Here is a 55,463-nt window from a genome sequence, read left to right as displayed (position 1 = left end):
TGCTGGGCGTTGCTGGTCATGGGGACTTCCTTTTGGGGGTGAGTCTTGGGGTGTCTGTTCTGGCCTCATCGCGAGCAAGCTCGCTCCCACAGGTTTTGTGAACGCCGCAAATCCAGTGTGGGAGCGAGCTTGCTCGCGATGGCGTCATTACGCCTTACGCAAAATCAAGCGTCGCGAAACAACCAAGGCTGGCTCGCACGATGCTTGGCCTCAAACGTCGCAATCGCCTCATGGTCCTGCAAGGTCAGGCCGATGTCGTCCAGGCCATTGAGCAGGCAGTGCTTACGGAAGGCATCGATTTCAAAGCTCAACACCTTGCCGTCAGGACGGGTCACGGTCTGGGCTTGCAGATCGACCTGCAACTGGTAGCCCGGATTGGCCTCGACCTGTTGGAACAGTTCATCGACTTCCGCATCGCTCAAGATGATCGGCAGCAAGCCATTCTTGAAGCTGTTGTTGAAGAAGATGTCGGCATAGCTCGGCGCGATGATGCTGCGGAAACCGTACTCTTCGAGTGCCCACGGCGCGTGTTCACGGCTGGAGCCGCAACCAAAGTTTTCGCGAGCCAGCAACACGCTGGCGCCCTGGTAACGTTCGGCGTTGAGGACGAAGTCCTTGTTCAGCGGGCGCTTGGAGTTGTCCTGATAGGGCTGGCCCACATCCAGGTAACGCCATTCATCGAACAGGTTCGGGCCAAAACCCGTGCGCTTGATCGACTTCAGAAATTGTTTCGGAATGATCTGGTCGGTATCGACGTTGGCACGATCCAAAGGCGCGACAAGACCAGTATGTTGGGTAAATGCTCTCATGCTTACTGCGCTCCCTGAATCAATTCACGGACGTCGATGAAACGACCGTTCACAGCGGCGGCCGCGGCCATGGCCGGGCTGACGAGGTGGGTACGACCACCGGCGCCCTGACGGCCTTCGAAGTTGCGGTTGGAGGTCGAAGCGCAATGCTCGCCGGACTCCAAACGGTCCGGGTTCATCGCCAGGCACATTGAGCAACCCGGCTCACGCCATTCGAAACCGGCTTCGAGGAAAATCTTGTCCAGGCCTTCCGATTCAGCCTGGGCTTTGACCAGACCCGAGCCCGGCACAACGATGGCCTGCTTGATGGTCGAGGCCACTTTGCGGCCCTTGGCGATCACCGCCGCAGCGCGCAGGTCTTCGATCCGCGAGTTGGTGCAGGAACCGATGAACACGCGGTCGAGCTGAATGTCGGTGATCGCCTGGTTGGCGGTCAAACCCATGTATTTCAAGGCGCGGACGATGGAGTCGCGCTTGACCAGGTCCATTTCCTTGGCAGGATCCGGAACGTTCTGATCCACCGCCAAGACCATTTCCGGCGAGGTGCCCCAGCTGACTTGCGGCTTGATTTGCGCGGCGTCGAGCTCGACCACGGTATCAAACGTGGCATCAGCGTCAGTCACCAGGTCTTTCCAGGCTTCGACGGCCAGGTCCCATTCCGCGCCTTTCGGTGCGAAAGGACGACCCTTGACGTATGCCACGGTTTTTTCGTCCGCGGCCACCAGGCCTACGCGAGCGCCGGCTTCGATGGACATGTTGCAGATGGTCATGCGGCCTTCGACGGACAGGTCGCGAATCGCGCTGCCGGCGAATTCGATGGCGTGGCCGTTACCGCCGGCGGTGCCGATCTTGCCGATCACGGCGAGCACGATGTCCTTGGCGGTCACGCCGAACGGCAACTGGCCTTCGACGCGCACCAGCATGTTTTTCATTTTCTTGGCGACCAGGCACTGGGTGGCGAGCACATGCTCGACCTCGGAAGTGCCGATACCGTGAGCCAATGCGCCGAATGCGCCGTGGGTCGAGGTGTGGGAGTCGCCGCAGACCACGGTCATGCCCGGCAAGGTTGCGCCCTGCTCCGGGCCGATGACGTGGACGATGCCCTGGCGAACGTCGTTCATCTTGAACTCGACGATGCCGTATTCATCGCAGTTGTCATCGAGGGTCTGCACTTGCAGACGCGAGACCTGGTCAACGATGGCGTCGATGCCGCCCTTGCGCTCCGGCGTGGTCGGTACGTTGTGGTCCGGGGTCGCGATATTGGCATCAATGCGCCATGGCTTGCGCCCGGCCAGACGCAGGCCTTCGAAGGCTTGCGGCGAGGTCACTTCGTGGATGATGTGACGATCGATGTAGATCAACGCAGAGCCATCGTCGCGCTGCTTGACCAAATGCGAATCCCAGAGCTTGTCGTAGAGCGTTTTGCCGGCCATCAGACGGTTCCTCATCAGCTTGTTTCTATGCCCCGGGTTTTGAAAGTCTCAATAACCCTTTGGCTTGTGAGGCTGATCCTATGGGGTTACATTAAATAACTCAAATTCATATTTTTTATGCTTTGGATAACCAACTGGAATACAACCATGGACCTGGCCAACCTCAATGCTTTTATTGCCATCGCCGAGACCGGAAGCTTCTCCGGCGCCGGCGAAAGGCTGCACCTGACCCAGCCTGCGATCAGCAAACGAATCGCCGGGCTGGAGCAGCAATTGAAGGTGCGGTTGTTCGATCGCCTGGGTCGTGAGGTGGGCCTGACCGAGGCCGGGCGCGCCCTGCTGCCGCGGGCCTACCAGATTCTCAATGTCCTCGATGATACGCGCCGCGCCCTGACCAACCTCACCGGCGAAGTGACCGGCCGTCTGACCCTGGCCACCAGTCACCATATCGGCCTGCACCGTTTGCCGCCCTTGTTAAGGGAGTTCACCCGACGCTACCCACAAGTGGCGCTGGATATTCAGTTCCTCGATTCGGAAGTGGCCTACGAGGAAATTCTCCATGGCCGCGCCGAACTGGCGGTCATTACCCTGGCACCGGAACCTCATGCACTGGTCAAGGCCACGCCGGTGTGGGACGACCCGCTGGATTTCGTGGTCGCTCCGGAGCATTCTCTGCTCAACAACGGCAAGGTCAGCCTGGCGGACATCGCCCGACACCCGGCGGTATTCCCCGGCGGTAATACCTTTACCCATCACATTGTGCAGCGGCTGTTTGAAGCCCAGGGCCTGACGCCAAACATCGCCATGAGCACCAACTACCTGGAAACCATCAAGATGATGGTCTCGATCGGCCTGGCCTGGAGCGTTTTGCCGCGCACCATGCTCGATGATCAGGTGGCGCGCATACCTTTGCCGGGCATACAGCTCACACGCCAGCTAGGCTATATCCTGCACACGGAAAGGACGCTGTCGAATGCTGCGCGGGCCTTCATGGCCTTGCTGGACGCTCAACTCGATCTGCCAGGGACTCAAGGCTGACTTGTGCTACTCCTATAGAGCCGCGAATTCCTGCAACAAACGCTCAAACTCAGCCCAAGGCTTGCCAATGCCGAAATCTGTTGACCGAATTCCGCCAATGCCGCGTATTCAGGCAATTGACCCGAAAAGCTCCGAACAGAGCTGGGAAAGTGCCTCGCAATTACTGGCCGCGCTCAACGGCGCGCGCCTGGGCGCCTGGTATTGGGACATCGAGCGCGGGCAGATCAGCTGGTCCCGGGGCACGCAGGCGTTGTTCGGCTTCGATCCCCGGCAACCGCTGCCACGGGATCTGGAATACCTTGACCTGCTGCCCCCGGAAGATCGCGCGAAAACCCTTCGCGCCTTCCACGCGGTCATCGCTGGCGCGCCACTGGAGCAAGCGATGCATCACCGTATCCGCTGGCCCGATGGCAGCCTGCACTGGCTGGAAATCAACGGCAGCCTGTTGCCGGACAAGCACGGCAGGCCACGGATGATCGGCGTAATCCGCGAGATTACCCACCAGCGCCAGCGCGAACAGGCGTTGAGCAGCTCGGAAAAACGCTTCGCCACCCTGTTTCACCTGTGCCCGAACATGGTCCTGCTGACCCGCCAGGAAGACGGCCTGATCTCCGAAGCCAACCAGTATTTCGAAAGCCTGTTCGGCTGGCCGGTGCAAAACGCGATTGGCCGCACCACCCTGGAGCTGGGCCTGTGGGTACACCCCGAGCAACGGGACGAACTGGTCAAGGCCACTAAAGCCAAAGGCGACCTGGTCAGCATGGAAGTGCAGTTTCGCGCCAGCAACGGCCAGATCCACGACGGCATCCTCAGCGCGCAAAAAGTCGAGCTCGAAGGCCAGCCCTATCTACTGAGCACGTTCCTTGACACCACCGAACGCAAAGTCGCCGAACATGCCCTCAAGGACAGCCAGGAACGCCTTGACCTGGCCCTGGACTCGGCGCAGCTCGGCACCTGGGACTGGCACATTCCCAGCGGCATGCTCTACGGATCGGCACGGGCCGCCCAACTGCACGGCCTGGACGCCAAACCCTTTCACGAGTCCTTCGACGAGTTCTTCGAAGGCGTGCCCGGCGAAGAACGCGACACCATGCGTGATGCTTACCGCAGCCTGCGTGAAGGCCCGGCCGGCAACTATCAATTGACCTACCGCGTGCAATTGCCCGACGGCAGCTCGCGCTACCTGGAAAGCCGCGCCCGCCTCTACCGCGATGAAAACGGCGTGCCGGTGCGCATGGCCGGCACATTGCTCGACATCACCGACCAGGTGGAGCGCGAACAACGGCTGGTGGCCTCCGAAGAGAAATTCGCCACGCTGTTCCAGGTCAGCCCCGATCCGATCTGCGTCACCCACCAGGACAGCGGCCAGTTCATTGAAATCAACTCCAGCTTCACCCAGACCTTCGGCTGGAGCACCGCCGATGTGATCGGCCGCAGCGCCGACGAAATAGGCCTGTGGGACGCTTCGGCGAAAAGCCTGCGACGGATCGAACAAGTGATCCGCGAACAAGGCCTGAACAACGTCGCCATTCTGGTCCAGCACAAGGACGGACAGGCTCTGACCTGCGTGATTTCCAGCCGCCAGATCAGCGTCGGCGACCAGCCCTGCATCGTCACCACGCTGCGCGATATCACCCAGCAACAGCGCTCGGAAGCGGCGCTCAAGGCCAGTGAAGAGAAATTCGCCAAGGCCTTCCACTCAAGCCCCGACGCCATCACCATCACCGAGCGCGACACTGGGCGCTATCTGGAGGTCAACGACGGCTTCTGCCGCCTGACCGGCTACCGCGCCGAGGAAGTGGTGGGCCGCACGGTGTATCAGGTCGGAATTTGGGCCGAAGAAAAACAACGCTCGGCGCTGCTCGCCGAATTGCAGATCAAGGGTCGGGTTCATCACCAGGAAATGCTCGGGCGCAACAAGCGCGGCGAACTGCTCACCGTCGAAGTCTCGGTGGAACCGATTACCCTCAACGAAACCGCCTGCCTGCTGTTGACCGCGCGAGACGTCAGCCTGCTGAAAAACGCCGAAGCGCAGATTCGCCACCTGGCCTACCACGACCCACTGACCAACCTGCCCAACCGCGCATTGTTGATGGACCGACTGAGCCAGCAGATCGCCCTGCTCAAGCGCCACAACCTGCGCGGCGCGCTGATGTTCCTCGACCTGGACCACTTCAAGCACATCAACGACTCCCTCGGGCACCCGGTGGGCGATACCGTGCTGAAAATCATTACCGCGCGCCTGGAGGCCAGCGTGCGCATGGAAGACACCGTCGCACGCCTGGGCGGTGACGAATTCGTGATACTGCTCAGTGGCCTTGAAGGCTCGCGCAGCGAGGTCAGCGATCAGGTTCGCGAATTGGCCGACACCATCCGCGAGCTGCTGTCCGAACCAATGTTCCTCGACGGCCAGCGCCTGCAAGTGACACCAAGCATCGGCATTGCGCTGATCCCCGATCACGGTTCGACCCCGACCGACCTGCTCAAGCGCGCCGACATCGCGCTCTATCGCGCCAAGGACTCGGGCCGCAATACCGCGCAGATGTACCACAACACCATGCAGAAGGCCGCGAGCGAACGCCTGCGTATGGAAACCGATTTGCGCCTGGCACTTTCCCGGGGTGAGTTTCGCGTGCATTACCAACCCCAGGTCGACGCCCGGGGCGACCGCATCGTCGGCGCCGAGGCCCTGGTGCGCTGGAATCATCCGGAGCTCGGCAGGCAGTCACCCACCGAGTTCATCAAGGTGCTGGAAGACAGCGGACTGATTCTGGAGGTCGGCACCTGGATCCTCGACGAAGCCTGCCAGGCCTTCAAGCAATTGATCGACGACGGTCTGGTGAATCCGTACAAATTCAGCTTGTGCGTGAACATCAGCCCGCGCCAGTTCCGCCAGAACGACTTCGTCGAGCGCGTCGAAAACAGCCTGACCAGCCATGGCCTGCCCTGCTCCCTGTTGAAGCTGGAAATCACCGAAGGCATCGTCATCCAGAACCTGGAAGACACCATCAACAAAATGCGCCGCCTGAAAAAACTCGGTGTGAGCTTCGCCATGGACGACTTCGGCACCGGCTATTCCTCGCTGACCTACCTCAAGCGCTTGCCGGTCGACACCCTGAAAATCGACAAGTCGTTCATCCGCGACGCCACCAGCGACCCGAACGACGCCGAGATCATCCGCGCCATCGTCGCCATGGCCCACAGCCTGGACTTGAAGGTGATTGCCGAAGGGGTGGAAACGGCGGAGCAGCTTGAGTTCCTGCAGGGGCTGGAGTGTCACTTCTACCAAGGGTATTTGCACAGCCAGCCGTTGCCGGTCGAAGAGTTTCAAAAACTCCTGAAGTGACGGGCACAAAAAAGGGCGCCAATGGCGCCCTTCTTCTTGCTCCGACTTAGTGTTGCAGAGCCGGTTTTTGCGCCCCGTTGATCGGGATGCGCTTGGCTTTCGCCTCTTCCGGGATCACCCGCAGCAGGTCGATGCTCAACAAACCGTTGCTCAGGCCGGCAGCCTTGATCTCGATGTGGTCCGCCAGACGGAAGGACAGCTTGAACGCACGCTGGGCAATGCCCTGGTGCAGGAACGTCACGCCCTCGTTGGCGTCACGTTTGCCACCACTGATGGTCAGCACACCCTTCTCGACTTGCAGCTCCAGGTCATCTTCCTGGAAACCGGCGGCGGCTACGACGATGCGGTATTGATCGTCACCGTGTTTTTCCACGTTGTAGGGTGGATAGGTGCTGCCTGGCTCATTGCGCAGGGCGGTTTCGAACAGGTCGTTGAAACGGTCGAAACCTACCGAGGAACGGAACAGTGGGGCCAGGGAAAATGCAGTACTCATGTTTCAAATCTCCTGAAAACAATCAGCAAGGTTTTTTGTCTCCGCGACCCGAATTCGGCATCGCGTAACCCTTAGATAGGGACCGCTGATTGCATTTCAAGAGATTATTTTCTGCTTTTTTTATAAAAAGTTTCAGGCGGCCTCAGCCACCGGCAGCCCCAACAAGCGCGAGACGTTATCCAGCTCGGTCTCACGACGCAGCACGGTGAACAGCTCCACCGCCTCGGGATAATTGCGAGTCAGCATCGCCAGCCATTGCTTCAGGCGGCCCGGCGACTGGCGTGGCGTCATCTGTGCCTTGGCTTGCAGCCAGAAGTCCTGAATCAACGGCAGCAACTCGGCCCAGGTCATCTCGACCACCTCTTCACCGGCCCGCGCCGCAGCGATCTGCCGGGCAAGGTCCGGACGCGAAACCAGGCCACGCCCGAGCATGATGTCTTCCACGCCGCTGATCTCGCGGCAGCGACGCCAGTCTTCGACGCTCCAGATGTCGCCATTGGCGAACACCGGCACCTTGACCACGTCCTGCACCCGCGGAATCCACTCCCAGTGCGCCGGTGGCTTGTAGCCGTCGACCTTGGTCCGCGCGTGCACCACGATGTGTTCGGCGCCGCCTTCGGCCAGTGCCGTGGCACACACCAGCGAACCGTCCGGGCTGTCGAAGCCGAGACGCATCTTGGCGGTGACTGGAATATGTGCGGGGACGGCACGACGGACATGCTCGACGATCTGATTGAGCAGCTCGGGTTCCTTGAGCAGCACCGCGCCACCACGGGACTTGTTGACGGTCTTGGCCGGACAGCCAAAGTTCAGGTCAATCACTTCGGAACCCAGCTCGCAGGCCAGCGCGGCATTTTCTGCCAGGCACACCGGATCGGAACCGAGCAGTTGCACACGCAGCGGCACGCCGGAGGCCGTCCGGGCACCGTTGAGCAACTCCGGGCCGAACTTGTGGAAATAGGCAGGCGTCAGCAACTGGTCGTTGACCCGAATGAACTCGGTCACACACCAGTCAATACCACCCACGCGGGTCAGCACATCGCGCAGGATGTCGTCGACCAACCCCTCCATGGGCGCCAAAGCAATTTGCATGAAAAACACACTCGAGGAAAAACGTGCGGCAGTTTACTGGATTGCGCGAAGAATCTGCAGAACATCGCGACCACCTGTGGGAGCGAGCTTGCTCGCGATTCAGGCAATGCGGTTTATCAGACACACCGCGTTATCGTTCATCGCGAGCAAGCTCGCTCCCACACTGGATCAACGCCGGGCCATAGCCCTCAATGAACTCTACCGGCATGCGCTTGGGCCTGCCGGTGGACAGCTCGATGCAGACGAACGTGGTTTGCGCGCGCAGCAACGTTGCATTGTCGCTGGGGCGCTTCAACTGGAAATGCCGGGTCATTTTCAGGCGCTGATCCCAATCGACGATCCAGGTCGCCAATTGCAACTCATCGTCCTCATAGGCAGCCGCCAGGTAATCGATCTCGTGCCGCACCACCGCCATCGCCCGGTCCAGCCGCCGATATTCGACCAGGTCCAGGCCAAGGCGTTGGGAGTGGCGCCAGGCACAGCGTTCGAGCCAGGTCACGTAGACTGCGTTGTTCGCGTGCCCCAACCCGTCAATGTCCTCGGCGCTCACTTGCAGATCAATGATGAACGGCGTTTCCCGATCCCAGCCCATGCCCGACTCCCTGGTCAGATAATTTCGACCGGGGCAGTGTAACGGAAGCTCAGGCGGATTGGCGCGATTGCAGACGGCGACCGGCCAGCAGTGATAACACGCCATCAATCACCCGAGGGTCAGCCAGCACCCGCTGATGCCCACCTTCTTGCAGGCGCAGCAAGCGGCTGTCGAACCAGGCTTCGTGAATCAGCTGGGATTCCTTCACAGAGACAAGGTTGTCGTCTTCGGCATGGACAATCAGGCCGGGCATATCGAGCTGATAGTGAGCGACATCCAGCGTCGAGGCGCGCATGCCGACGTCATTCTCGACCTGGCGAATGAACGCCGAGCGGGCCTTCGGTGGCAGCCCGACATAGCGGGCAAACCCACGCAACACGCCGAGAATTCGCGCCGGAGCGGCAATGGTGACCAGGGTTTCGGTACGCAAGCCCATCTGGACCGCGAGCATCGCACTGGCGCCGCCCATGGAGTGGCCAATGACCGCTTGCAGGGGTGGCAGTTCGGCGGCCGCTTCAAGCATGGCGCGGGCGAACAGCACCACATTCGCTTCACTGCCCGGTGAACGACCGTGGGCCGGACCATCCAGGGCCACGACCGAGTAACCGGCATCGACCAACGCCGTGATCAGGCTGGCAAACTGCGTTGGCCGCCCTTCCCAACCGTGCATCAGCAACACGGCCGGGCCCTGCCCCCAACGCAACGCCGAGAGGCCGAAGCGCAAGGTGATCCGCTCGGACCTCGCCAACAGCGGCAGTTCCCAGTCACGGGGCGGCAGATCCCGCGGTGTCATGAAGGCCAGTCGCATTTTGCTAGCGACCAGTTTCGGGGCAAACCAGCCCAAGGTGCCATTAACGCCACGAACCCACTTTAACGCGCTCATCGCATTCTCCTCAGGCCGCAGCCTTCAGGTCAACGCACTGCCGATTTGGCGGCGCGCAGTAATCGATCGGACAATTCTCCTGGCCCCAGCGCCCGCGCCAGAGCCAACCCACCCACCATCAAGGCCATGTCGGCCAGGGCTTTTTCGGTTTCTTCAGGGCTGGCCGCCAACTGCGCGACCATCAATTCCACATGTTCATTCAGGGCGACACGAAACGCTTCCGGCAGCCGCCCCAGTTCGCCGACCGATGCCGGGATCGGACAGGCCGATTCGGAGGAATCACGGTGCTTGCGCGACAGGTAAAACGCTGCCACCAGCGCGCGGCGCTCTTCGCCGGTCAATTCGGCATCCATGTCGGCAATCAGGTCGCGGCGGTGACCGAGCAATTGCCTGAACGCCTCCAGCATCATCGCGTCCTTGCTTTCGAAGTGTGCGTAGAAGCCGCCAACCGTCAGGCCCGCCGCGCCCATCACTTCGCCCACGCTTGGCTCGGCCGGGCCGCGCTGAATCAGCGCTGCGCTGGCAGCCTTGAGGATGCGTTCGCGGGTTTGAGCTTTTTTATCGTTCATCGTTGCCTCCGAATATTACGATTGAAATATTATTCTCATAATAAATTTTAGCAAGTCATGGGTGTGACCGCTGGTCTGAAGAGCAGTTTTTTTTGGAAATGGAGGAATTTGGCCAAACGCCAGACAAACAAAAGGGCCATTCAATAATTGAATGACCCTTATAAATCCCGCAGAGCGGGTAATCGTGGCGTCCCCTAGGGGACTCGAACCCCTGTTACCGCCGTGAAAGGGCGGTGTCCTAGGCCACTAGACGAAGGGGACACAAACCCTTCTATACAACTGATCAGTGCTGAGTGCTGATCGATTCAAGGCCGGTGTGGCCAGACCTTGAACTGTAAAATTGGTGGAGCTAAGCGGGATCGAACCGCTGACCTCCTGCATGCCATGCAGGCGCTCTCCCAGCTGAGCTATAGCCCCGGATTTTTCGCCTCGCGGCGGAGCGACATCTTGCAACATCGCTTCTGTAAAACTGGCGTCCCCTAGGGGACTCGAACCCCTGTTACCGCCGTGAAAGGGCGGTGTCCTAGGCCACTAGACGAAGGGGACGCAAACCCTTCTATACAACAGATCAACGCTGAGTGTTGATCGCTTCAAGGCCGGTGTGGCCAGACCTTGAAGTGTAAATTGGTGGAGCTAGACGGGATCGAACCGTCGACCTCTTGCATGCCATGCAAGCGCTCTCCCAGCTGAGCTATAGCCCCTCATCGTTGATGTCATCGCTGAGGACGGGGCGAATCTTAAGGGTGTATCGAAAGCCTGTCAAACTTATTTTTCAAAAAAATTAAAATTTTTTGCCGACATAACAATCACTTACCGCCCTCGCCCCGAAAAATCGGGGTCTGAGGACCACTGCGCGCCCAACGACGGGCGTACACAATGGCCATCAGTCCTTCAGCAAGCGTGTCAGGCGATAGCGCCCAACAGCTTTTCCCACTCTTTGTTTTCTTTCTTCGACACACCGCCCAGCAGGTCGATCGCCTGGCGCAGACGGAAACGGGTCAGGTCCGGCCCGAGGATTTCCATCGCATCGAGCACCGATACCGAGCTGGCCTGGCCCGTGATCGCGGCGAACATCAGCGGCATGGCGTCACGCAGCTTCAGCTCCAGGGACTCGACCACCGCCTGAATGGTCGCGGTGATGCTGTCCTTCTCCCACTGGCGCAGGCTTTCGAGCTTCCACAGGATCAACTGCATCAACTGACGAACCTGATCGCCCGACAGCTTCTTCGACTCGAACAGTTTCGCGTCCGGGTTCACGCCACCGGCAAAGAAGAACCCGGCCAGCGGTGCCACCTGGCTGAAGGTTTCGACCCGGCCCTGCACGTGCGGCGCGATCTTCATCATGTATTCGGAGTTGAACGCCCACTTCTGCACGCGCGCGGCGAACTCTTCCACCGGCAGGTCACGCAGCCATTGGCCGTTGAGCCACGACAGCTTCTCGATGTCGAAGATCGGCCCGCCGAGGGACACGCGCTTCAGATCGAAGTTGTCGACCATTTCCTGCAACGAGAACTTCTCGCGCTCGTCCGGCATCGACCAGCCCATGCGGCCCAGGTAGTTGAGCATCGCTTCCGGCATGAAGCCCATGCGCTCGTAGAACGTCACCGAGGTCGGGTTCTTGCGCTTGGACAGCTTGCTCTTGTCCGGGTTACGCAGCAGCGGCATGTAGCACAGCTCCGGTTGTTCCCAGCCGAAATATTCGTAGAGCAGGATCAGCTTCGGCGCCGATGGCAGCCACTCTTCGCCACGCAATACGTGGGTGATGCCCATCAGGTGGTCGTCGACCACGTTGGCCAGGAAGTAGGTTGGCAGGCCGTCGGTCTTCATCAGGACTTGCATGTCCATGCGGTCCCACGGGATTTCAACGTCGCCGCGCAGCATGTCCGGCACCACGCAGACGCCTTCGCTCGGTACTTTCATCCGGATAACGTGGGGCTCGCCAGCCGCCAGGCGACGGGCGACTTCTTCCTTGGACAGCAGCAGCGCGCGGCCGTCGTAACGCGGGGTTTCACCGCGAGCCATCTGCTCGGCGCGCATCTGGTCCAGCTCTTCGGCGGTGCAGAAGCACGGGAAGGCATGGCCCATTTCGACCAGTTGCTGGCAATACTTCTGATAAATATCGCCGCGCTCGCTTTGACGGTACGGACCGTGCGGGCCGCCGACGTCCGGGCCTTCGCTCCAGTCGATGCCGAGCCAGCGCAAGGCGTCGAAAATCTGCTGTTCGGACTCGCGGGTCGAACGCAGTTGGTCGGTGTCTTCGATCCGCAGGATGAACTCACCGCCGTGTTGCTTGGCAAAGCAGTAGTTGAACAAGGCGATGTAAGCGGTACCTACGTGGGGATCCCCGGTAGGCGATGGCGCGATGCGAGTGCGGACGGTGGTCATGGCATGTCTCGAAAAGAAAAAAAGCAAAGTTCAAACAAGGCGCGAATGGTAACAGGCGACACCCGCCCGGCTCCAGCGAACAGGGCATTTAAGCCAAGGTTGCGGCTGTAACGCCCGTATGCCGCGGATATCGGCCGATGGCATTTACCGTTTATCGGCTGTATGCCAGATTTGCCTGCTGATAACTTCTCTTACAATTTCTCGACTACAGTTTGCCTCATGCCTGCCCAACTCAAGCGTCGCCTCTTCACCTTCCTGCTGATGGTCCTGTTGATTGCGGGGGGGCTGTTTGCCCACTGGCTCTTCAAGGGGCGCTTTTATGAAAGCACCGACAACGCTTATGTCCAGGGCGAGATCACCCGTGTGTCGAGCCAATTGGGCGCGCGCATTGACCAAGTGCTGGTGCAGGACAACCAGCATGTCGAGAAAGGCCAGTTGCTGATCAAACTCGAAGGCGACGACTTCCGCCTCGCTGTCGACCGCGCCAATGCCGCCCTGGCCACCCGCCAGGCCGAGCGTCTGCAAGCCCAGAGCAAACTGACCCAACAGGCCAGCCTGATTGCCGCCAGCGAAGCGCAAGTCGCGTCCAGCCAGGCCAGCCTGGGTCGCTCGCAGATCGACCTGACCCGCGCCGAGACCTTGCGCAAACCCGGTTATGTCTCGGAAGAACGGGTGACCACCCTCTCCGCCGAATCCCACATCGCCCGCTCGCAAGTGGCCAAGGCCCAGGCCGACGCGCAAAGTCAGCGCCAGCAGGTCAATGCACTGACCGCCGAGATCAAACGCCTCGACGCGCAGATCGCCAACGCAAAAACCGACCTGGCCCAGGCCGAACTGAACCTGACCCGCAGCGAAATCCACGCGCCTATCAGCGGCCTGATCGGCCAGCGTGCAGCCCGCGAAGGCCAATACGTGCAGGCCGGCGCCTACCTGCTGTCGATCGTGCCGGACGAAGACATCTGGATTCAGGCCAATTTCAAGGAAACCCAGATTGGCCACATGCAGCCCGGCCAGGAAGCCGAGCTGACCTTCGACGCCTATAGCGACACCCCAATCAAAGCCCGGGTCGACAGCCTGTTCGCCGCCTCGGGCGCACAGTTCAGCCTGTTGCCGCCGGACAATGCCACGGGCAACTTCACCAAAGTCGTACAACGGATTCCGGTAAAACTGACCTTCGCCGCGGACAATCCGCTGCGCGGCAAGATCCGCCCGGGCATGTCGGTCACCGCCAAGGTGAACATCAAGGACGCCCCTGAAGATGTCACCCCCAAAGTGAGCCACAAAGACGCCCCTGACGATGGCCGGTGATCAACTGATCCGCCCGGTCGGCGAACCGACCCGGCGGGACTGGATTGCGGTGATGAGCGTGATGCTCGGTGCGTTCATGGCGGTGCTGGACATCCAGATCACCAACTCCTCGCTCAAGGACATCCAGGGCGCGCTGTCGGCGACCCTGGAAGAAGGCTCGTGGATCTCCACCTCGTACCTGGTGGCGGAAATCATCATGATCCCGCTCACCGCCTGGCTCGTGCAGTTGCTGTCAGCCCGGCGCCTGGCGGTGTGGGTGTCCCTCGGGTTTCTCGCGGCCTCCCTGCTCTGCTCCATGGCGTGGAGCCTGGAAAGCATGATCGTGTTCCGCGCCCTGCAAGGGTTTACCGGTGGCGCGCTGATTCCGCTGGCGTTCACCCTGACCCTGATCAAACTCCCGGAACACCACCGCGCCAAGGGCATGGCCATGTTCGCCATGACCGCTACCTTCGCTCCCTCCATCGGCCCGACCCTCGGCGGCTGGTTGACGGAGAACTGGGGCTGGGAATACATCTTCTACATCAACATCCCGCCCGGGCTGATCATGATCGCCGGCCTGATGTACGGTCTGGAGAAAAAAGAAGCGCACTGGGAATTGCTGAAAAGCACCGACTACGCCGGCATTCTCACCCTCGGCGTCGGGCTCGGTTGTTTGCAGGTGTTTCTGGAGGAAGGCCATCGCAAGGACTGGCTGGAATCGAACCTGATCGTGACCCTGGGCAGCATCGCGCTGGTCAGCCTGATCACCTTTGTGATCGTGCAGTTTTCCAAACCCAATCCGCTGATCAACCTCGGCATCCTCGGCAACCGCAACTTTGGCTTATCCAGTATTTCCAGCGTCGGAATGGGGGTCGGGCTGTACGGCTCGATCTACCTGCTGCCGCTTTACCTGGCGCAGATCCAGAACTACAACGCCTTGCAGATTGGCGAAGTGATCATGTGGATGGGCGTGCCGCAGCTGTTTCTGATTCCGCTGGTACCCAAGCTGATGAAGTTCGTCTCGCCGAAATGGCTGTGCACATTGGGATTCGGGCTATTCGGGTTGGCGAGTTTCTCTTCGGGCGTGCTGAACCCGGACTTTGCCGGGCCGCAGTTCAATCAGATCCAGATCATCCGCGCCCTGGGCCAACCACTGATCATGGTGACCATCTCGCTGATCGCTACCGCCTATATCCTGCCCCAGGATGCGGGATCGGCTTCGAGCCTGTTCAACATCCTGCGCAACCTCGGCGGCGCCATCGGCATCGCCCTGCTCGCCACGCTGCTGGATGCGCGAACCAAGGTTTACTTTGACTACCTGCGTGAGTCGATCGTGCCGAGCAATCCACAGGTGGCTGAACGTATTGCCTCGCTGGCCGATCGACTGGGCAATGAAACGGCGGCACTGGGCAAACTCAGCGAGATCGCGCATCAACAGGCGTCGATCATGGCCTATAACGATGCGTTTCATTTTGTCGGGATTGCGCTGGGGATCAGCATGGTGGCGGTGTTGCTGACCAGGAAATTGCCGGAGGGGTTGAAGGCGGGTGAGGCTCATTGACTCACCGCAAATTACCGTAGGAGCTGCCGAAGGCTGCGATCTTTAGATTGTTCCTTTCAAAACAAGATCAAAAGATCGCAGCCTTCGGCAGCTCCTACAGAATTTGTGTCAGACCGTCAGAAGTCTTTCGCGCAACTTGGCAATCTCGTCGCGCATCTGCGCCGCCGCTTCGAACTCCAGGTCGCGGGCAAGCTGATACATTTTCTCTTCCAGGGCTTTGATACGCTTGGCGATCTCGCCCGGCGAGCGCAATTCCGCTTCGTACCTGGCGTTTTCCTCGGCGGCCTTGGCCATGCCTTTGCGCTTCTTGCTGCGCGAACCGGGCACGGTGGCACCTTCCATGATGTCGGCAACGTCTTTGAACACGCCTTTTGGTGTGATGCCGTTGGCCAAGTTGAAGGCGATTTGCTTGTCACGACGACGCTCGGTTTCACCGATCGCCCTCTCCATGGAACCGGTAATCCGGTCGGCATACAGAATCGCCCGACCATTGAGGTTACGTGCCGCGCGGCCGATGGTCTGGATCAGCGAACGCTCGGAACGCAGGAAGCCTTCCTTGTCGGCATCGAGAATCGCCACCAATGAGACTTCCGGCATGTCCAGGCCTTCACGCAACAGGTTGATCCCCACCAGCACATCGAAGGTGCCCAGGCGCAGATCGCGGATGATCTCGACCCGCTCCACGGTGTCGATGTCCGAGTGCAGATAACGCACACGCACGCCGTGGTCGGCCAGGTAATCGGTCAAATCCTCGGCCATGCGCTTGGTCAGCGTGGTGACGAGCACCCGCTCTTCCAGAGCGACGCGCTTGGAGATTTCCGACAGCAAGTCGTCGACCTGGGTCAGTGCCGGGCGGATCTCGATTTGTGGGTCCACCAGCCCGGTCGGGCGCACTACCATGTCAATGACGCGCCCGGCGTGCTCGGCTTCATAGTTGCCCGGTGTCGCCGAGACGAAAATCGTCTGCGGGCTGATGCTTTCCCATTCATCGAAACGCATCGGCCGGTTGTCCAGGGCCGAAGGCAGGCGGAATCCGTATTCCACCAGCGTCTCTTTACGCGAGCGATCGCCCTTGTACATCGCGCCAACCTGCGGAACGCTGACGTGGGACTCGTCGATCACCAGCAAGGCATCGGCCGGCAGGTAATCGTAAAGGGTTGGTGGCGCCGCGCCGGCTTCGCGGCCGGACAGATAGCGCGAGTAGTTTTCGATGCCGTTGCAGTAACCCAGTTCGAGGATCATTTCCAGGTCGAAACGGGTGCGCTGCTCCAGGCGTTGGGCCTCCACCAGCTTGTTGTTGGAGCGCAGATATTCCAGGCGCTCCTGCAACTCGACCTTGATGCCTTCGACCGCGCCCATCAGGGTTTCCCGCGGTGTCACGTAGTGGCTCTTCGGGTAGAAGGTGAAGCGCGGCAGTTTGCGAATGACTTCGCCGGTCAGCGGATCGAATGCCGACAGGCTTTCCACTTCATCGTCGAAGAGCTCGATGCGGATCGCTTCAAAATCGGATTCCGCCGGGTGGATATCGATCACATCGCCACGCACACGGAAGGTCGCACGGGCAAAATCCATGTCGTTGCGGGTGTATTGCAGGTCGGCCAGGCGTCGCAGCAACTCACGCTGATCGAGCCGGTCGCCGCGGTCCACGTGCAACACCATTTTCAAATAGGTTTCCGGGCTGCCCAGGCCGTAGATGCAGGACACCGTGGTGACGATGATGGCGTCCTTGCGCTCAAGCAATGCCTTGGTCGCCGACAGACGCATCTGTTCGATGTGGTCGTTGATCGAGGCGTCTTTCTCGATGAAGGTGTCCGAGGACGGCACGTAGGCTTCGGGCTGGTAGTAGTCGTAGTAGGAAACGAAATATTCCACCGCGTTGTTCGGAAAAAACGCCTTGAACTCACCGTACAACTGCGCCGCCAGGGTCTTGTTCGGCGCCAGCACCAGGGTTGGGCGCTGTACCTGGGCGATCACATTGGCGATGCTGAAGGTCTTGCCCGAGCCGGTCACACCGAGCAGCGTCTGGTGCGCCAGCCCGGCCTCGATGCCCTCGACCATCAGGCGGATGGCTTCCGGCTGATCGCCGGCGGGCTCGAAACGGGTGACTAGCTGGAATTCAGACATGAAAAACCTCTGGATCACTCTTGCCGGCAAAACCGGCACGAACGAGAAAGACCGCAAACGACCGATGTCGCCCAAGGAAAAAACTGGATTGTGCTCAATGTGGAGCCGATTGCCAGCGCTTTCAAGGCAAACGTCCTACATCCGGTAAAGTCTCCGACACGACCAATCGACTAACGGTCGAAAAATAATCGGAAAAACTTACCTTAAAAGCCGAATCGCCTGTCGCCATTGATCGCGGATGGCCTCTATACTAGCTCCCCGTTTGTGCACCGCTCTAGTGCATTCGGCTGGAGCGCGACACGTCCCTCCACTCTCCATTCAGAGCCGCCGCAATAATGAGCCTGTTCTCCGCTGTCGAAATGGCACCACGCGATCCAATCCTGGGCCTCAACGAAGCATTCAACGCCGATACCCGGACCAACAAAGTCAACTTGGGGGTCGGTGTTTACTGCAACGAGGAGGGGCGAATTCCACTCCTGCGCGCCGTTGTCGAAGCTGAAACGATTCGCGCCGCTCAACACGTTTCCCGTGGCTACCTGCCAATCGACGGCATCGCCGCCTACGACCAGGCCGTGCAAAAGCTGCTGTTCGGCAATGATTCGCCGCTGATCGCCGCTGGCCGCGTGATCACCACCCAGGCCGTTGGCGGTACGGGTGCTCTGAAAATCGGTGCCGATTTCCTCAAGCAACTGCTGCCGAACGCCGTTGTGGCAATCAGCGATCCGAGCTGGGAAAACCACCGCGCCCTGTTCGAAACCGCTGGTTTCCCGGTGCAGAACTACCGCTACTACGACGCCGCGACCCACGACGTGAATCGCACCGGCATGCTGGAAGACCTGAACGCGCTGCCAAACGGCTCGATCATTGTGCTGCACGCCTGCTGCCACAACCCGACTGGCGTGGACCTGAGCCCGGCCGACTGGAAAAACGTCCTGGACGTGGTTAAAGCCAAAGGCCACGTGCCATTCCTCGACATGGCGTACCAAGGTTTCGGCGATGGCATCGACGAGGACGCCGCTGCCGTACGCCTGTTTGCCGAATCGGGCCTGACTTTCTTCGCTTCCAGCTCGTTCTCCAAGTCGTTCTCGCTGTACGGCGAGCGCGTAGGTGCCCTGTCGATCGTCAGCGAATCGAAAGAAGAAAGCGCGCGCGTGCTGTCGCAAGTCAAACGCGTGATCCGCACCAACTACTCCAACCCGCCGACCCACGGTGCCAGCGTTGTCGCTGCAGTGCTGAACAGCCCGGAGCTGCGCGCCCAGTGGGAGGCCGAACTGGCCGAAATGCGCCTGCGCATCCGTGGCATGCGTACCCAGATGGTCGATCTGCTGGCACAAAAAGCCCCTCAGCGCGATTTCAGCTTCGTCGGTCGTCAGTGCGGCATGTTCTCCTACTCTGGCCTGACGGTTGAGCAAGTTCACCGCCTGCGCAACGAGTTCGGCATCTACGCCCTGGACACTGGCCGCATCTGCGTGGCTGCGCTGAACCAGAGCAACATCAAGGTTGTGACGGACGCTATCGTCCAAGTCATCTGATTACGCCTTGAAATGAAAAACGGGAAGCCATGTGGCTTCCCGTTTTTTTATTTGTTGCAGATTAATCTCAAAGCGCTGGCTCTGCCCTCTAAACTCCACAGACTTGTATACACCCTGGAATTCCTGCGAGAACCCACATGAAAGACGATGACCTGCGCGCCGACCGCGATGACCTGGATGACCTGGATCACTTCATCCCCCGCGCCCCGACAAAACGTGGCAACAACCTGGTGATGCAAGTGGCCGCCGGTGTGTTTCTCGGCGGCCTGGCCCTGTGGTTGGTGCAATTGGGTGCCACGGCGCTCTACGCCAAACTGATGCTTGCCACGATTACCTTCGGCGGTTAAGCCAGTTCGGTCGCACGCTGACTGGCAGCGTCGTCATAGGCGACATACAGCGATTCAGCGACCTGACTCTTGATCGCTTTAGTGCTTTCCAGGCCCAGGACAAAACCTTCGGCCTTGCCGCCAGCACGGTTCAACTCTTCAGCATTGCTGGCCTGAGTGATGGCGTCGAACAACTTTTCGGCGTGAGGGCCGACACCTTTGGGCAGGCTGATCTGAGAGATACTCATCGGTGCACCCCGTGGTGTAGAGGTGTGAGGGTCAAATGATTCATGGCGCGTACCTTTTCGGCGAATGGCCGGCAGCGCGTGTCACCACTTCCGGGCGGCCATGGTAGACCTCTGGGGCGATCCTGGTAACCGCCAATCGCCGCTAAACCACCGCCCGTCCCGATGATTCGCTCCAATTGTTATTCGATGCTTGACTTCTCTTTTTGAATCAGTAAGATACGCGCCATTCCGCGATAGCTCAGTTGGTAGAGCAAGTGACTGTTAATCACTGGGTCCCTGGTTCGAGTCCAGGTCGTGGAGCCAGACAAGGTTCCAGAGAAGGCTTTCAAAATCTCTGAAACCACCGAAAAAACCCGCCTTCTGGCGGGTTTTTTCGTTTTGGCGTTCCGTCAGATATGGCCTACGGCTAAAGCTTTGTGGTCTGGTGAGCGGCGAGAGGACGGGGTGGCGCCCTATCCACCAGACTTGACTGCTTATTCGCTGTTTCAGTTTGACCCGTATTGTCAGGACGGATCTTGAACCAGATGGCGTACATCGCTGGCAGGAACACCAGCGTCATGATGGTTCCGACGAACGTGCCTCCGATCAGCGTGTAGGCCAGCGTCCCCCAGAAGACGGAGTGTGTCAGCGGAATGAATGCCAGGATTGCCGCAAGCGCTGTCAACAGTACCGGGCGGGCACGTTGCACCGTGGCTTCGACCACTGCGTGAAACGGGTCCAGCCCTTCTTGCGCGTTGTGATGGATTTGCCCAATCAGAATCAGCGTATTGCGCATCAAAATGCCCGAAAGGGCGATCAGACCGACCAGAGCATTGATACCAAACGGCTGCTGGAAGATAAGCAGTGTCGGCACCACGCCAATCAACCCCAGTGGCGAGGTGAGGAACACCATGATCATCGCCGAGATCGAACGGACCTGTAGAATGATGACCAGCAGCGTCATGGCAATCATGATCGGGAATAACGGCAACATCGCTTTACCGGCCTTGCCCGACTCCTCGATTGCACCCGCCTGCTCGATCCGGTATCCGCCAGGCAGCTTGTCGATGACCGGCTGCAGCTCCTTCATGATCACGCCCGAGACGTCTGGCGGCTGCAAGCCTTCGGCAATGTCGCCACGCACGGTGATGGTCGGTGTGCGGTCACGACGTCGCAGGATCGGATCTTCCATACGCACATCGACCACTCCCACCTGAGACAACGGAATCCGCTGACCCGCCGCACCTACCAGCGTAAAGCCTTCTATCCTAGCGGGATCGAGCCGGATATCACCCGCTGCGCGGCCAACCACCTGCACCGAACGAATGTCCTCACGAACCGCGGTGATCGGTACTCCGGCCAGCAGGAACTGTAATTGCTGCGCGACTGAATTTGACGTCAACCCCACCGCCTCCAGGCGATCCTGATCCAGAGCAAAATGCAGCGTCGGCGTCAGCGGCCCCCAATCGGTGTTGACGGTTCTCATCATCGGGCTCGACTGCAACACGTCCTGTACCTGGCCCGCAATCTCGCGCAACTTTGACGGATCAGGTCCCATCACCCGGTAGGCAACAGGGAATGGCGAGTACGGCCCGAAAACAAGCTGAGTCACCCTGACACGCGCTTCTGGGGCAAGTCCCTCAGCCGCCGCTTCGCGGATACGGAACTTGAGGGTCTCGCGCGCCTCCTGGCTGTCCGTCAGCACCACAATCTTCGCGAACGACGGATCAGGGAGTTCCGGCGCCATTGCCAGATAGAAGCGCGGCGCGCCTTGCCCGATATAGGCCGTGACGTTCTTTGCCTCATCCTGCTTTTGCAGCCAGGCCTCTATCTTGGCGGTGGTCGCGTTGGTCTGCTCAATGGAGGCCCCATAAGGCATTTGCACTTCAATCAATACCTCGGGACGGTCTGAGGTCGGGAAGAACTGCTTCTTGACCAGGCTCATGCCGAAGATCGCCACGACAAACAAAGCGATGACAGTGCCGGCCACCAGCCATTTGCGAGCGATGACTCGCGTCAAAACCTGGCGGAAGCGGTTGTAGTTAGGGGTGTTGTAGATGGCCGCGTGACCACCCTCTACCTTCTTGATGTTCGGCAACATCTTCACCCCCAGGTACGGGGTAAAAGCAACCGCAACCACCCAGGAGGCAATCAGGGCAATGCCCACGATCCAGAACATGTTGCTGGTGTACTCGCCAGCAGTCGACTGCGCGAAGCCGTTAGGCATAAAGCCAATCGCCGTCACCAGCGTACCGGCAAGCATCGGTGCAGCCGTATGGCTCCAGGCATAGGCGGAGGCTTTGATGCGGTCGTAGCCCTCCTCCATTTTCACCACCATCATTTCGATAGCGATGATGGCGTCGTCCACCAGCAGTCCGAGCGCCAGAATCAGCGAGCCGAGGGTAATTCGGTCAAAGTTCTTTCCAGTGGCCGCCATCACCACAAACACCACGGCCAACGTCAGCGGCACAGCCGCAGCGACCACAACGCCTACCCGCCAACCCATGCTGAGAAAGCAGACAAGCATCACCACGAGCAGCGCGACAAAAAATTTGACCATGAACTCGCCAACGGCCGAATCGATATTTGCCGATTGGTCGGTGACCTTGGAGAGTGTCATGCCCAATGGCATGCCCTCATTTATCTTGACTGTCTCCGCATCTAACGCCTTGCCGAGATCTAGACCGTTCCAGCCCTCTCGCATCACTATTCCCAGTAACAGAGCCTCTTCCCCGTTATTGCGAACAAGAAAGGTTGCCGGATCTTCATACCCGCGTTCGATCGTCGCCACGTCGGCGAGCTTGAGCGTGCGCCCCTGAACCGCAATGGGTGTGTCACGAATCTTTTGCACCTTATCGAAGGCGCCATCCAGCCGAAGGAAAACCTGTGGCCCATTGGTTTCGATCGAACCGGCGGGCGTGAGCACGTTTTGATTATTCAGCGCGGCAAAGATGTCCTGAGGAGATACACCCAAGGTGGCCAACCGATCATGGGAAAAGGAAACAAAGATACGTTCGGGCTGCTCCCCAATAATGTTGACCTTCTTCACGCCGGGCACATGCAACAGTTGTTGGCGCAACGACTCTGCATCACGCACCAACAGTCGCTGCGGTTCGCCTTTGGCTTTCAGGGCGAAAAGCGCAAATGTCACGTCCGAAAACTCGTCGTTGACCATTGGCCCGATGACACCCGCCGGCAGCTTCCTGGCCTCGTCGTCGAGTTTTTTACGCGCCTGATAGAACTCCTCCTGCACTTGCGAGGGCGGCGTACTATCGAGCAGTGACACCATCGTGAAAGCAAGGCCAGGACGGGTGTAGGTTTCCGTGCGGTCGTACCATTTCAGTTCTTGCAGGCGCTTTTCAAGTGGCTCTGCTACCTGATCCTGCATCTCCTGCGCCGTGGCGCCCGGCCACGCGGTAATGACCGTCAACTGCTTGACCGTAAACGGAGGATCTTCCGCACGCCCCAGCTGAAAGAACGACAAGATGCCCGCAACGGCAATCAGGAAGATCAGAAACACCGTGATAGAGCGCTCACGAACGGCGATCGCGGAAAGATTGAAGCGCCCCTCGCTCATGGACGACCCCCGGCAACTTTGACGTCATCCTGTTGAGGCAATCTCACCTCTTCACCTTCGCGCAACAGATGTGCGCCTAACGCTACGATCTGCTCGCCGACTTTGAGGTCACCCGCGACTCGCACTGTGTCGTCACTCAAGCCCAGGACTTGTACAGGTCGCCAGGCCACCTTCGCCGGTGTACCGGCGATGACCCACACGCCAGTGCCTTGGCCTGGGTCATAAACGGCAGCGATCGGTACTTGCAGCCCCTGCCCTTGCGTGGTGCCTTCAGCGATCCGAAGCGTGACGGTCGAACCTATCGGTGCATTGGCCAGCGCGCCCTCAAGCACATACCGCGCCTCGAAGGTGCGTGTCATGCGGTCGGCCGAGTCAGACAGCAGCCTCAGCTTCGCTGTAACAGCATCCGCGGCATTGCCATAAAGCGTCGCCTGCGCGGTGGATCCTGCTGCGGGACGCAACGTCTCGGGCAGATGCACGATCGCTTCGCGCTGCCCTGCCCGCGCCAGTCGAACCACGGGCTGTCCCGGGCTGACAACTTGTCCGGGCTCGGCGAGCGTCTCCACCACCACCCCATCGGAATCCGCAAACAGCACCGCATAACCAGAAGCATTACGGGCAACGTCAGCCTGCGCGTCTGCAGCGCTGAGCTGTGCTTTTGCCGTATCGGCTGCGGCTTTGATCTGGTCATAGGCCGATGCAGAAATAGCACCTGCGGCAACCAGACTGCGGTATCGCGCCTCGTCATCTGCTGTCTGCCTGGCTCGGGCCCGAGCGGCTATGACCGACTCCTGCTGTGCTCGCGCCTGCAACCCCAGGTCGATTGGGTCGAGGCGCATGAGTGGCTGACCACGTTTAACGGTCTGACCGGTGTCAACCAGACGCTCAAGCACCTTGCCCGACACCCGAAAGCCAAGGTCACCCTGGACGCGGGCAGCCACGACACCAGTGAAAGAACGTGAGGCGTCGGAGGAACCCTGAACCGCTGCGGACCTAACCAGAGGAGCATGCGTGCGTGGGTCTTCAATGGTGGATGAGTCGCCACATGCCGTCAGGACGAGGGGCAACAAGCAAGCGGCAATGGGGAAAGGTCGAAGCCGGCGCATAGGTTCCCTTACTTGAAAATAGGACGAGCGCTACATTCTCAGCCTAGTGACCAATTGTGTCAATAGTCACAAACCATGAAACATCCAGCTCCTCAAGCTCAACACAGAAACCGCCGCTATCAGTGATAAAAACCAAAATCTCCTCAAACCACCTCAATTGACAGGGTGTGACTATTGCGTAATATGGTCACAAATGTCCTCCGTTGAAGGAATCTCAATGCCTCCCCTCCGCCCCATTGCTCTTTTGGTCTGCGCCGGCTCATTGGCTGGTTGTGCGGTTGGTCCGGACTACCATCGTCCAGACGCTCCGCTTTCGGATCGTTACATGGGTCAGCCTTCTGTCGAACAGCGGCGTGGAGCGACGCCGACCAGCCTTGTAGCCTGGTGGGAAGGCTTTGGTGATCCCGTGCTGACCGACTTCATCTCCAAGGCGCTTGAGCAGAATCTGGACCTGGCGCAGGCGTCGGCGCGAGTCACACAGGCGCGGGCCGGACTAGGTGCTGCAAATGCCGCTTTACTCCCCTCAGGGAACATCAGCGCACAGGCCGCGCGCTCCTACCAGTCAATCGAGACGCCGCTCGGCCAGGTGTTGAACTCAACGCCTGGCAATGATCGGTACGCAAGTTCCTACGAGGCCAACCTCGATGCCAGCTGGGAGGCAGATGTCTTTGGCGGATTGCGCCGCGCACGCGAGGCTGCTCTGGCCGAGTACCAGGCTTCCCAGGCGGGCGTCGCTGCCACAAGGCTGGCCATCGCTACGCAGACCGCTGATATCTACATCACTATCCGCGGTCTGCAGACCCGGCTGGACATTGCGAATCGGCAAGTCAAAACGCAGCAGGATTTGTTAGAGAAAGTCCAATTGCTCTACAGCAAAGGGCTCGCCGCCAACTATCAGGTTCGCCAGACCGAGGGGGCGCTATCGCAGGTCCAAGCGACAGTGCCGGCCCTGCAGACCGGTCTGGATGCTGCGATGAATGCGCTGGATGTAATGCTCGGCACGCCGCCAGGCACTCACCGCACGCAACTGGCAAGTGCGGGGAGCATTCCTGTAGCGCCGCAGATAAAGGCGATGGGAACGCCGGCCGATTTGCTGCGCCGCAGGCCAGATCTCATTGTGGCTGAGCGCCGTCTTGCAGCCTCAAACGCACGCATCGGAGAGGCGATTGCTGAGTACTACCCGAAATTCTCCCTTAGCGCATTGCTGGGCAGTGCCACGGCTGTATCCGCAGGCAACCTTTTTACCGGCGGCGCCAGCCAGTCGGCGGGCGTATTGGGACTGCACTGGAGACTCTTCGACTTCAGTCGCATAAACGCCCAAATCGACCAGGCCAAGGGACAGGAAGCCGAAACCCTGGCCGCTTACCGTCAGTCCGTACTGCGTGCCACCGAGGATGTCGAGAATGCGCTCTCCTCACTGGTGAATCGGGAAGCTCAAGCAACCACCCTCACCGCTGGAGAGGCGTCTCTTACACAGGCTCGCCAATCGTCGTTCATTGCCTATGAGAAAGGCACGGCCAGCCTGATCGATGTCCTGCACGCTGACGAGACGATGCTGCAGGCTTCCGATGCCCGAGCTCAAGCACGAACGGAATCGGCACGAGCGGCGGTTGCGGCATTCAAGTCGCTAGGTGGTGGCTGGCAACCTCCTGAAGCCCGGCCTGTTGCGACACGATGACCTGATAGGTGGCGGGTCTGGCTTATCAAGGCATGAGGCTACGCAAGATGAGGTTGGAGGTGAGCGTGGGCGCTTCCTCGACGAAATCGAGGTTGTACTGCAGCAGCAAAGGATTGACGAATGGCCGCAGCGCGAGATGTATCGCTTCTACTGTCTCGTCCAGTGGAGTCTTACGTTCAAATTCGCCAATTTCTCGCCCTTCCCGCACGATTTGCAACACGAAATGTTTGATCTGTGCGTCATAAACCTGCGAACTGGGCCAGCTTTCCGACGCCGCGAACGCTGCAATGTCATACAGTTTTCGGTCGTTGAAGAACAGACTCACACCTGTGGCGATCACCGTTTTGACCAAGCGTCGAAAGCGCTCCGTCGGCGACAGGTCTTCTACATTGATTGCCTGCTCCACAGCCGCGACGATTTCTGCCAGACAATTTGCACAGATGGCTTCACCGATCGCCTGCTTGGAATCAAAAAATTTGTAGATGTAGGCCTTTGAAAACCCGATGGCCTTGGCCAGGTCGGAAACCGTGGTTTTGCCGTAGCCGTACTGACTGAAATGTTCATTGGCCGCCGCGACAATCTGGTCTCGAATGTCGTGATCGGCTGGGCCACGGGGGCTGGGCGAAGATGAAGATTTTGATGGCTGATTCATGAGTACAGCTTACTCACCCTATCGAAGACTGACAACTTGTGACCGATTGGTTCTATAGTCACAAAGCCGATCTGTCTATTCGACAGATCGGCCTTTTTCAGTCGCCGTGAACGTCAGACATGCTCACTGCTTTTTAAGTGCGCCGCACGTGGCTCGCCATGCCCGTGGTCCACCTCAACCACCGGAATTTCCTTGCCGTCGCAATCGTGCAGTTTACCGTCGCTGAAGTAATCCCCTTCACGCAATGCCGCCAGATCCTGATAACGCAGCACCCGCTCGGTACCGGCCGCAAACACCGATTGCTGGTCAGAGTTACCGGCGGTGAGATGGTTGAAGGTCAGGTTCAGCACAATAGCCATGATCGCCGAAGAACTGATGCCCGAATGGAAAATGGTCGCGAACCAGCTTGGGAAGTGATCGTAGAAGTTCGGTGCCGCGATCGGGATCATGCCGAAGCCAATCGAAGTCGCGACAATGATCAGATTGACGTTGTTGCGGTAGTCGACCTTGGACAAGGTACGAATGCCGCTGGCCGCGACGGTGCCGAACAGCACGATGCCTGCGCCACCCAGTACCGAGGTCGGCACGGCGGCGATAACCCGGCCCATGAACGGCAGCAGGCCGAGGATCACCAGAAACAGACCGCCGGTGGCCACCACGTAGCGGCTCTTGATGCCGGTAACCGCCACCAGGCCGACGTTCTGGGCGAAGGCGCTTTGGGTGAAGGAGCCGAAGATCGGCGCGAACATGCTCGACAGCATGTCGGCACGCAGACCGTTGCCCAGGCGCTTGGAATCGACCTTGGTGCCGATGATCTCACCGACGGCCAGAATGTCGGCCGAGGTTTCCACCAGCGTCACCATCACCACGATGCACATCGACAGGATCGCAGCGAAGTGAAAGGTCGGCATGCCGAAATGGAACGGTGTCGGGAAGCCGAACATCGGGCCCTGGGTTACGGACGAGAAATCCGCCATGCCGAGGAACACCGCGATGATCGTGCCGACGACCATGGCCAGCAGAATCGACAGGCGGGAGATGGTCGCACTGCCGATTTTGCTCAGCAGCAGCACCAGCACCAGCGTTACCGCCGCCAGACCGATATTCGCCATGCTGCCGAAGTCCGGCGCGTGACTGTTGCCGCCCATGGCCCAGCGCGCGGCTACCGGCATCAGCGTCAGGCCGATGGTGGTAATCACGATGCCGGTCACCAGCGGCGGGAAGAACCTGGTGATACGCGAGAACACCGGAGTTATCAGCAATCCGATCAGGGACGCCGCTATCACCGCGCCCAACACCGACTGAAACCCGCCCTCCCCACCACTGCTGACAATCGCCACCATGGTCGCGACGCCGGAGAAGGACACGCCCTGCACCAGCGGCAATTGACAACCAAAAAACGGTAAACCCAGGGTTTGCAGCAACGTTGCCAGCCCCCCCGCAAACAATGAAGCAGCAATCAACAAACCGATGTCCGCCGGCGAGAGCCCGGCCGCCTGGCCGATGATCAATGGCACCGCGACAATACCGCCATACATGGTTAGAACATGTTGCAGGCCATAAGCCATATTCGCGCCGATCCCAAGATTTTCGTCCTCGGGCCGTTGGTGTGAAACATGGGGCGTTTTCATGGTAGGGGGTTCCCTGGTTTTTGTTATTCGCACACTGTATGCAATAGTCAGGACAAATGTCTATAGAGTTGTATACAACTTATCAGTCACAAAATGGATACCTGTCCATTTCCGCCTGACACCCACCCTCCTGGCCCCGCCAAAAAACCTTGAAATACATCCCTCGCGGTCCACCCCCGGGTGCTGACTAGTCTTTTGAACTCCTGGCGACCATCGGTAAGGCCCGCCCCTTCCATATACATATAAAGTATGCATAATGAAGTCATGCGAAATTCAGTACCACAAGGCAAAGAACGCAGCCAACAAACTCAAGCACCAAGGCATCAGCCTCGCAGAGACCGAACCGGTATTCCATGACGAACGAGCGCTGACCATCGAGGACAACCACCATGATGAACAACGCTGGATCACCCTGGGGCTGGATGCCAAAGGCCGGTTGCTGGTCGTCGCGTACACCTACCGCGATCCGAATTTCGTTCGAATCATTTCCGCGCGCATTGCCACCAAAAGCGAGCGCCGTCAGTATCTGGAGGCATGACCGATGAAAGACGAATACGATTTCAGTAACGCCAGGCGCGGGACCGTGGCGCCCGCCAAAGGCAAGACCCGCATTACCATCATGCTCGATGACGCGGTCATCGAAGCCGCCCGGGCCTTGGCAGAACACGAGGGGTACGGCTACCAGACGGCGATCAACAATACGTTGCGCCGAGCCCTGCTCAACGAAGGCAAGACCACACAACTGAAACAAACTCTCACCCCTGCCGAACTCAAGGGCCTGGAGCAGAAACTGGCAGAGGCCTTGCGCGAAATTCAACGGGTGATGGAGCCGGGTGTTCAGCCCTGAAACACAAAGGGCCGATCAATCAGATCAGCCCTTGGTGATGTCTACGATCAGCCAGCTATTGCGGCGCTGCGATCAATCGCTCCAGCGTCCGCGCCAATTGCGCCTGTTCCGGTACGCGAATGCTGAACTCGCTGCCCAGCAGGCCAATCAGTTCCTGCACATCCGTCACCTCCCGCCGCTCGCTGTCATGGCCAATCCGGTGAATCGCGAAGCTGCCATTGTTGAGCGTACGGCGCCAGCCCTCCCCGGTGCGCGCCACCATCAACTGCTTGACGAAAGACGACTCGGGGTGGGTCGAGACGTACCAGTTGCCCACAGCAAAATCGATATCTTCCTGGCGTTGCAGGTCGAAGATGTACATCGCCCGCCATTCGCCCGCAATGTTGGCGCGCAGGGTAAAGCCGTCGACGTGCAGGTCGATGCGATACGGCTCGTGCGGGGTGGGTTGTTCGGCGCGGGAGTCGAGCAACAGGGGCGCGGTCGGTACCATACCGCCGAAGCCGACGTCGGTGATGTAGCGCACGTCATCGATGATGACCAGGCTCAGGCGATGGGTCCGGGCAGTCCAGGCACCCTCTGGCTGACCCATCACCACCCGTCCGCTGATGGCACGGGCGTCGAAACCCAAATCCTCAAGCAAGGCCAGAAACAGGTTGTTGAGTTCGTAGCAGTAACCGCCACGACCATCGTGCAAGACCTTCTGCTCGATGGACGGCAAGTCGATCAGCACCGGTTCGCCGGATAATGTGGTGAGGTTTTCAAACGGGAAGGTGCCGGTATGGCGCAATTGCAGTTGGCGCAAGGTTTCCAGGGTCGGCGCCGGAGGTGCATCGAAGCCCAGGCGTCGCAGATACAAAGCACGGTCGGTCAGGCGTGGCTCGCTCATCGTTCAATCCTTTTGCACGCAAGCGGCGGATTGCTCCGCCAGTGGCCGCTATGTATACGGGATCAAGCACTGCCACCGACAATTGATTTAGCCAATCGCCGGAAATGAAAAAACTCAACGGCGCTTGCGCAGTCCTACACACCAACATCAGGTAACGACCCATCCCTGGAGACGACCATGATGAACATCAGAATGACTTCGCTGCTCTTGGCGGGATTGTTGTCGGCAACGTCCCTGGCCACGTTGGCGGCATCCGGCGATGGCGCTGGCGCGACCGGTACGACATCGGGCGCCACCCGCAACTCAACCAAGCCGCCAGACAACAACCGACCCAGCGAACCCTCGGGTGACTACAGCCGCGGTCATGGCCCCAGTTCGTCAAGCGGCAGCACCGGCGTCAATGGTCCGGGCAGTGGCGCGGGCGGTGGCACCGGCGCCCCCGGAGGAGGAACTGGTGGCGCTGGCGGTGGGACGGGCAGCTGGACAAACAAAAACAGCCGATGACGTGCAATTATTGTCTGCTTTTTGTCGCTTGGGGCTTACATCGGCTTGACCGCCGGCGGGTTCCATTGGCCATTCAGCGCCTCGGCTTTCGGGCCGTATAAACGCATGGTCAGGTTGAACGGCCCTTTGGGCGCCGGCAGCCAGTTGGCTTCCAGATCCTTGCCGGGGCTTTCGTTCTGGAAATAGAGGTCCAGCGAGCCATCGGCGTTGCTCTTGAACGGCATCCAGCTACTGATCGCAAAACGATTGAGCGAGTTGCCGACCTGGAAACCTTCAGGGTCATACAGGGTGATCGACCAGAAGGCGCTCACCGGCGGCGTCTGGCCCTTACTGAAATGCAGTACGTACTTGTTCGCACCGTCGAGTGGCTTGCCGTTGCTGTCGCCGATGTTCAACGGATAAATCGCGTCCTCGGGCAGGTTGGCACCGAGCCCCATCTGCGTAACGATGGCGCGCTTGAGATAGTAGTTGCCGTAGACACCCATGGTGTCAGTGTTCATCGACCAGCCATTGACCTCCCGCGCCAGGGTCGGCACTTTCCAGGTCATCAAGGCCTGCGCATCCTGAGGCACTGTTTGCAGCGCGGCCTGGATTTGCGGGTCCAGTGCGTCCATGTCGAACGGCTTGCCAGCTTCGATACCGATACGTTTGATCTGCGCCAGCATTGGCTGATCGGTGCTGTGCGGCGGGTTCACCTTCAGCAGTTCGGCAGCGTAAGTGAAATAATTGGCAGCCGACATGGAGTCGACCTGAATCTTCGGTGGCGTTTTCATGTCCACCGCCGGGTCGACTTTCACGGTGACGGCTTCAGGTTCCTTGCCCAACCGGGACAACGGCGTCACCGTATAACCGGCCTGGATCTTGTGAACCGCCGCGTAATCCGCCGCGCCGTCAGTCTTGGTACGACCGATGACCCAGACAAACGGGGTTGGCGCCGGCAGATGACTCATCCCGGCGGGCACAGTGCCGGTCCACCCCGGCGGCGTCACCAGGAATTGCCCGGCCTCGGTGCCCGTGGTGCGCCAGCCCGGCGAAGCGAACACGTCAGTCCACATATCGAGCATCGGTAACAGGTAGAAACGCCCGTCGGTATCGGGCGCGGCGATCACCAGCGGTTCCTTGGTCAAATCCAGCCAGGCAATCGAATACAAGGTGTCGAAATTAGAGCGCACCACCCCTTTGAAATCGGCCGGCGGGTACTGCGGCACACTCACAAACATGTTCATCGGGCCTTTGCCGAACTCCTTACCCGGCTCGATGTTGGTGAATTGCTTGCGGGTGAGGTCCATGCTCAGCAGCGGGTAAAAATAGATGTAGGCGTCCACGCCGATTGCGTGAGCTTCTTCGGCAGTGATTTTCGATTGCGCGTGGCTGGCCAGCGGGAAAATGACAGCGGCTGCGACGGTCAGAGCAACGGCTGTCAACGTTGGAGGTAGCAACATGTTGGCGATCGTCCGTGCGAGGGAGAGCCTGCCGGGTGCGGCAGCGCTAACGGAACTCTAGACGATCAATTCCGCCAGGCCCGGGAGACGGACCACCGGCAGCAAAAGCACTTCAGCGGTCGGAGCGCATCAACGCCTCGACGCCACCGGCCATCGACAACGTGGCCACGCGGTTTCGCCCCGAATGCTTGGCCTGATACAACGCCGCATCCGCCCGCTCGACAAACACATCCATGCTGTCACGCCCCGACGGCACAAACGAATAGCAACCCAGACTGACTGTCACGTAACCGTTGGGCGAGCCGGTGTGACTGATGTGCTTGTCGATGACGCTGCGGCGGATCTGCTCGGCAATCGTCATGGCGCCGTGGATGTCGGTGTCGGGCAGCAGCACCGCAAACTCTTCGCCGCCGTAACGCACCGCCAGATCGGCCTTGCGGTGGCAGCAACTCTTCAGCGCCCGTGCCACTTCGGCCAGGCAATGATCCCCCACCACGTGCCCGTAGGTGTCGTTGTAGCGCTTGAAGTAATCGATATCGAGCATGATCAGGCTCAAGGGGCTCGCCTGCCGGGCGCCGCGCCCGAACTCAATGTCCAGCGCCCGCTCGAATAATCGGCGGTTGGCCAGCCCGGTCAGGCTGTCGTGGGTGGCGATCAGTTCCAGCGCTTCCTGGGCCCTGCGCAAGTCCGACTCGACCCGCTCGCCAACACGCACCTGATGAAGGAACACCCAACCGAACAACCCCACGCCCAGCAACACCAGGGCAACGATGAGACTGGAGCGAAACGCCGTGTCGTACCAGCCCGCGAGAATGGATTCCGTGGACGACGCCGCGGCGACCACCAGCGGATACGCCTCCAGCTGTCGGTAACCGTACATGCGTGTCACACCATCGATGGTGGACGTGAACAGAGCATTGCCGGAGGTGGCCAGTGGCAGGAACTTCTGGAAAATCTCGCCATGGGCCAGCGACACGCCGATCTGCGCCTCTACAAAAGGTCGCCGCGCCAATAACGTGCCATCGGTCAGACCGAGAAACATTGAGCCATTGTCGTCGAGGCTGAAGCTTTTGAAGAACTGGTCGAAGTACGACATCTTGATGCCGGCCAGCAACACCCCCTGGAAATGGCCGTTCCTGTCGTTGACCCGTTTGGAAACCGGAATGATCCACTCGCCGTTTTCCCGGCTGCGGATGGCCGGGCCGATATGCGCCACCGACGATACGTTCTGCTGGTGATACTTGAAGTACTCGCGATCCGCGACCCCGGCACCCCGGGGCAGATTTTCAAACGAGGTCACCACCCACTGGCCCTTCTGGTCAAACAGCAGGATGCCGTGCAATTGATCCAGCGCCAGCACCCGCCGGGCGAAGGTCTGCTGCAAGCGTGGTCGCTGGTCCGGGCCGAAACCGTCGACCTGAATCCAGTCCACCAGACTGGTCAGCACCAGGTCGGCCTTCATGAAGGTGTCTTCGGCTTGCTGCGCCATGGCCCGCGTCAGGTTCGAAGACGCCACTTGCGCCAGGTTCAGATCATGGCGACGGGACTGTTCCAGTTGCAGGTAGAGCAAACCGCACAGGCACAGGCATACCGTGGCAATGAACAACACCGCCGCCTTGCGCAGCGGTATGCGTTTCAATGCAACGCCAGGGGTGTGCTCCGGATGGTTAAAGCGTGTGGGCAAAAGTTCATCCTGTCGGGGGCAAGGCATGGGCAACGCCCTAAAGCCCTCATTTTTTTGTAGGCCGCAGTTTACGGGGTTATCCATGACAAATGGGCGGCCACTTGCCCAGCGGTCTTACACCTGCCCGGTGATGCTGCCCGAGCACAACATCTGCACCCTGCTTGTGTTGCAAACATGACCCAGGGCAAGCGCTACCTGCGCGTCAACGAGCTACGATTAGACTGACGTCAATACAGGGAATCGACATGAGCAACGCAGACGAGCTCGCGGCAAAATTGAAACAAACACGGCTTCCCAGCGCGGATCAGGCGATCGATAGCTGGCCGGGCCAGGTCTACGAACTGTACCAACGGATAGAGGCCTGGCTGCAGCCCTTGACCGAAGCGGGCCTGGTCCTGCGGCGCAACCCCACCCACGTGTTCGAAAGTCACCCCAATGGCGGCGCTTACGACTACGCCATCGACCAGTTGGTGATCACCGGCAACGAGCGCAGCATTACCTTTGACCCGGTTGCACGCTTCACCGCCGATGGCGAGGGGCGGGTCGAGGTCCACACAACAGGCAACGAACTCGCCCTGTTGCGCACCGTGGACGAACACGGTGAAACACACTGGTGGCTACAAACGATCGAGCAAGCCACAGCGCAGCTGGATGCGATAGCGCTGACGGAAAGCGATCTGTTGGCAGTGCATTGATTTTGAATGTGCGACCGTCATCGCGAGCAAGCTCGCTCCCACAGGGATTGCAATGTTCAGACTGATCGGCATTACGCTCCAGAGGCGCCCTTTTTCAGTCGTTCATTACAGTTGGTTCTGCCCCGTCACCACCAGCGGTACCTCTGCGCGACGCAAGTCCAGAGCGGGCAACTTCGCAGGCTGACTCAAGCCCTGCAGCACCCTGGCATCGTAATCATAAATGTCGGGTTTGAACGTCACCCGCCCGTCATTGCTCAGGTCCACGGTCCAGTAAGCCAACAACACCGGCACTTTCACCGGCAGCAGGATGTTCTCGGTCCTGCCATTGGCCAACTGCTTTTGAATGCCAGCGCTGTTCCAGCGCACCGGGTCGTTGAACAACAACTCGACCAGTTGCAACGGGTTTTCCACGCGGATGCAGCCTGAACTGGTGGCCCGAACCGTTTTGGCAAACAGCTCGCGGTGCGGCGTGTCATGCAGGTAAATCGCATAGTCGTTGGGGAAGCGGATCACCACCTGCCCCAGCGAACTGTCGGGCCCGGCATCCTGACGCAGGTGGATGCCTCGCGGGTTGCTCCAGTCAACGCTCGACGGATCGAGCACATTGCCATCGCGATCAAACACGCGAATCCGGTTGGCCTCCAGATAGCCAGGATCGTTCTGGATTTTTGGAATCACGTCCTGCTTGAGGATGGTCGGCGGCACGGTCCAGGTCGGGTTGAACGTGATGTAGGTGATTTCGGCCTGGAACACCGGCGTACTGCGCACCGGTTTACCGACTTGCACCCGCGAACGCCAGATCGGCAGACCGTCGCGGTACATCGCCACCTTGTATCCGGCGATATCGACGATCACGAACGTGCCCTGAAGCTTGTACAACAGCCACCGGGCGCGCTCCATGTTGACCCGCACCTGATCGATCCGCGCCTCGACCGGCACGTTCAGTGCCGCCAGCGTCGCTGCCCCCGCCACGCCATCGGCCCCCAGGTATTGCTCGGTCTGATACTTCTTCACCGCGGCAATGACCTTGTCGTCGTAACCGGCCTTTTTCGCCAGGTGCGGGTCCAGATACCCGCCCGCCACCAGACGCGCACGCAATTGTGTGACCGCTACCCCGTCCATGCCGGGCTTGAGCGATTGCCCTTCGGTGACTTTCGGCCAGCCGCCCGCATCGCGCACCTGGCGCAACCGGGCCAGGCCCTCACGCAAGTTGCGGTAAATCTCTTCCTGAGGCGGCGCCTCGGCAAACGCACGTGCCACGTCATGGGCATCGAGGGCGGTGAACAGGTTGTTCATGTCCTCGCGGGCATCGCCGCCGGCAGGATCGAAGTTCCAGTGAATGTCCAGCCGCGACGGATCGACCTTGCCCCGTCGCAGTTGCAGCAACGCGGTGATGAACGTGCGAGTCGCCGCCATATCGAACATCGCCCGTTGCGCCGTGGAAGGCATGGCGGCCGCCAGCGATTCATGGGCCTGAGCCAGTTCGGTGATGCGGAAATCCGCCGGATTCAGGCCGTCGACCCGGGTGTCTTCAAGGCTCTTGAGTAACTGGGCCACGTCACGTTCATCTGTCCACGCGGCGCGATAGTTGCGATGCATATAGAAATCCAGCACCACCCGGCTGACATCCACACGCTGATGGCGCCTGGACGTGAGCAACGGTGGAAAGGCCGAGCGCAACGGTTCCAGCGTCGCCTGAATCGCTTGGCCGACCGCGTCGTCGGGCGCCGCGGCATCGATTGCGCGGCTCGCTGCAGATACCGGCTCAATCGGCGAAGTTTGCCCAAGCGCCGCACCGCTGATCAGAAAGCCCATAAAAAATATGCGGCTTATGACGAATGACCTTGTTAACTTCACCATGGATAATCCTTAATCCCCCGTTTCAAACGGCTAGCTTTCCGCTCGCTGCTAGACTCGAAATTATCATGATGAGACCCGACTATGGCGCTAAACCGCTTTGGCCTTTTATTTGCCATTTTACTGACGTGCCTTTCAGTAACGTCAGCCTACGCCGATTCGCTTGAAAACGCGCTGGTCAAAGCAGCACCCGGCGCCGATGCCAAAGTGATTGCCCTGGCCGTTCGCGCAACTCAATGCAGCCGTGCCCAAGGTGTCGCCCCCGCCCAAAGACTGGCGGTGATCGATTACTCCCTGCCCTCGACCGAACAACGCCTGTGGGTCTTCGACCTTAAACGGCGAAAGTTGCTGTTTCACGAACTGGTCGCCCATGGCCGCAACAGCGGTGAAAACATGGCCACGCTGTTCTCCAACCGCAACGAAAGCCACGCCACCAGCCTCGGCCTGTTCCGCACGCAAGAGAGCTACCTCGGCCAGAACGGTTACTCGTTGCGCATGGAAGGCCTGGAGCCCGGCTTCAACGACAACGCCTATGACCGGGCCATCGTCATTCACGGCGCGCCCTATGTCAGCCCGGTGCTGGCCCGTGCCAATGGCCGGATCGGCCGCAGCCTGGGTTGCCCGGCCGTCAGACCGGCGATTGCCCATCGGCTGATCGATTCGATGAAGGACGGACAGTTGTTGTTTTCCTACTACCCGGACCAACGCTGGCTGAAGTCGTCTTCCTACATCAACTGCGGCGGCGACACCGTGGCCTCAAGGGAAAAGTCCACTTCAAGCCAGAAAGCGACGCCCAACCTGTCAAAACTGTAATCTTCGCCTCAGCCTGCTGAAAGGCACCGCCCGCTAGCCTCATCGACAAGTTCAACAGGCTGACGGGCGGAACACACGGCATGCACTCCCACACTTCAAGACGCACCTTCGTCAAAGGCCTGGCCATCGGCGGGCTCTTCGGCGGCCTCGGGTTATGGCGCACGCCGGTCTGGGCGATCAGCAGTCCCGGCGAACCGCAGGTGTTGGCCGGTAATGATTTCGAGCTGTTCATCGGCGAATCCCCGGTCAACTTCACCGGCAGCCCGCGCACCGCGATGACCATCAACGGCGGCATCCCCGGCCCGCTGTTGCGCTGGCGTGAAGGCGATACGGTGACGCTGCGGGTGCGCAACAGACTCAAGGACAGCACGTCCATTCACTGGCACGGCATCTTGCTGCCCGCCAACATGGACGGCGTGCCGGGGCTGAGCTTCAAGGGCATCGAGCCGGGCGGCATGTACGTCTACCAGTTCACCGTGCGCCAGAACGGCACCTACTGGTATCACAGCCATTCGGGTTTTCAGGAACAATCCGGCGTCTACGGCCCGCTGGTGATCGACGCCAAAGACCCGGAACCGTTCCAGTACGACCGCGACTACGTGGTAATGCTCAGCGACTGGACCGACGAAGACCCGGTCGGCCTGATGAGGACGCTGAAAAAACAGTCCGATTACTACAACTTCAACAAACGCACCGTGGGCGACTTCATCCACGACGTCAGCGAAAAAGGCTGGGGGCCGACCGTCGCCGATCGCAAGATGTGGGCCGAGATGAAGATGAATCCCACCGACCTGGCGGACGTCGGCGGCGCCACTTACACCTACCTGTTGAACGGCCAGGCACCGGATTCGAACTGGACCGGGGTGTTTCGCCCGGGGGAAAAGCTGCGGCTGCGCTTCATCAACGGCTCGGCCATGAGCTACTTCGACGTGCGTATCCCCGGCCTGAAAATGACCGTGGTCGCCGCCGATGGCCTGCACGTCAAACCGGTGAGCGTCGACGAGTTTCGCATTGCCGTGGCGGAAACCTTCGACGTTATCGTCGAGCCGACCGAAGCGGCCTACACTCTGTTCGCCCAGGCAATGGATCGCACCGGATACGCACGGGGCACCCTGGCGGTGAAGCCGGGACTGGTTGCGCCGCTGCCGCCACTGGACCCGCGCCCTCTGGTGACCATGGATGACATGGGCATGGGCGGCATGGACCACGGCAGCATGGCGGGCATGGATCACAGCAACATGGACATGGGCGACATGCCCGGCATGCAGTCCCACCCGGCCTCGGAAACCGACAACCCGCTGGTGGACATGCAAGCCATGTCCACCTCAGCGAAACTCGACGATCCCGGCATGGGCCTGCGTAACAACGGTCGCCGCGTGCTCACCTATTCCGACCTGCGCAGCACCTTCGAAGACCCGGACGGCCGCGAGCCTGGCCGCACCATTGAGCTGCACCTGACGGGCCACATGGAAAAATTCGCCTGGTCGTTCAACGGCGTGAAGTTCTCCGACGCAGACCCCCTGCGCCTCAAGTACGGCGAGCGGCTGCGGATCGTGCTGGTCAACGACACGATGATGATGCATCCCATCCACCTGCATGGAATGTGGAGCGACCTTGAAGACGAGAACGGCCAGTTCATGGTGCGCAAACACACCATCGACATGCCACCGGGCTCCCGGCGCAGTTATCGGGTCACTGCCGATGCGCTCGGCCGCTGGGCCTATCACTGCCATCTCCTGTACCACATGGAAATGGGCATGTTCCGTGAAGTTCGCGTGGAAGAATAAGGCGCACCCCATGATTCGATTCACCCCGTTTTTTTTAGCACTCGCGACCTCGACAGCGATGGCCGCTAGCGATGACATGCAAGGCATGGATCACAGCCAGATGGACCACGGCCAGATGCAAGGCATGGATCATAGCCAAATGGACCACGGCCAAATGCAAGGCATGGACGACGGCCAGATGCAGCCCGCCGCACCCAGCGAAAGCCGTACGCCGATCCCGGTGCTGACCGATGCCGATCGCGCTGCGGTGTATGCCGATCCCGCCGGCCACCACGTACATGACAGCACGCTCAATTCCTTTTTTCTCGCCGACAAACTCGAGTGGCAGGACGCCGATGACGGCAGCACCCTGGCCTGGGACTTGTCGGGCTGGATCGGCGGCGACATTGATCGCCTGTGGCTGCGCTCCGAAGGTGAACGCACCAACGGCGTGACCGAGGACGCGGAAATCCAGGCCCTTTGGGGCCACGCCATTTCCCCGTGGTGGGACGTCGTCAGCGGCGTGCGCCAGGACTTCAAACCCGGCGCCCCGCAAACCTGGGCCGCGTTCGGCGTGCAAGGCATGGCGCTGTACAACTTTGAAGCCGAAGCCACGGCCTTCATCGGCGAAGGCGGCCAGAGCGCCGTGCGGCTGGAGGGCGACTACGACATCCTGCTGACCAATCGGCTGATCCTGCAGCCGACCGTCGAGGTCAACGCCTACGGCAAAAACGACCCACAACGGGGCATCGGCGCGGGGTTGTCCAACACCGAAGCCGGCCTGCGCCTGCGCTACGAAATCCGCCGGGAATTCGCGCCCTACCTCGGCGTGACCTGGAACCGCACCTACGGCAACACCGCCGACTACGCCAACGACGAAGGCGAGGACCGCAGCGAAACCCGCCTCGTTCTCGGTATTCGGATGTGGTTCTGAACAGACTCACCTCAAACCAACAACAACCGCTTCAAGCGGTAAAGGACCTTGCATGCGCCTCATCAAACCCACCGCCGTCGTTATCGCCTTGCTCAGCGGCTTGCTCATGAGCACTCTCGCTCAAGCCCACCCCAAACTACTCTCCTCCACCCCAGCGGAAGGCGCGACAGGTACGCCACCCGACAAGATCGAACTGCACTTTTCCGAAAACCTCGTCACCCAGTTTTCCGGCGCAAAACTGCTGATGACCGAAATGTCCGGCATGGCCCACGCCCCAATGCCGGTCAAGGCCAAAGTCAGCGGCGGCAGTGATCCGAAGACCATGTTCATCATTCCGACAGCGCCGTTGACTGCCGGCACCTACAAAGTCGAATGGCGCGCGGTGTCGTCGGACACCCACCCGATCACCGGCAACGTCACGTTTAAAGTGAAATGACCGATGAGCGACTCGGCCAACGTCGTGCTGCGGTTTGTGTTGTATATGGATTTGATGCTGTTGTTTGGCGTAGCGCTGTTTGGGCTGTATAGCCTTAAAGGACAGGAACGGCTATCCGGGATGGTGCTGCCCTTTCGCCGATTGTTGACGGCAACAGTCGGGCTCGGTGCGTTGCTGTCCATCGCTGGCATGGTGCTGATGGTCCGCGCCATGAGCGGCGAATCAGACGTTGCCGAGTTGCGCCCTCACATCGAGATGATGCTGTTCGAGACAGACGTCGGGTTGGCCTGGGCTGTGCGGATGATCGCATTAGCGGTCGCGGGTCTGGCGTTGATACTCAACCCACGCGCACCCGGCATCAGCCTCGTGATCGCCGCCACTGTCGGCGGCATCGCCCTCGCCAGCCTGGCCTGGAGCGGGCACGGCGCCATGGACGAAGGCAGTCGCCGTTACTGGCACTTCACGGCGGACATCCTGCACTTGCTGGTGGCAGGCGCCTGGCTCGGCGCGTTGCTGGCGTTTGCCCTGATGGCTCAACCCCGCGCCCTGCAAACAGAAGCTCACATACGTTTGCTGGCTCGCTCTGTTAAGCGATTCGAACGTGTCGGTGCGCTGATCGTTGCGATCATCACCGTGACAGGCGTGGTGAACTACCTGTATATCGTCGGGCCGAAACTCGATGAGGTTTTACTCGGCCATTACGGAGTTTTGCTGGCGATCAAAGTGTTGCTGTTTGCCGGGATGCTGGTGTTGGCGGCGCTGAACCGCTTTCATCTTGGCCCCCTGCTGGAGCGGTCGTTGCAAGAGGGCCAATATCGCGTGGCGGCCCATGCACTTCGGCGCAGTGTGGTGGTGGAAATGGCCGCAGCGGTATTGATTGTGGGGTTGGTGGCGTGGTTGGGGACGTTGAGTCCGGAAGTGGAAATGAGCAATGTTTAGGGGGCGTTGATTTTTCACACCGGTGAAAGTTTCACTACACTCCCCGCTTCAAAACCACTCCAGCACAAAAGCCCGATAACAATGAAAAACAGCAAAAGAGCAATGATGCTCGGCGGCTTGCTCGCACTCTCCCTTGGCGCCCAGGCAGAACCATCGCATCTGGACAGCGTCATGCAACAGGGACAACTGCGCGTTTGCACCACCGGCGACTACAAGCCTTACACCTTCAAAGCCGAAGACGGCGAATACTCCGGTATCGACATCGCCATGGCCCGCACCCTGGCGGACAGCCTGGGTGTCAAGGTCGAATGGGTGCCCACCACCTGGAAAACCCTGATGCCCGACATGCTCGCCGGCAAGTGCGACATCGCCATGGGCGGCATCTCGGTCACCCTGGAACGGCAGAAAAAAGCCTTCTTCAGCACCACCCTGGACGTCGATGGCAAAATCCCCTTGGTGCGCTGCGAAGATCAGGCGCTGTACCAGACCGTCGAACAGATCAACCAGCCAACGGTTCGCCTGGTCGAACCCGCCGGCGGCACCAACGAAGCGTTCGTCCACGCCTACCTGCCTCAAGCGCAACTGCAATTGCGCGACAACCTGAGCATTTTTCAGGAGCTGTTGGACAAGAAAGCAGACGTGATGATCACCGACGCATCGGAGGCGCTGTACCAGCAGAAGCTCAAACCGGGCCTGTGCGCGGTCAACCCCACGCACTACATGCAATACGGCGAAAAAGCCTATCTGCTGCCCCGCGACGACATCACCTGGAAGCTATACGTCGATCAGTGGCTGCACCTGGCCAAGGCGACGGGCAATTATCAGAAGATTCTGCGGCAGTGGCTGGCGGCGCCTGACGCGAAATAATGGATCGTTTTTTTCGCACAAAAAAGGGCGCTCCCGAGAGAGCACCCTTCTTCATTGCGGACCGCGTATCAATCGTCGTGCAGCAAACCTGAACTGTATTCGCCGAAGCTATTGCCGAGCGCACTGCCATGGAAATTCATCTTGTCAGGATTGCTGTTGGTTGGCCCCGGGCCAAAGCCGGCAGGCTGCACGGAGTCGGTCGAATAATCGCTATGGGAGCTCACACCCGAACAGGCGCTCAACAACAAAGCACCGGCGATCAGCGAGACTTTGACGAGGTTTGCGATCATTTTTTTATTCCTGTGGATTGAAGCGCGGGGACGTGACCTTTGGCGGTCATCCTATGCCTCACTTCAACGACACATCATGAAACTTTTCGGCAAGTCAGCGTTGGTTCAGGAACCGTGTGCAGCTGGCGATACCTCACCCCCACTGCCTTGCGGATCGACATTGTCCAATGCTCGATTCACCAACAACTCCCCCACCACCGCCAGTTGCTGAATCGACAGCGCCAAACTGCGGGTTGAACCTTCGAGCTTGCAAGCCAGGTCAGTGGTCAAGACGTTCAACGATGCAAGGGTTTCGCAGGCGTGACACAGGAGCGTTTCAGTATCGACGTTGGGAAGAATGGTGAACACATGGCAGACGGGATCAGCGTGATTCGGGTTTCGCAGACGTTTACTGACCACCCGCTGAGAGTCTGCGGATAGTTGAGCAAGATCGAGAGAATCGGAAGCCGTTGCGGTTTCCGGAGGGTCAGGCGTTATCTTTTTCATCGTTTTCGTTCCTAGAATTAACCAAAGGAACTGCCAGCATCACTTCCACATGATGGGGTGGCAGCTGTGCACGGGTGTGGAAGACCAGGGATCCAGGAACCTGGCGCACCCGAAAGTGCCCCGCACACAGCCGCCATAATTTAACAGCAGACATGAAAAAAGCGCCTGCTTAAATTTAGGTGGCGCCCTGTGCGCCTAGATCTTGTGAAGGGCTTCCACACCCTTGTCGCTGACTTTGCAGCGACGGAGGGAGGTTAGCTGGTGGATCAGATGTAGGGCAATATGGGTAAAGTGGACGCGACTTGAGGGAAACCTCTTACATTTTCGTGATGCCTTCAACAGAGCACCCATGATTTACCGTCCTCAGACGTGCATAAACCTCGCAGGCCCAATCCTGATAAACTCCCCACCTCCCAGCCTCACCGATTCCAGATCCCTCATGTCCGTAACCACCGCCACACCCGCCCTACTCTCCCGCCGCTTCTCCGTCGCGCCGATGATGGATTGGACCGATAGACACTGCCGCTTCTTCCTGCGCCTACTGTCGAAAAACGCCCTGCTCTACACCGAAATGGTCACCACCGGTGCTTTGCTCAACGGCGACCACGAGCGCTTCCTGCGTCACAACGAAGCCGAGCACCCGCTGGCATTGCAACTCGGCGGCAGTGTGCCGCTGGACCTGGCCGCGTGTGCGCGCATGGCGCAGGAGCACGGTTACGACGAGGTGAACCTGAATGTCGGCTGCCCGAGTGATCGGGTGCAGAATAATATGATCGGTGCGTGCCTGATGGGGCATCCGCAGTTGGTGGCCGATTGTGTGAAGGCGATGCGTGATGCGGTGTCGATTCCGGTGACGGTGAAGCATCGAATCGGGATCAACGGGCGGGACAGTTACGAAGAACTGTGTGATTTCGTCGGCACGGTACGGGATGCCGGGTGCACGAGTTTTACAGTGCATGCACGGATTGCGATTCTGGAGGGATTGTCGCCAAAGGAAAACCGAGACATTCCGCCTCTGCGTTATGACGTGGCGGCGCGGTTGAAGGCGGATTTTCCCGAGCTGGAGATTATTCTGAACGGCGGGATCAAGACGCTGGAAGCCTGTCATGAGCATTTGCAGACGTTCGACGGCGTGATGCTCGGCCGTGAGGCGTATCACAACCCTTATGTGATGGCCGAGGTGGATCAGCAGCTGTTCGGCAGCTCGGCGCCGGTGATCAGCCGGGCTGAGGCGTTGGCGCAGTTGCGTCCTTATATAGCGGCGCATATCGCTGCAGGTGGTTCGATGCACCACATCACCCGGCATGTGCTTGGACTGGGCACCGGGTTTCCGGGCGCACGCAAGTTTCGGCAGCTATTGTCGGTGGACATTCACAAGGCGAAAGATCCGCTGGCGCTGCTGGATCAGGCAGCGGCGTTGCTCGAAGGGCGTTAACGGTCGGTCTCGTTGAACCTGTGGGGCGTTTCGGCATCGTATTCTTCGATACCACGCCCCGCCTTTCAAACAACCGTTTTCAGGTTGTTACCGCAGGGGCCATCGATACACGTACACGCCCTTGAGTGGCTGTCAGCGCTCGGGTAATGTCATCAGACCCAAAGGACAGAGCACGCCCATGACTTCCAAGCTGGAACAACTCAAACAAATGACCACCGTGGTTGCCGACACCGGCGACTTCGAAGCTATCGCTCGCGTTAAACCCGTGGACGCCACCACCAACCCTTCCCTGCTGCTCAAGGCCGCGGCCATTCCTGCGTATGCCGAGCTGCTGAACGCCAGCGTCAATGACTGCAAGGGCGATGTGGGCCTGGCCAGCGACCGTTTTGGCGTGGCCGTGGGGCAAGAAATCCTGAAAGTGATCCCGGGCCGTATTTCCACCGAAGTGGATGCGCGCCTGTCGTTCGACACTGACGCCATGTTGAAGCGTGCGCATCGCCTGATCGAGCTGTACGACAAGGCCGGTATTGGCCGCGACCGCGTACTGATCAAGATCGCGTCCACCTGGGAAGGCATCCGCGCTGCCGAGATCCTGGAAAAGGAAGGCATCCAGACCAACCTGACCCTGCTGTTCTCCTTCGCCCAGGCGGCCGCCTGTGCCGACGCCGGGGTGTTCCTGATTTCGCCGTTCGTGGGCCGTATCTACGACTGGTACAAGAAAGCCAACGGCAACGACTACACCGGCGCCGATGATCCGGGCGTGCAGTCGGTGACACGCATCTACAACTACTACAAGGCCAATGACTACAAGACCGTGGTCATGGGGGCTAGCTTCCGCAATCTGGGCCAGATCGAGCAACTGGCCGGCTGCGACCGCCTGACCATCAGCCCGGACCTGATCGACAAGCTGGCGGCGGATACCGGCAAGCTGGAGCGCAAACTCGCGCCGGGCCATGCCGGTGAAGCGCGCCTGAGCCTCAACGAATCGCAGTTCCGTTGGCAGTCCAACGAAGATGCGATGGCGACCGAGAAACTGGCTGAAGGCATTCGTCAGTTCGCGCGGGATCAGGAGAAGCTTGAGGCGCTGTTGCAGGCCAAGCTGTGATCTGAGTGGGTGTAATGCAAAAAGGGCGAACCCAGGTGGGTTCGCCCTTTTTTGTGGATGCGGGGTTCTTGCGGACGTCATCGTCGGAACGCCGCCCGGAGCAAGCTCGCTCCCACAGGGATTTGCAGAGGTCGTGTGCTGAACGAAGAACCTGTGGGAGCGAGCTTGCTCGCGATGGGGCCCTGTCAGACCCACATCACGTCAGGGAATCAGTGCCGTTCGAGCGCATTCACCAGATCATGGAAGGCTTCACGATTGGTGTCGTTCAGCCCCATGAGGATCTTGTGCGCTTCGAGCACTTTGATCCGCACCACTTCTTCGGACTGATCCTGATCTGGCAGGTCGTCCAGGCATTCCGGGCACGGTACAGGCTTGTCAACGATGTTGAACACCTGCTCGAAGCCCATGGACTGCAGCAGACGCGTGATGTCTTCGTGGGTGGTGACGACGGTCGGCAGCAGGCCGACTTTCTGCCGCGACAGGATCGACAGCTTGGCCAGCAGGCCAAGTGTGGTGCTGTCGATGCTGCGGGTTTCGGTCAGATCGATCACGATTGCGTTGAAATTCAACGCACTGAAGATCCGCTCAATAGTCGCATCCAACGCCGAACACAGGGTCAGGCGAACTTCACCGACGAACTTCAGGACGAAAGTGCCATCCTGCTCGGCGAACTGGATTCTACCGGTACTCATCAAAGATTCCTGCTCAACACCAACAGGGCGATATCATCCGGCATCTCCCCTAGCGTGGCCAATCCAAAAACCTGCCGCAGCCCATCCAGGGTGCCGCCCGCAGCCTTGACCCGTTGGGGCAACGCCGCCTCTTTTTCTTTGAGTGTGGGTTCTGGCAAAAGGTCCAGAATGCCGTCAGACATCAGCGTCAGGCTGAACGTCGGTGGCAGTTCCAGCACGTGGTCTTCATAGGTGGCTTCATTGAAGAGGCCCACCGGCAGGCCACGCCCTTCCAGATAACGAACACTGTCTGGCGTGTACAACACTGGCAACGGCAGATGACCGCCGATGCTATAGGTCAACAAACCGGTCTCCTCGTCGATGACTCCACCGACCATTGTGACGTGTTTACCCAGCTTACAACTGATCAGGCCCCGGTTGATATGACCAAGAACCTCTGAAGGCTTGAATTCCGGCAAGGTGCCGCTGCGCTTGGATTCGAACAGCAAGCGCGTGGTCATGAACTTCAACAGCACGGTGACGAAGGCTGAAGAGGCGCCGTGACCGGAAACATCCGCCAGGTAAAAGGCTACCCGGCGCTCGTCGACCCGGAAGTAGTCGACGAAGTCACCCGACAGGTACAGCGACGGGATGATCTGGTGAGCAAACTTGAACTCGTCGATGGTCCAGGGGCTGACCGGCAGCATGTTCATCTGCACCTGGCGACCGGCGTTCTGGTCCTCCTGGAGCAGGTTCAGGCTGGCTTCGAGCTCGCGGTTGGCCTTCTCCAGCTTCTCGCGGTAGCGCTGGTTCTCCAGCAGCAGGCGCGCACGATCCAGGGCCCGGCGCACGGAGTGCTCGAGCACGGCCAGATCTTCGAGAGGTTTGATCAGATAGTCCGCCGCGCCCAGGCGCAGGGCTTCGACCGCGTCGTTCATCACGCCCGCACCCGACACCACGATCACCGGCGTTTGCGGCGACAGTTCGGTCACCTGGCGAATGAGTTCGAGTCCGCCCATCTGCGGCATGCGCAGATCGCAGATGACCAAGTCGGGCTTGTCTTGCTCGAATACCTGAAGACCCTGCTGACCATTGCTGGCCTGCAAGACGCTGAAACCACTGTCTTCCAAATAGGCGGCGAGGCTCGCGCGCACTACTTCGTCATCATCGATTATCAGCAGCGTGGCACTGGTTTTTGGCATGTGGGCAAACGGCGCCAGAATTAGGTTGGCGTAGCAGGCGGGGACTTTGGCCCGGCGCTGACTACTGGATTCGCTTTCTAGCCTCTCTGTCGCACCGCTTTCGGGCATTTGCCCTACACACATGTACACCAGAGGTGCCCTTCTAAGGCGCAGACGGTACTCCCATCCGCGGGGCGTTTCAAGCTCACGCCGATGGTCGCTTGACGTCTTTATTTGTCAAATCACCGAGAGTTATAAGAACAGGCAAATCCGTAACCCAATGGAAGGATGGTACCCATGAGTCAAACCGCTCGGGACTGCTGCGAAAAGCGCGATTTTATCCGCATGCAGGTCTTCGCAGACAAAAAAGGCGGCCTTGATGGCCGCCTCTTCTATTTACCGGTCGACGTTAAAAATCGTCTTCAACCTGACCGTCTTTCACCTTGAACTCACGGTTCTGCAAGTACGCATTGCGAATGAAAGTGTACTTGTCGCCGGTGATCAGTTTCTCGCTCGACAGCAGGTTGGCACGGGTATCGACGATGTCCAGCGCGTAGAAGGAGTTACGCACCGGAATGTCGTTTACGTAACGATAAGCGCCGGTATAGCTGTCGACGTACTTGGATGGCGCATCACGCAAGGTGCTTGGACCCAGCAGCGGCAACATCAAGTAAGGGCCGCTGCCGACACCCCAGTAACCCAGCGTCTGACCGAAGTCTTCGTCATTGCGCTGCAGGCCCATTTTGGTGCCGACATCAATGACGCCCAGCAAACCGAAGGTGGTGTTGAAAATGATTCGTGCGGTATCAACGCCTGCGGCGCGAGGTTTGGCCTGCAGGATATCGTTGGCCAGGTTGCGCACATCACCGATGTTCTTAAAGAAGTTGTGGACGCCGTCTTCGACAAACTGCGGCGTCACGTACCGGTAGCCCTGGGCCACGGGCTTCAGCGCGTAGGTGTCGATCACGTCGTTGAACTTGTAAATCGGGCGGTTGACGCTTTCCCAAGGATCCTCTTCCGTGGCTGCCTGGGCAACGAACGGAACCAGCATCACACTGGCGCATACACAAATCCTGGCTAGATGATTGCTCCAGCGCATAGAAAAAAACTCCTTGGTTTGTACTGGCCCGAGCGCTTGGCCCAGGCAATAAGCTGGCAAGTATAAGACGTAAACGCTGTTTAAGGCACTTTGCACGAAGTCCACACCGAAGGAATCGTGCCAAATGCGAGCGATTCACGTCCATGTCACTCAACTGTCACCGTCGCCCGCTAGCCTTCAGGCTATTTCAGGGACGTCCACATGCCGCTCGCCGAAGCCTTGCCCCAAACCGCACCCAGCCTGACCGCCGTACTGTTCGGCCTCAGTGGCTGCCTGGTGGATTTCGGCGCACACACGCACCGGCACGGCAGCCACTCGGCCGAACACGCCGAGGCCACACCCGGCGCACTGGATAGTCTGCGCAGCTTGCAGCGCCTGCAAATCCCCTGCGCCTGGCTCGATGAACTGCCCCCTGCCCTCAGCCAATCCCTGGCCGCGGCGTTGCCGGAATGGATCAAACCTTCGCAACATCCAGCAACAAACAACCCATGGCCCGCCCCGAATGCCTGCTGGCAAGCCTTGATGACCCTGAACGTCGAGCGACTCGACGGCTGCGTACTGGTGAGCGGCGAACCCCGCTTGCTGCAAGCGGGGCTCAATGCCGGGCTGTGGACCATCGGCCTGGCGTCCTGCGGCTCGCTGTGCGGGATGACGCCCGAGCAATGGCAAGCGTTGACCCCGCAGGAGCGCGATATCAAACGCGCCAAGGCCACGATGCAACTGTTCGGCCTGGGCGTGCATTCGGTGATCGATCACCTCGGTGAACTCGACACCTGCCTGGCCGATATCAGCCTGCGTCGGCTCAAGGGCGAAAAGCCCTGACCGAGATCATGCACGTTGCGCGCGAGTGGATTAATCTAAAGGTCAGCCATCGACCTTTGGCCCGCCGCCATGGTCTATGCCAGTGCCTATCGATAGAAGGAAGAACGCCATGCCTGCCCGCGAATTGCAAGAACAGCTCAATGCCCTGCGCGAGCAATTGGAACAGAATCCTCCGTTGTCTGAAGCCGAACGCGCCGAGTTACACGAACTGATGCAACAGATCGAGTTGAAGCTTGAGCTCGAAACCAAAACCCAGGATTCCAGTCTCGCCGACGGTGTGAACCTGGCTGTCGAGCGCTTCGAACTCGAACATCCGACGCTTGCCGGCACCCTGCGCAACATCGGGCAGGCCTTGGCCAACATGGGAATCTGAACCCTGCCAGAGGCAAAAAAGCCCTGCTAGCGATAGCAGGGCTTTTTCATATCTGAAAATACATTTCCCTTGTGGGAGCGAGCTTGCTCCGGGCGGCGTTCCGACGATGAGGCCGGCACATCCAACATCAATGTCGCCTGATACTCAGCCATCGCGAGCAAGCTCGCTCCCACAGGGTTTCGTTACTGACGGACCAGTCGATGATTCGGCAGCTGCACCTCTTCAGTGCTGCGATACGGGTTGATATCCAGCCCGCCACGACGCACATAACGCGCATACACCGTCAGTTTCTCGGGTTTTAGCAACCGCTGCAGGTCAAGGAAGATCCGCTCTACACACTGCTCATGGAAGTCCGAATGCTGACGGAAGCTGACGATGTACTCGAGCAGGCTCGCGTGATCCAGCGCCGCGCCACGGTACTCCACCGCCACGCTGCCCCAGTCCGGCTGGCTGGTGACCGGGCAGTTGGACTTGAGCAAATGACTGTGCACGCTCTCCTCGACAATGCGCGAATCATCACAACGCAGCAGTTCCGGCCGCGGGTGCTCATAGTTGCTGACGCTGATATCCAGTTCGTCGATGCACACGCCCGGCAAGGCCACGACGCCTTCGCTCTCGACATCCTTGAGACTGCGAATGCGCACGCCCACCGGCTTGCCGGCAGCCGCCGACAAATCCTTGACCAACGCCGCCTCAAGGCTCGCGGTATCGGCAAACGGCGTCTGGTTCAGGGAGTTGAGGTACAGCTTGAACGACTTCGATTCGATGATGTTCGGTGAATCCGCCGGAATGCTGAATTCGCCGATCGCCACCACGGGCTTGCCCGAAGGCAGCAGCCAGGACAGTTCGAAGCAGTTCCAGAAGTCCACGCCTTTATACGGCAGGGTTTGCGCCGTCAGGCCCAGTTCCGCCCACTTCGCGGTGCGCGGGATCGGGAACAGCAAGGACGGCGTGTAGGTGGCGATGTATTCGCTGGACTTGCCCAGCGGCGAGTGTTCGGCTGCGGGATGCATGGCGGAAACCTGACTGAAGAATCAGCGGATTCTATCAGCCTTTGCTCCCGCCTTTGAGTGCTTACTGACTGACAGTCAGTTTGCCGACCATGCCGGCCTGGTAATGAGCGGGAATGTTGCAGGCAAACTCAAGGTTAGTAGCCTTGCTGAAGGTCCAGGTCAGCTCGGCGGTCTTGCCCGGCTCCACCAGCACGCTGTTCGGGTCGTCATGCTTCATGCCGTGGTCCATTTTGCTGTGATCCATGCCAGCCATGCTGCCGTGGTCCATTGCCTTCATGCCGGTCGGCGTCAGCATGCCGCTCTGTTGCATTTGCAACATTTCCTGCTGGTGTTTGGCGTGCATCGCCGCATCCCCCAGGTTGAACTCATGCAACAACTGGCCTTTATTGACCAGCACGAAGCGCACGGTTTCCCCGGCCTTGATGTCGATGGCCTGCGGCGTGAAGGACATGTCACCCATGACCACTTCGACGCTGCGGTTTGCCTTGGCCGCCGGGGCCGGCTGACCGAAATCGTAGGTATGCCCGGCGTCCGCCAACACCGGTGAACTCAGCGCCAGCAAACAAACGATTTGCGCCACGGACTTGCGTAAAAACATCGTCATACTCCAACAAGATAAGGCTCAGCATGGGGAAAACTCTAAACTGCTGCCACTGCCCGCAACCTGACAGCCAGATTACAACTTTGTCAGGTTGACCTGTATGAACGCTGCCCACGGTATAAAGCGTCCGTTCCATCTGCCAAGAGCCGCCCATGAAACTGCTGATTGTCGAAGACCAACCGAAAACCGGCCATTACCTGCGCCAGGGCCTGGCCGAGGCCGGGTTCAACACAGAACTGGTGGCCGACGGCAACACCGGCCAGCAATTGGCCCTCAGCGGCGAATATGCCCTGCTGATTCTCGATGTGATGCTGCCGGGCCGTGATGGCTGGCAGATTCTGCAAGCGGTGCGCAGCGCTGGCCTGGACACGCCGGTACTTTTTCTGACAGCGCGTGACGCCGTGGAGGACAGGGTTCACGGCCTCGAACTGGGCGCCGATGACTATCTGGTCAAGCCATTTGCCTTCTCCGAACTGCTGGCGCGGGTGCGCAGCCTGTTGCGTCGTGGCAGTGCCACGCCTCAGGAAACCAGCTTGCAACTGGCCGATTTGCGCCTGGACCTGATCCGTCGCCGGGTCGAACGCAGCGGCCAGCGTATCGACCTGACCGCCAAGGAGTTCGCCCTGCTGGAAATGCTCCTGCGCCGTCAGGGGGAAGTCCTGCCCAAGTCGCTGATTGCGTCCCAGGTCTGGGACATGAATTTCGACAGCGACACCAATGTCATCGAGGTGGCGATCCGTCGCCTGCGCCTGAAGATCGACGATGAATTCCCCAATAAGCTGATCCACACCGTGCGCGGCATGGGTTACGTCCTCGAAGAGCGCCCCGCCTGATGCGCCGGCTGTCCTTGAGCAGCCGCCTGGCGCTGTTGTTTGCCGCCTGCACCGCCGTGGTGTCGTTGTTCGCCGGGGTACTGTTCAGCCGCGCCAGCGAGGCGCACTTCATTGAGCTCGACCAGCAACTGCTGGACGGCAAATTGATTGGCTTGCGTCGGGCCCTGCACGACTTGCAGTCGAGTGACAGCGAAGTGAAACTGGCGGAGGAACTGAGCCGGCAGGCTGATCTGTCCCTGCGAATCACCGGCAGCGACGGCCAGCGCTGGTATGACAGCTCGACAAGCATTCCGCAGGTATTGCCGCGCCAGCCCGGATTGTCGACAGTGAGCCATGAAGGCATGGATTACCGCGTCTTGAATGCGCCGCTTTTCGCGGACAAACCCGAGTCACCGCAACTGACCCTGCTGCTGGACATCACCCACCACCAGCATTTTCTGCAACGCATGCAGCATTTGATCTGGCTGACCGTCGGCCTGTCAGCCCTGGCCACCGCAGTGCTTGGCGCCTGGGCGGCACGCAGCGGCTTGCGCCCGTTGCGGCGGATCAGTGCGGTGGCCAGCGGTGTTTCCGCGCAATCGCTGAACGCGCGGTTGCCTGAAGAAAACATGCCCCCGGAACTGGCGGAAATGGCCCACAACTTCAACGCCATGCTCGGACGCCTCGACGACTCGTTTCAGCGCCTGTCTGCGTTCTCTGCCGACATCGCCCATGAACTGCGCACGCCATTGTCGAACCTGCTGACCCACACCCAGGTCACCCTCACCCGCCCTCGCCCCATCGAGGACTACCGCGAAGCCCTGCACAGCAACCTCGAAGAGCTGCAATGGATGGCGCAACTGGTCAATGACATGCTCTACCTGGCGAAAGCCGATCACGGCTTGTTAATGCCCAAATGCGAGCCACTGGAACTGGCGGAGGAAGCGGATCTGCTACTGGAGTTCTTTGCGCCATTGGCGGAAGACGCGCAGGTAACACTGAGTCGTGACGGCAATGCCCGCATCGAAGGTGACCGCAGCATGTTGCGGCGGGCATTGTCGAACCTGCTGGACAACGCACTGCGATTCACTCCGGCCGATGGCGAGGTTCGGGTGCGAATCGTCGATCAGCCAAAAGAATTGCGCCTGACCGTTGAAAACACAGGCCAACAGATTTCCGAAGATCTATTGCCGCGCCTGTTTGACCGGTTTTATCGGGCCGATCCGGCGCGCCGCGAAGGCAGCAGTGAACATGCGGGATTGGGACTGGCGATCACCCAGTCGATCATCCGTGCCCATGGCGGGCAGATTCGTTGTGAATCGGAGAATGGATGGACGCGGTTTGTGATCGAGTTGCCAAGGGGGGAATGAGGCTGGCAGTTGCGGCCTCATCGCGAGCAAGCTCGCTCCCACAGTGTTTTGTAGCGTTCACATAATCTGTGTACGACGCAGATCCCTGTGGGAGCGAGCTTGCTCGCGATGACGGTGTAACGGCTTACGAATACCGCAAAGCATGAGCCGGCTCAATCTTCGCCGCCCGCCATGCCGGGTAAACCGTGGCCAGGAAGCTCATGACGAAGCCCGCCGTGCAGATCAACGCCACATCCCCGCCTTGCAGCTCGGACGGCAGGTTGCTGACGAAATACACATCGGAACTGAAGATGTGCTGCCCGCTGACCCGCTCGATCCAGCCCACCATCTCGCTGACGTTCAGCGCGGCAATCACACCCAACACACCGCCAATCAGGGTGCCGACGATACCGATCACCGTGCCCTGCACCATGAAGATCGCCATGATCTGCCGCGGCGTGGCGCCGATGGTGCGCAGGATCGCGATGTCCGCGCCCTTGTCGTTCACCACCATGATCAGGGTCGCGATGATGTTGAACGCCGCCACCGCGACGATCATCAGCAACAGCAGGCCGATCATGGTTTTTTCCATCTTCATTGCGCTGAACAGGCTGCCCTGGGTGTGGGTCCAGTCGTCAGCCTTGTAGGCGGTACCCAGCCCCGTGGCGATGTCGCTCGACACTTGTGGCGCGGCATACAGATCCTTCACCGCCAGGCGCACGCTCTGCACCTGACTCGGCTCCCAGTGCTGCATCTGCGCGGCATCGGCCATGTGGATCAGCGCCATCGTGCCGTCCAGTTCGGCGCCAACCTTGAACACGCCGACCACATTCAGCCGTTGCATGCGCGGGGTGATGCCGCCCGGCGCATTGCTGACTTCCGGCACGATCAGGGTGATCTTGTCGCCGACGTTCAAGCGGAAGCGACGCGCCGTGATCTCGCCGATTACCACGCCGAACTCGCCCGGCTTCAGGGCCTCGAGACTGCCCTGGACGATGTGCTTGGCGACGATCGACACCTGGCCTTCCAGCGCCGGGTCGACACCGCTGACCTGGATTGGCTGCATCGTGCCCTTGTAAGAGAGCATGCCTTCCATCTCGGTGAACGGCACCGCCGCCGTCACTTCCGGGTTTTTCATCGCCGCCGCTGCCACGGGCTTCCAGTCGTCAATCGGATTGACGCCGACGATGGTGGCGTGCGGCACCATGCCGAGGATGCGCGAGCTCATTTCGCGCTGGAAGCCGTTCATCACCGACAGCACCACGATCATTGCCAGCACGCCAAGGGCGAGACCGATCATCGACGTCATCGAGATGAAGGAGACAAAGCGATTGCGGCGCTTGGCGCGGGTATAGCGCGTGCCGATAAAGATCGATAACGGTCTGAACATTCGCTGGTGCACCGTATAAAAATAAAAGACCCGACGCCTTTTCAGGCATCAGGCTTCAGCCAATCAGATGGGAGTGAGGCAACCTTCCTGCAAGTGCAGGACGCGGTCCATCTGGCGGGCCAGGTTCATGTCGTGGGTCACCACCAGGAACGCCGTGCGCATCGAGGTGCTGAGCTCCAGCATCAAGTCTTGAATGCCCTGGGCGGTGTGGGAGTCGAGGTTGCCGGTCGGCTCGTCGAGCATCACCAGGCCCGGTGTGTTCACCAGGGCTCGGGCGATGGCCACACGCTGACGCTCACCACCGGACAATTCCGCCGGCTTGTGCTCCAGGCGGTGGCCCAGCCCTACCCGCTCCAGCAACGCCGTGGCACGCTGACGCGCCTCCGGAATCGCGGTCTTGCCGATCAGCAGCGGCATGCAGACGTTTTCCAGGGCGGTGAATTCCGGCAGCAGATGGTGAAACTGGTACACGAAGCCCAGGGCGCGATTACGCAGCAGGCCGCGTTTCTTCTCGCTCAGCGCCGACAGTTCTTCGCCGTCGAGCCAGACGCTGCCCTTGGTTGGTGTATCGAGGCCGCCCAGCAGATTGAGCAAGGTACTTTTACCCGAGCCCGACTTGCCGACAATCGCCACGCGCTCTCCCGGGTGCAATTCCAATTGCAGGCCCGCCAACACTTCCACCGATTCCGGGCCTTCCTCGTAGGACTTGCCCAGGCTGCGGCAGCTCAAGATTGCTTTATCACTCATGCCCGACTCACTCATAACGTAGCGCCTCCGCAGGCTGGGTGCGCGCGGCACGCCAGGCTGGATACAGGGTGGCGAGGA

Annotated in this window: 53 protein-coding genes and 5 tRNA genes (2 of these 58 only partly in view); 25 read left to right on the top strand and 33 right to left on the bottom strand. The window is 59.8% G+C overall.

What is annotated here, in order from left to right; genetic code table 11:
* The 3 genes from AC1D1M_RS05330 to leuC all read right to left on the bottom strand — a co-directional run.
* Window positions 1–20, bottom strand: the start of a protein-coding gene (locus AC1D1M_RS05330) for a class I SAM-dependent methyltransferase (RefSeq protein WP_477774819.1). Its footprint begins 748 nt before the window's first position; only the first 20 of its 768 coding nucleotides appear in the window; the start codon lies at window positions 18–20; its stop codon lies beyond the left edge, outside the window.
* Window positions 21–164: 144 nt separating this feature from the next.
* Complete coding sequence (leuD, locus tag AC1D1M_RS05325) at window positions 165–809, bottom strand: 3-isopropylmalate dehydratase small subunit (protein WP_045057951.1); 645 nt, start codon at window positions 807–809, stop codon at window positions 165–167.
* A 2-nt stretch (window positions 810–811) separates the two neighbouring features.
* On the bottom strand, window positions 812–2,242 hold the full coding sequence (gene leuC, locus AC1D1M_RS05320) for a 3-isopropylmalate dehydratase large subunit (protein ID WP_477774818.1): 1,431 nt from the start codon (window positions 2,240–2,242) through the stop codon (window positions 812–814).
* A gap of 147 nt (window positions 2,243–2,389) precedes the next feature.
* Here leuC and AC1D1M_RS05315 point away from each other — a divergent pair, with 147 nt between their 5' ends.
* Window positions 2,390–3,280 carry a LysR family transcriptional regulator gene (locus AC1D1M_RS05315; RefSeq protein WP_477774817.1) on the top strand — a complete coding sequence of 297 codons (891 nt, stop codon included), beginning with the start codon at window positions 2,390–2,392 and terminating at the stop codon, window positions 3,278–3,280.
* A gap of 67 nt (window positions 3,281–3,347) precedes the next feature.
* On the top strand, window positions 3,348–6,626 hold the full coding sequence (locus AC1D1M_RS05310) for a sensor domain-containing protein (RefSeq protein ID WP_477774816.1): 3,279 nt from the start codon (window positions 3,348–3,350) through the stop codon (window positions 6,624–6,626).
* Between the two features lie 46 nt (window positions 6,627–6,672).
* On the opposite strand, the gene AC1D1M_RS05305 is transcribed toward AC1D1M_RS05310, so the two are convergent.
* The 10 genes from AC1D1M_RS05305 to gltX all read right to left on the bottom strand — a co-directional run bounded on the left by AC1D1M_RS05305 (window position 6,673) and on the right by gltX (window position 12,640).
* A complete protein-coding gene (locus tag AC1D1M_RS05305) occupies window positions 6,673–7,119 on the bottom strand; it encodes an Hsp20 family protein (RefSeq protein ID WP_085722999.1) in 447 nt (148 codons plus the stop codon).
* A gap of 132 nt (window positions 7,120–7,251) precedes the next feature.
* The gene (locus AC1D1M_RS05300) at window positions 7,252–8,211 is read right to left on the bottom strand and encodes a tRNA dihydrouridine synthase (RefSeq protein ID WP_008050845.1); all 960 of its coding nucleotides are present in this window, start codon (window positions 8,209–8,211) and stop codon (window positions 7,252–7,254) included.
* Between the two features lie 130 nt (window positions 8,212–8,341).
* Entirely contained in the window at window positions 8,342–8,803 is a 462-nt protein-coding gene (locus AC1D1M_RS05295; RefSeq protein WP_477774815.1) for an acyl-CoA thioesterase, read from the bottom strand.
* Window positions 8,804–8,852: 49 nt separating this feature from the next.
* Window positions 8,853–9,686: an alpha/beta fold hydrolase gene (locus AC1D1M_RS05290; RefSeq protein ID WP_477774814.1), complete on the bottom strand. Its 834-nt coding sequence runs from the start codon at window positions 9,684–9,686 to the stop codon at window positions 8,853–8,855.
* Between the two features lie 29 nt (window positions 9,687–9,715).
* Window positions 9,716–10,255 (bottom strand): TetR/AcrR family transcriptional regulator, encoded by a 540-nt coding sequence (locus AC1D1M_RS05285; protein WP_057715584.1) that lies wholly within the window; start codon window positions 10,253–10,255, stop codon window positions 9,716–9,718.
* A gap of 185 nt (window positions 10,256–10,440) precedes the next feature.
* Window positions 10,441–10,516: transfer RNA gene (locus AC1D1M_RS05280), tRNA-Glu, on the bottom strand.
* 80 nt (window positions 10,517–10,596) lie between these two features.
* A tRNA-Ala gene (locus tag AC1D1M_RS05275) sits at window positions 10,597–10,672 on the bottom strand.
* 53 nt (window positions 10,673–10,725) lie between these two features.
* A tRNA-Glu gene (locus tag AC1D1M_RS05270) sits at window positions 10,726–10,801 on the bottom strand.
* Between the two features lie 79 nt (window positions 10,802–10,880).
* A tRNA-Ala gene (locus AC1D1M_RS05265) sits at window positions 10,881–10,956 on the bottom strand.
* A 202-nt stretch (window positions 10,957–11,158) separates the two neighbouring features.
* The gene (gltX, locus tag AC1D1M_RS05260; protein ID WP_090454210.1) at window positions 11,159–12,640 is read right to left on the bottom strand and encodes a glutamate--tRNA ligase; all 1,482 of its coding nucleotides are present in this window, start codon (window positions 12,638–12,640) and stop codon (window positions 11,159–11,161) included.
* Window positions 12,641–12,859: 219 nt separating this feature from the next.
* Here gltX and AC1D1M_RS05255 point away from each other — a divergent pair, with 219 nt between their 5' ends.
* Both AC1D1M_RS05255 and AC1D1M_RS05250 read left to right on the top strand, forming a co-directional pair.
* Entirely contained in the window at window positions 12,860–13,948 is a 1,089-nt protein-coding gene (locus AC1D1M_RS05255) for an HlyD family secretion protein (RefSeq protein ID WP_477774813.1), read from the top strand.
* Complete coding sequence (locus tag AC1D1M_RS05250) at window positions 13,938–15,488, top strand: MDR family MFS transporter (RefSeq protein ID WP_477774812.1); 1,551 nt, start codon at window positions 13,938–13,940, stop codon at window positions 15,486–15,488. The genes AC1D1M_RS05255 and AC1D1M_RS05250 overlap by 11 nt, the downstream gene beginning before the upstream one ends.
* Before the next feature lie 108 nt (window positions 15,489–15,596).
* Here AC1D1M_RS05250 and uvrB read toward each other — a convergent pair whose 3' ends face one another.
* Window positions 15,597–17,612 carry an excinuclease ABC subunit UvrB gene (gene uvrB / locus AC1D1M_RS05245; RefSeq protein ID WP_223448395.1) on the bottom strand — a complete coding sequence of 672 codons (2,016 nt, stop codon included), beginning with the start codon at window positions 17,610–17,612 and terminating at the stop codon, window positions 15,597–15,599.
* Between uvrB and AC1D1M_RS05240 the strand changes: the two genes are divergently transcribed.
* The 3 genes from AC1D1M_RS05240 to AC1D1M_RS05230 all read left to right on the top strand — a co-directional run bounded on the left by AC1D1M_RS05240 (window position 17,611) and on the right by AC1D1M_RS05230 (window position 19,491).
* Window positions 17,611–17,760: a hypothetical protein gene (locus AC1D1M_RS05240; RefSeq protein WP_477774811.1), complete on the top strand. Its 150-nt coding sequence runs from the start codon at window positions 17,611–17,613 to the stop codon at window positions 17,758–17,760. The two genes, uvrB and AC1D1M_RS05240, sit on opposite strands and share 2 nt — an antisense overlap.
* A gap of 187 nt (window positions 17,761–17,947) precedes the next feature.
* Window positions 17,948–19,144: an amino acid aminotransferase gene (locus tag AC1D1M_RS05235; RefSeq protein ID WP_057715589.1), complete on the top strand. Its 1,197-nt coding sequence runs from the start codon at window positions 17,948–17,950 to the stop codon at window positions 19,142–19,144.
* Between the two features lie 137 nt (window positions 19,145–19,281).
* Window positions 19,282–19,491 (top strand): hypothetical protein, encoded by a 210-nt coding sequence (locus AC1D1M_RS05230; RefSeq protein WP_477774810.1) that lies wholly within the window; start codon window positions 19,282–19,284, stop codon window positions 19,489–19,491.
* Here AC1D1M_RS05230 and AC1D1M_RS05225 read toward each other — a convergent pair.
* Window positions 19,488–19,718 (bottom strand): hypothetical protein, encoded by a 231-nt coding sequence (locus tag AC1D1M_RS05225; protein ID WP_477774809.1) that lies wholly within the window; start codon window positions 19,716–19,718, stop codon window positions 19,488–19,490. The genes AC1D1M_RS05230 and AC1D1M_RS05225 overlap by 4 nt on opposite strands.
* A 227-nt stretch (window positions 19,719–19,945) precedes the next feature.
* On the opposite strand from AC1D1M_RS05225, the gene AC1D1M_RS05220 reads away from it, so the two are divergent.
* Window positions 19,946–20,021 (top strand) — tRNA-Asn (locus AC1D1M_RS05220).
* Window positions 20,022–20,124: 103 nt separating this feature from the next.
* Here AC1D1M_RS05220 and AC1D1M_RS05215 read toward each other — a convergent pair.
* Window positions 20,125–23,274, bottom strand: coding sequence for an efflux RND transporter permease subunit (locus tag AC1D1M_RS05215; protein ID WP_477774808.1), 3,150 nt, complete (start codon window positions 23,272–23,274; stop codon window positions 20,125–20,127).
* Entirely contained in the window at window positions 23,271–24,380 is a 1,110-nt protein-coding gene (locus tag AC1D1M_RS05210) for an efflux RND transporter periplasmic adaptor subunit (protein WP_477774807.1), read from the bottom strand. Before AC1D1M_RS05210 ends, AC1D1M_RS05215 begins: the two co-directional genes overlap by 4 nt.
* A 217-nt stretch (window positions 24,381–24,597) precedes the next feature.
* On the opposite strand from AC1D1M_RS05210, the gene AC1D1M_RS05205 reads away from it, so the two are divergent.
* Window positions 24,598–26,058 (top strand): efflux transporter outer membrane subunit, encoded by a 1,461-nt coding sequence (locus AC1D1M_RS05205; protein WP_477774806.1) that lies wholly within the window; start codon window positions 24,598–24,600, stop codon window positions 26,056–26,058.
* A 25-nt stretch (window positions 26,059–26,083) separates the two neighbouring features.
* Here AC1D1M_RS05205 and AC1D1M_RS05200 read toward each other — a convergent pair whose 3' ends face one another.
* Together AC1D1M_RS05200 and AC1D1M_RS05195 are read right to left on the bottom strand one after the other, a co-directional pair.
* The gene (locus AC1D1M_RS05200; RefSeq protein ID WP_477774805.1) at window positions 26,084–26,710 is read right to left on the bottom strand and encodes a TetR/AcrR family transcriptional regulator; all 627 of its coding nucleotides are present in this window, start codon (window positions 26,708–26,710) and stop codon (window positions 26,084–26,086) included.
* A 113-nt stretch (window positions 26,711–26,823) separates the two neighbouring features.
* Window positions 26,824–28,341 carry a nucleobase:cation symporter-2 family protein gene (locus AC1D1M_RS05195; protein ID WP_477774804.1) on the bottom strand — a complete coding sequence of 506 codons (1,518 nt, stop codon included), beginning with the start codon at window positions 28,339–28,341 and terminating at the stop codon, window positions 26,824–26,826.
* Window positions 28,342–28,597: 256 nt separating this feature from the next.
* On the opposite strand from AC1D1M_RS05195, the gene AC1D1M_RS05190 reads away from it, so the two are divergent.
* Both AC1D1M_RS05190 and AC1D1M_RS05185 read left to right on the top strand, forming a co-directional pair.
* A complete protein-coding gene (locus AC1D1M_RS05190) occupies window positions 28,598–28,879 on the top strand; it encodes a BrnT family toxin (RefSeq protein WP_477774803.1) in 282 nt (93 codons plus the stop codon).
* A gap of 3 nt (window positions 28,880–28,882) precedes the next feature.
* A complete protein-coding gene (locus AC1D1M_RS05185) occupies window positions 28,883–29,188 on the top strand; it encodes a BrnA antitoxin family protein (protein WP_477774802.1) in 306 nt (101 codons plus the stop codon).
* Between the two features lie 55 nt (window positions 29,189–29,243).
* Here AC1D1M_RS05185 and AC1D1M_RS05180 read toward each other — a convergent pair whose 3' ends face one another.
* Window positions 29,244–30,074 (bottom strand): arylamine N-acetyltransferase family protein, encoded by an 831-nt coding sequence (locus tag AC1D1M_RS05180; protein WP_477774801.1) that lies wholly within the window; start codon window positions 30,072–30,074, stop codon window positions 29,244–29,246.
* Between the two features lie 177 nt (window positions 30,075–30,251).
* Here AC1D1M_RS05180 and AC1D1M_RS05175 point away from each other — a divergent pair, with 177 nt between their 5' ends.
* Window positions 30,252–30,578: a hypothetical protein gene (locus tag AC1D1M_RS05175; protein ID WP_477774800.1), complete on the top strand. Its 327-nt coding sequence runs from the start codon at window positions 30,252–30,254 to the stop codon at window positions 30,576–30,578.
* Window positions 30,579–30,613: 35 nt separating this feature from the next.
* Here the strand turns inward: AC1D1M_RS05175 and AC1D1M_RS05170 are convergent, their stop codons facing one another.
* Both AC1D1M_RS05170 and AC1D1M_RS05165 read right to left on the bottom strand, forming a co-directional pair.
* The gene (locus AC1D1M_RS05170; protein WP_477774799.1) at window positions 30,614–32,020 is read right to left on the bottom strand and encodes a DUF1254 domain-containing protein; all 1,407 of its coding nucleotides are present in this window, start codon (window positions 32,018–32,020) and stop codon (window positions 30,614–30,616) included.
* A gap of 112 nt (window positions 32,021–32,132) precedes the next feature.
* The gene (locus AC1D1M_RS05165) at window positions 32,133–33,731 is read right to left on the bottom strand and encodes a sensor domain-containing diguanylate cyclase (protein WP_477774798.1); all 1,599 of its coding nucleotides are present in this window, start codon (window positions 33,729–33,731) and stop codon (window positions 32,133–32,135) included.
* A gap of 218 nt (window positions 33,732–33,949) precedes the next feature.
* Between AC1D1M_RS05165 and AC1D1M_RS05160 the strand changes: the two genes are divergently transcribed.
* Complete coding sequence (locus tag AC1D1M_RS05160) at window positions 33,950–34,399, top strand: hypothetical protein (RefSeq protein WP_477774797.1); 450 nt, start codon at window positions 33,950–33,952, stop codon at window positions 34,397–34,399.
* A gap of 105 nt (window positions 34,400–34,504) precedes the next feature.
* Here the strand turns inward: AC1D1M_RS05160 and AC1D1M_RS05155 are convergent, their stop codons facing one another.
* Entirely contained in the window at window positions 34,505–36,259 is a 1,755-nt protein-coding gene (locus AC1D1M_RS05155) for a L,D-transpeptidase family protein (RefSeq protein ID WP_477774796.1), read from the bottom strand.
* Window positions 36,260–36,340: 81 nt separating this feature from the next.
* On the opposite strand from AC1D1M_RS05155, the gene AC1D1M_RS05150 reads away from it, so the two are divergent.
* The 6 genes from AC1D1M_RS05150 (at window position 36,341) to AC1D1M_RS05125 (ending at window position 42,011) form a co-directional block, all read left to right on the top strand.
* Window positions 36,341–37,069, top strand: a complete 729-nt coding sequence (locus tag AC1D1M_RS05150; protein WP_477774795.1) for a murein L,D-transpeptidase catalytic domain family protein — start codon at window positions 36,341–36,343, stop codon at window positions 37,067–37,069.
* Between the two features lie 80 nt (window positions 37,070–37,149).
* A complete protein-coding gene (locus tag AC1D1M_RS05145; protein ID WP_477774794.1) occupies window positions 37,150–38,856 on the top strand; it encodes a copper resistance system multicopper oxidase in 1,707 nt (568 codons plus the stop codon).
* Between the two features lie 10 nt (window positions 38,857–38,866).
* Window positions 38,867–39,769, top strand: coding sequence for a copper resistance protein B (locus tag AC1D1M_RS05140; protein ID WP_477774793.1), 903 nt, complete (start codon window positions 38,867–38,869; stop codon window positions 39,767–39,769).
* Between the two features lie 52 nt (window positions 39,770–39,821).
* Window positions 39,822–40,205 carry a copper homeostasis periplasmic binding protein CopC gene (copC, locus tag AC1D1M_RS05135; protein ID WP_477774792.1) on the top strand — a complete coding sequence of 128 codons (384 nt, stop codon included), beginning with the start codon at window positions 39,822–39,824 and terminating at the stop codon, window positions 40,203–40,205.
* A 3-nt stretch (window positions 40,206–40,208) separates the two neighbouring features.
* Window positions 40,209–41,144, top strand: a complete 936-nt coding sequence (gene copD / locus AC1D1M_RS05130; RefSeq protein ID WP_477774791.1) for a copper homeostasis membrane protein CopD — start codon at window positions 40,209–40,211, stop codon at window positions 41,142–41,144.
* 105 nt (window positions 41,145–41,249) lie between these two features.
* The gene (locus AC1D1M_RS05125) at window positions 41,250–42,011 is read left to right on the top strand and encodes a transporter substrate-binding domain-containing protein (protein ID WP_477774946.1); all 762 of its coding nucleotides are present in this window, start codon (window positions 41,250–41,252) and stop codon (window positions 42,009–42,011) included.
* A 68-nt stretch (window positions 42,012–42,079) separates the two neighbouring features.
* Here AC1D1M_RS05125 and AC1D1M_RS05120 read toward each other — a convergent pair whose 3' ends face one another.
* Both AC1D1M_RS05120 and AC1D1M_RS05115 read right to left on the bottom strand, forming a co-directional pair.
* Window positions 42,080–42,301, bottom strand: a complete 222-nt coding sequence (locus AC1D1M_RS05120) for a hypothetical protein (protein WP_477774790.1) — start codon at window positions 42,299–42,301, stop codon at window positions 42,080–42,082.
* Between the two features lie 105 nt (window positions 42,302–42,406).
* On the bottom strand, window positions 42,407–42,787 hold the full coding sequence (locus AC1D1M_RS05115; protein WP_477774789.1) for a DUF6124 family protein: 381 nt from the start codon (window positions 42,785–42,787) through the stop codon (window positions 42,407–42,409).
* Window positions 42,788–43,226: 439 nt separating this feature from the next.
* On the opposite strand from AC1D1M_RS05115, the gene dusA reads away from it, so the two are divergent.
* On the top strand, window positions 43,227–44,222 hold the full coding sequence (gene dusA / locus AC1D1M_RS05110) for a tRNA dihydrouridine(20/20a) synthase DusA (protein WP_477774788.1): 996 nt from the start codon (window positions 43,227–43,229) through the stop codon (window positions 44,220–44,222).
* Window positions 44,223–44,400: 178 nt separating this feature from the next.
* Complete coding sequence (gene tal / locus AC1D1M_RS05105; RefSeq protein ID WP_429366610.1) at window positions 44,401–45,327, top strand: transaldolase; 927 nt, start codon at window positions 44,401–44,403, stop codon at window positions 45,325–45,327.
* A 209-nt stretch (window positions 45,328–45,536) separates the two neighbouring features.
* Here the strand turns inward: tal and rssC are convergent, their stop codons facing one another.
* From rssC to AC1D1M_RS05090, 3 genes are all read right to left on the bottom strand, one after another.
* A complete protein-coding gene (gene rssC, locus AC1D1M_RS05100; RefSeq protein WP_007978612.1) occupies window positions 45,537–46,019 on the bottom strand; it encodes an anti-sigma factor antagonist RssC in 483 nt (160 codons plus the stop codon).
* The gene (rssB, locus tag AC1D1M_RS05095) at window positions 46,019–47,200 is read right to left on the bottom strand and encodes a two-component system response regulator RssB (protein ID WP_032829882.1); all 1,182 of its coding nucleotides are present in this window, start codon (window positions 47,198–47,200) and stop codon (window positions 46,019–46,021) included. Before rssB ends, rssC begins: the two co-directional genes overlap by 1 nt.
* A gap of 388 nt (window positions 47,201–47,588) precedes the next feature.
* On the bottom strand, window positions 47,589–48,278 hold the full coding sequence (locus AC1D1M_RS05090) for an MlaA family lipoprotein (protein ID WP_477774787.1): 690 nt from the start codon (window positions 48,276–48,278) through the stop codon (window positions 47,589–47,591).
* Between the two features lie 201 nt (window positions 48,279–48,479).
* Between AC1D1M_RS05090 and AC1D1M_RS05085 the strand changes: the two genes are divergently transcribed.
* Together AC1D1M_RS05085 and AC1D1M_RS05080 are read left to right on the top strand one after the other, a co-directional pair.
* Entirely contained in the window at window positions 48,480–49,100 is a 621-nt protein-coding gene (locus tag AC1D1M_RS05085; protein ID WP_477774786.1) for an HAD family phosphatase, read from the top strand.
* Between the two features lie 109 nt (window positions 49,101–49,209).
* Window positions 49,210–49,473: a DUF4404 family protein gene (locus AC1D1M_RS05080; protein WP_008053327.1), complete on the top strand. Its 264-nt coding sequence runs from the start codon at window positions 49,210–49,212 to the stop codon at window positions 49,471–49,473.
* Window positions 49,474–49,655: 182 nt separating this feature from the next.
* On the opposite strand, the gene queF is transcribed toward AC1D1M_RS05080, so the two are convergent.
* Together queF and copI are read right to left on the bottom strand one after the other, a co-directional pair.
* Entirely contained in the window at window positions 49,656–50,486 is an 831-nt protein-coding gene (gene queF / locus AC1D1M_RS05075) for an NADPH-dependent 7-cyano-7-deazaguanine reductase QueF (protein ID WP_477774785.1), read from the bottom strand.
* Between the two features lie 61 nt (window positions 50,487–50,547).
* Window positions 50,548–51,084: a copper-resistant cuproprotein CopI gene (gene copI, locus AC1D1M_RS05070; protein WP_477774784.1), complete on the bottom strand. Its 537-nt coding sequence runs from the start codon at window positions 51,082–51,084 to the stop codon at window positions 50,548–50,550.
* Window positions 51,085–51,239: 155 nt separating this feature from the next.
* Between copI and AC1D1M_RS05065 the strand changes: the two genes are divergently transcribed.
* Together AC1D1M_RS05065 and AC1D1M_RS05060 are read left to right on the top strand one after the other, a co-directional pair.
* Window positions 51,240–51,920 carry a heavy metal response regulator transcription factor gene (locus AC1D1M_RS05065; protein WP_007995297.1) on the top strand — a complete coding sequence of 227 codons (681 nt, stop codon included), beginning with the start codon at window positions 51,240–51,242 and terminating at the stop codon, window positions 51,918–51,920.
* Window positions 51,920–53,269, top strand: coding sequence for a heavy metal sensor histidine kinase (locus tag AC1D1M_RS05060; protein ID WP_477774783.1), 1,350 nt, complete (start codon window positions 51,920–51,922; stop codon window positions 53,267–53,269). The genes AC1D1M_RS05065 and AC1D1M_RS05060 overlap by 1 nt, the downstream gene beginning before the upstream one ends.
* A 124-nt stretch (window positions 53,270–53,393) precedes the next feature.
* Here AC1D1M_RS05060 and AC1D1M_RS05055 read toward each other — a convergent pair whose 3' ends face one another.
* The 3 genes from AC1D1M_RS05055 to AC1D1M_RS05045 form a co-directional block, all read right to left on the bottom strand.
* On the bottom strand, window positions 53,394–54,638 hold the full coding sequence (locus AC1D1M_RS05055; protein ID WP_477774782.1) for a lipoprotein-releasing ABC transporter permease subunit: 1,245 nt from the start codon (window positions 54,636–54,638) through the stop codon (window positions 53,394–53,396).
* Window positions 54,639–54,701: 63 nt separating this feature from the next.
* Window positions 54,702–55,385: a lipoprotein-releasing ABC transporter ATP-binding protein LolD gene (gene lolD, locus AC1D1M_RS05050; protein WP_177323267.1), complete on the bottom strand. Its 684-nt coding sequence runs from the start codon at window positions 55,383–55,385 to the stop codon at window positions 54,702–54,704.
* 7 nt (window positions 55,386–55,392) lie between these two features.
* On the bottom strand, window positions 55,393–55,463 hold the final stretch of the coding sequence (locus tag AC1D1M_RS05045) for a lipoprotein-releasing ABC transporter permease subunit (RefSeq protein WP_223454460.1). 1,180 nt of this gene lie beyond the right edge of the window; the window shows 71 of its 1,251 coding nt (coding positions 1,181–1,251); its start codon lies beyond the right edge, outside the window; it ends in the stop codon at window positions 55,393–55,395.

The organism is Pseudomonas sp. P1_F7 (assembly GCF_056405655.1).
The sequence above is the reverse complement of the archived record's forward strand: the minus strand, read 5'-3'. Positions and strand labels throughout refer to the sequence as shown.

Excerpts from the sequence above, each read along its gene's own strand:
- leuD (WP_045057951.1), bottom strand. The coding sequence starts at position 809 with ATGAGAGCATTTACCCAACATACTGGTCTTGTCGCGCCTTTGGATCGT.
- leuC (WP_477774818.1), bottom strand. The coding sequence starts at position 2,242 with ATGGCCGGCAAAACGCTCTACGACAAGCTCTGGGATTCGCATTTGGTC.
- AC1D1M_RS05315 (WP_477774817.1), top strand. The coding sequence starts at position 2,390 with ATGGACCTGGCCAACCTCAATGCTTTTATTGCCATCGCCGAGACCGGA.
- AC1D1M_RS05310 (WP_477774816.1), top strand. The coding sequence starts at position 3,348 with ATGCCGAAATCTGTTGACCGAATTCCGCCAATGCCGCGTATTCAGGCA.
- AC1D1M_RS05305 (WP_085722999.1), bottom strand. The coding sequence starts at position 7,119 with ATGAGTACTGCATTTTCCCTGGCCCCACTGTTCCGTTCCTCGGTAGGT.
- AC1D1M_RS05300 (WP_008050845.1), bottom strand. The coding sequence starts at position 8,211 with ATGCAAATTGCTTTGGCGCCCATGGAGGGGTTGGTCGACGACATCCTG.
- AC1D1M_RS05295 (WP_477774815.1), bottom strand. The coding sequence starts at position 8,803 with ATGGGCTGGGATCGGGAAACGCCGTTCATCATTGATCTGCAAGTGAGC.
- AC1D1M_RS05290 (WP_477774814.1), bottom strand. The coding sequence starts at position 9,686 with ATGAGCGCGTTAAAGTGGGTTCGTGGCGTTAATGGCACCTTGGGCTGG.
- AC1D1M_RS05285 (WP_057715584.1), bottom strand. The coding sequence starts at position 10,255 with ATGAACGATAAAAAAGCTCAAACCCGCGAACGCATCCTCAAGGCTGCC.
- gltX (WP_090454210.1), bottom strand. The coding sequence starts at position 12,640 with ATGACCACCGTCCGCACTCGCATCGCGCCATCGCCTACCGGGGATCCC.
- AC1D1M_RS05255 (WP_477774813.1), top strand. The coding sequence starts at position 12,860 with ATGCCTGCCCAACTCAAGCGTCGCCTCTTCACCTTCCTGCTGATGGTC.
- AC1D1M_RS05250 (WP_477774812.1), top strand. The coding sequence starts at position 13,938 with ATGGCCGGTGATCAACTGATCCGCCCGGTCGGCGAACCGACCCGGCGG.
- AC1D1M_RS05240 (WP_477774811.1), top strand. The coding sequence starts at position 17,611 with ATGAAAAACCTCTGGATCACTCTTGCCGGCAAAACCGGCACGAACGAG.
- uvrB (WP_223448395.1), bottom strand. The coding sequence starts at position 17,612 with ATGTCTGAATTCCAGCTAGTCACCCGTTTCGAGCCCGCCGGCGATCAG.
- AC1D1M_RS05235 (WP_057715589.1), top strand. The coding sequence starts at position 17,948 with ATGAGCCTGTTCTCCGCTGTCGAAATGGCACCACGCGATCCAATCCTG.
- AC1D1M_RS05230 (WP_477774810.1), top strand. The coding sequence starts at position 19,282 with ATGAAAGACGATGACCTGCGCGCCGACCGCGATGACCTGGATGACCTG.
- AC1D1M_RS05225 (WP_477774809.1), bottom strand. The coding sequence starts at position 19,718 with ATGAGTATCTCTCAGATCAGCCTGCCCAAAGGTGTCGGCCCTCACGCC.
- AC1D1M_RS05215 (WP_477774808.1), bottom strand. The coding sequence starts at position 23,274 with ATGAGCGAGGGGCGCTTCAATCTTTCCGCGATCGCCGTTCGTGAGCGC.
- AC1D1M_RS05210 (WP_477774807.1), bottom strand. The coding sequence starts at position 24,380 with ATGCGCCGGCTTCGACCTTTCCCCATTGCCGCTTGCTTGTTGCCCCTC.
- AC1D1M_RS05205 (WP_477774806.1), top strand. The coding sequence starts at position 24,598 with ATGCCTCCCCTCCGCCCCATTGCTCTTTTGGTCTGCGCCGGCTCATTG.
- AC1D1M_RS05200 (WP_477774805.1), bottom strand. The coding sequence starts at position 26,710 with ATGAATCAGCCATCAAAATCTTCATCTTCGCCCAGCCCCCGTGGCCCA.
- AC1D1M_RS05195 (WP_477774804.1), bottom strand. The coding sequence starts at position 28,341 with ATGAAAACGCCCCATGTTTCACACCAACGGCCCGAGGACGAAAATCTT.
- AC1D1M_RS05190 (WP_477774803.1), top strand. The coding sequence starts at position 28,598 with ATGAAGTCATGCGAAATTCAGTACCACAAGGCAAAGAACGCAGCCAAC.
- AC1D1M_RS05185 (WP_477774802.1), top strand. The coding sequence starts at position 28,883 with ATGAAAGACGAATACGATTTCAGTAACGCCAGGCGCGGGACCGTGGCG.
- AC1D1M_RS05180 (WP_477774801.1), bottom strand. The coding sequence starts at position 30,074 with ATGAGCGAGCCACGCCTGACCGACCGTGCTTTGTATCTGCGACGCCTG.
- AC1D1M_RS05175 (WP_477774800.1), top strand. The coding sequence starts at position 30,252 with ATGATGAACATCAGAATGACTTCGCTGCTCTTGGCGGGATTGTTGTCG.
- AC1D1M_RS05170 (WP_477774799.1), bottom strand. The coding sequence starts at position 32,020 with ATGTTGCTACCTCCAACGTTGACAGCCGTTGCTCTGACCGTCGCAGCC.
- AC1D1M_RS05165 (WP_477774798.1), bottom strand. The coding sequence starts at position 33,731 with ATGCCTTGCCCCCGACAGGATGAACTTTTGCCCACACGCTTTAACCAT.
- AC1D1M_RS05160 (WP_477774797.1), top strand. The coding sequence starts at position 33,950 with ATGAGCAACGCAGACGAGCTCGCGGCAAAATTGAAACAAACACGGCTT.
- AC1D1M_RS05155 (WP_477774796.1), bottom strand. The coding sequence starts at position 36,259 with ATGGTGAAGTTAACAAGGTCATTCGTCATAAGCCGCATATTTTTTATG.
- AC1D1M_RS05150 (WP_477774795.1), top strand. The coding sequence starts at position 36,341 with ATGGCGCTAAACCGCTTTGGCCTTTTATTTGCCATTTTACTGACGTGC.
- AC1D1M_RS05145 (WP_477774794.1), top strand. The coding sequence starts at position 37,150 with ATGCACTCCCACACTTCAAGACGCACCTTCGTCAAAGGCCTGGCCATC.
- AC1D1M_RS05140 (WP_477774793.1), top strand. The coding sequence starts at position 38,867 with ATGATTCGATTCACCCCGTTTTTTTTAGCACTCGCGACCTCGACAGCG.
- copC (WP_477774792.1), top strand. The coding sequence starts at position 39,822 with ATGCGCCTCATCAAACCCACCGCCGTCGTTATCGCCTTGCTCAGCGGC.
- copD (WP_477774791.1), top strand. The coding sequence starts at position 40,209 with ATGAGCGACTCGGCCAACGTCGTGCTGCGGTTTGTGTTGTATATGGAT.
- AC1D1M_RS05125 (WP_477774946.1), top strand. The coding sequence starts at position 41,250 with ATGCTCGGCGGCTTGCTCGCACTCTCCCTTGGCGCCCAGGCAGAACCA.
- AC1D1M_RS05120 (WP_477774790.1), bottom strand. The coding sequence starts at position 42,301 with ATGATCGCAAACCTCGTCAAAGTCTCGCTGATCGCCGGTGCTTTGTTG.
- AC1D1M_RS05115 (WP_477774789.1), bottom strand. The coding sequence starts at position 42,787 with ATGAAAAAGATAACGCCTGACCCTCCGGAAACCGCAACGGCTTCCGAT.
- dusA (WP_477774788.1), top strand. The coding sequence starts at position 43,227 with ATGTCCGTAACCACCGCCACACCCGCCCTACTCTCCCGCCGCTTCTCC.
- tal (WP_429366610.1), top strand. The coding sequence starts at position 44,401 with ATGACTTCCAAGCTGGAACAACTCAAACAAATGACCACCGTGGTTGCC.
- rssC (WP_007978612.1), bottom strand. The coding sequence starts at position 46,019 with ATGAGTACCGGTAGAATCCAGTTCGCCGAGCAGGATGGCACTTTCGTC.
- rssB (WP_032829882.1), bottom strand. The coding sequence starts at position 47,200 with ATGCCAAAAACCAGTGCCACGCTGCTGATAATCGATGATGACGAAGTA.
- AC1D1M_RS05090 (WP_477774787.1), bottom strand. The coding sequence starts at position 48,278 with ATGCGCTGGAGCAATCATCTAGCCAGGATTTGTGTATGCGCCAGTGTG.
- AC1D1M_RS05085 (WP_477774786.1), top strand. The coding sequence starts at position 48,480 with ATGCCGCTCGCCGAAGCCTTGCCCCAAACCGCACCCAGCCTGACCGCC.
- AC1D1M_RS05080 (WP_008053327.1), top strand. The coding sequence starts at position 49,210 with ATGCCTGCCCGCGAATTGCAAGAACAGCTCAATGCCCTGCGCGAGCAA.
- queF (WP_477774785.1), bottom strand. The coding sequence starts at position 50,486 with ATGCATCCCGCAGCCGAACACTCGCCGCTGGGCAAGTCCAGCGAATAC.
- copI (WP_477774784.1), bottom strand. The coding sequence starts at position 51,084 with ATGTTTTTACGCAAGTCCGTGGCGCAAATCGTTTGTTTGCTGGCGCTG.
- AC1D1M_RS05065 (WP_007995297.1), top strand. The coding sequence starts at position 51,240 with ATGAAACTGCTGATTGTCGAAGACCAACCGAAAACCGGCCATTACCTG.
- AC1D1M_RS05060 (WP_477774783.1), top strand. The coding sequence starts at position 51,920 with ATGCGCCGGCTGTCCTTGAGCAGCCGCCTGGCGCTGTTGTTTGCCGCC.
- AC1D1M_RS05055 (WP_477774782.1), bottom strand. The coding sequence starts at position 54,638 with ATGTTCAGACCGTTATCGATCTTTATCGGCACGCGCTATACCCGCGCC.
- lolD (WP_177323267.1), bottom strand. The coding sequence starts at position 55,385 with ATGAGTGATAAAGCAATCTTGAGCTGCCGCAGCCTGGGCAAGTCCTAC.